Origin of the sequence: Hymenobacter glaciei (assembly GCF_039539585.1) — a bacterium.
Taxonomy (GTDB): domain Bacteria; phylum Bacteroidota; class Bacteroidia; order Cytophagales; family Hymenobacteraceae; genus Hymenobacter; species Hymenobacter glaciei.
In genome coordinates this window covers 1-57,671 of sequence record NZ_BAABDK010000006.1, presented here as the reverse complement: position 1 = coordinate 57,671, position 57,671 = coordinate 1, and the positions used below count along the sequence as shown (strand labels likewise).

At 61.6% G+C, this 57,671-nt stretch carries 39 protein-coding genes; 20 read left to right on the top strand and 19 right to left on the bottom strand.

The genetic code is table 11. The annotated features are described in order from the left end of the window. The first annotated feature begins 169 nt into the window (after positions 1 to 169). Positions 170 to 1,246, top strand: coding sequence for an ATP-binding protein (locus tag ABD837_RS04110; RefSeq protein WP_345050610.1), 1,077 nt, complete (start codon positions 170 to 172; stop codon positions 1,244 to 1,246). Positions 1,247 to 1,267: 21 nt separating this feature from the next. Further along, positions 1,268 to 1,669, top strand: a complete 402-nt coding sequence (locus tag ABD837_RS04105; RefSeq protein WP_345050607.1) for a response regulator — start codon at positions 1,268 to 1,270, stop codon at positions 1,667 to 1,669. On the opposite strand, the gene ABD837_RS04100 is transcribed toward ABD837_RS04105, so the two are convergent. Both ABD837_RS04100 and ABD837_RS04095 read right to left on the bottom strand, forming a co-directional pair. Next, positions 1,647 to 1,874 (bottom strand): hypothetical protein, encoded by a 228-nt coding sequence (locus ABD837_RS04100; RefSeq protein ID WP_345050605.1) that lies wholly within the window; start codon positions 1,872 to 1,874, stop codon positions 1,647 to 1,649. The two genes, ABD837_RS04105 and ABD837_RS04100, sit on opposite strands and share 23 nt — an antisense overlap. A gap of 245 nt (positions 1,875 to 2,119) precedes the next feature. Beyond that, positions 2,120 to 2,767, bottom strand: coding sequence for a response regulator transcription factor (locus tag ABD837_RS04095; RefSeq protein WP_345050603.1), 648 nt, complete (start codon positions 2,765 to 2,767; stop codon positions 2,120 to 2,122). Between the two features lie 269 nt (positions 2,768 to 3,036). On the opposite strand from ABD837_RS04095, the gene ABD837_RS04090 reads away from it, so the two are divergent. Continuing rightward, on the top strand, positions 3,037 to 3,342 hold the full coding sequence (locus tag ABD837_RS04090) for a sensor histidine kinase (RefSeq protein ID WP_345050600.1): 306 nt from the start codon (positions 3,037 to 3,039) through the stop codon (positions 3,340 to 3,342). Between the two features lie 215 nt (positions 3,343 to 3,557). Continuing rightward, positions 3,558 to 3,767, top strand: coding sequence for a hypothetical protein (locus ABD837_RS04085; RefSeq protein ID WP_345050598.1), 210 nt, complete (start codon positions 3,558 to 3,560; stop codon positions 3,765 to 3,767). A gap of 520 nt (positions 3,768 to 4,287) precedes the next feature. On the opposite strand, the gene ABD837_RS04080 is transcribed toward ABD837_RS04085, so the two are convergent. The 8 genes from ABD837_RS04080 to ABD837_RS04045 form a co-directional block, all read right to left on the bottom strand. Beyond that, entirely contained in the window at positions 4,288 to 5,151 is an 864-nt protein-coding gene (locus ABD837_RS04080; protein ID WP_345050595.1) for a cyanophycinase, read from the bottom strand. A 416-nt stretch (positions 5,152 to 5,567) separates the two neighbouring features. Continuing rightward, the gene (locus tag ABD837_RS04075) at positions 5,568 to 5,981 is read right to left on the bottom strand and encodes an isoaspartyl peptidase/L-asparaginase (protein WP_345050593.1); all 414 of its coding nucleotides are present in this window, start codon (positions 5,979 to 5,981) and stop codon (positions 5,568 to 5,570) included. Between the two features lie 127 nt (positions 5,982 to 6,108). Next, positions 6,109 to 6,669 carry a hypothetical protein gene (locus ABD837_RS04070; RefSeq protein WP_345050590.1) on the bottom strand — a complete coding sequence of 187 codons (561 nt, stop codon included), beginning with the start codon at positions 6,667 to 6,669 and terminating at the stop codon, positions 6,109 to 6,111. A 24-nt stretch (positions 6,670 to 6,693) separates the two neighbouring features. Beyond that, entirely contained in the window at positions 6,694 to 6,984 is a 291-nt protein-coding gene (locus ABD837_RS04065) for a hypothetical protein (RefSeq protein WP_345050588.1), read from the bottom strand. A 111-nt stretch (positions 6,985 to 7,095) separates the two neighbouring features. Further along, positions 7,096 to 7,596: a YciE/YciF ferroxidase family protein gene (locus ABD837_RS04060; RefSeq protein ID WP_345050585.1), complete on the bottom strand. Its 501-nt coding sequence runs from the start codon at positions 7,594 to 7,596 to the stop codon at positions 7,096 to 7,098. Positions 7,597 to 8,272: 676 nt separating this feature from the next. After that, a complete protein-coding gene (locus tag ABD837_RS04055) occupies positions 8,273 to 9,163 on the bottom strand; it encodes a hypothetical protein (RefSeq protein ID WP_345050584.1) in 891 nt (296 codons plus the stop codon). Between the two features lie 33 nt (positions 9,164 to 9,196). Beyond that, positions 9,197 to 10,423, bottom strand: coding sequence for a hypothetical protein (locus tag ABD837_RS04050; protein ID WP_345050582.1), 1,227 nt, complete (start codon positions 10,421 to 10,423; stop codon positions 9,197 to 9,199). A gap of 138 nt (positions 10,424 to 10,561) precedes the next feature. Further along, positions 10,562 to 11,416, bottom strand: a complete 855-nt coding sequence (locus ABD837_RS04045) for a TssN family type VI secretion system protein (protein ID WP_345050579.1) — start codon at positions 11,414 to 11,416, stop codon at positions 10,562 to 10,564. Between the two features lie 191 nt (positions 11,417 to 11,607). Here ABD837_RS04045 and ABD837_RS04040 point away from each other — a divergent pair, with 191 nt between their 5' ends. The 3 genes from ABD837_RS04040 to ABD837_RS04030 all read left to right on the top strand — a co-directional run bounded on the left by ABD837_RS04040 (position 11,608) and on the right by ABD837_RS04030 (position 20,930). Continuing rightward, the gene (locus tag ABD837_RS04040) at positions 11,608 to 12,603 is read left to right on the top strand and encodes a type VI secretion system baseplate subunit TssG (protein ID WP_345050577.1); all 996 of its coding nucleotides are present in this window, start codon (positions 11,608 to 11,610) and stop codon (positions 12,601 to 12,603) included. Positions 12,604 to 13,133: 530 nt separating this feature from the next. Beyond that, complete coding sequence (locus ABD837_RS04035) at positions 13,134 to 18,500, top strand: carbohydrate-binding protein (protein ID WP_345050574.1); 5,367 nt, start codon at positions 13,134 to 13,136, stop codon at positions 18,498 to 18,500. A gap of 222 nt (positions 18,501 to 18,722) precedes the next feature. Next, entirely contained in the window at positions 18,723 to 20,930 is a 2,208-nt protein-coding gene (locus ABD837_RS04030; RefSeq protein WP_345050572.1) for an RICIN domain-containing protein, read from the top strand. A gap of 136 nt (positions 20,931 to 21,066) precedes the next feature. Here the strand turns inward: ABD837_RS04030 and ABD837_RS04025 are convergent, their stop codons facing one another. After that, positions 21,067 to 22,107 (bottom strand): LacI family DNA-binding transcriptional regulator, encoded by a 1,041-nt coding sequence (locus tag ABD837_RS04025; protein ID WP_345050570.1) that lies wholly within the window; start codon positions 22,105 to 22,107, stop codon positions 21,067 to 21,069. A gap of 420 nt (positions 22,108 to 22,527) precedes the next feature. On the opposite strand from ABD837_RS04025, the gene ABD837_RS04020 reads away from it, so the two are divergent. The 7 genes from ABD837_RS04020 (at position 22,528) to uxuA (ending at position 35,843) form a co-directional block, all read left to right on the top strand. Beyond that, on the top strand, positions 22,528 to 25,749 hold the full coding sequence (locus ABD837_RS04020; RefSeq protein WP_345050567.1) for a SusC/RagA family TonB-linked outer membrane protein: 3,222 nt from the start codon (positions 22,528 to 22,530) through the stop codon (positions 25,747 to 25,749). Between the two features lie 184 nt (positions 25,750 to 25,933). Further along, positions 25,934 to 27,436 carry a RagB/SusD family nutrient uptake outer membrane protein gene (locus ABD837_RS04015; RefSeq protein ID WP_345050565.1) on the top strand — a complete coding sequence of 501 codons (1,503 nt, stop codon included), beginning with the start codon at positions 25,934 to 25,936 and terminating at the stop codon, positions 27,434 to 27,436. A 191-nt stretch (positions 27,437 to 27,627) separates the two neighbouring features. Then, positions 27,628 to 29,499, top strand: coding sequence for a glycoside hydrolase family 2 protein (locus ABD837_RS04010; protein ID WP_345050562.1), 1,872 nt, complete (start codon positions 27,628 to 27,630; stop codon positions 29,497 to 29,499). Positions 29,500 to 29,546: 47 nt separating this feature from the next. Next, positions 29,547 to 31,019, top strand: coding sequence for a hypothetical protein (locus ABD837_RS04005; RefSeq protein WP_345050559.1), 1,473 nt, complete (start codon positions 29,547 to 29,549; stop codon positions 31,017 to 31,019). 290 nt (positions 31,020 to 31,309) lie between these two features. Beyond that, positions 31,310 to 33,583, top strand: coding sequence for a glycoside hydrolase family 3 N-terminal domain-containing protein (locus tag ABD837_RS04000; RefSeq protein ID WP_345050557.1), 2,274 nt, complete (start codon positions 31,310 to 31,312; stop codon positions 33,581 to 33,583). Positions 33,584 to 33,695: 112 nt separating this feature from the next. Next, positions 33,696 to 34,517 (top strand): SDR family oxidoreductase, encoded by an 822-nt coding sequence (locus tag ABD837_RS03995; protein WP_345050555.1) that lies wholly within the window; start codon positions 33,696 to 33,698, stop codon positions 34,515 to 34,517. A 162-nt stretch (positions 34,518 to 34,679) separates the two neighbouring features. Beyond that, positions 34,680 to 35,843 carry a mannonate dehydratase gene (gene uxuA, locus ABD837_RS03990; protein ID WP_345050553.1) on the top strand — a complete coding sequence of 388 codons (1,164 nt, stop codon included), beginning with the start codon at positions 34,680 to 34,682 and terminating at the stop codon, positions 35,841 to 35,843. A 75-nt stretch (positions 35,844 to 35,918) separates the two neighbouring features. Here the strand turns inward: uxuA and ABD837_RS03985 are convergent, their stop codons facing one another. Continuing rightward, complete coding sequence (locus tag ABD837_RS03985; protein ID WP_345050551.1) at positions 35,919 to 37,592, bottom strand: S41 family peptidase; 1,674 nt, start codon at positions 37,590 to 37,592, stop codon at positions 35,919 to 35,921. Positions 37,593 to 38,014: 422 nt separating this feature from the next. On the opposite strand from ABD837_RS03985, the gene ruvX reads away from it, so the two are divergent. The 3 genes from ruvX to ABD837_RS03970 all read left to right on the top strand — a co-directional run bounded on the left by ruvX (position 38,015) and on the right by ABD837_RS03970 (position 40,334). Then, positions 38,015 to 38,440: a Holliday junction resolvase RuvX gene (gene ruvX, locus ABD837_RS03980; RefSeq protein WP_345050549.1), complete on the top strand. Its 426-nt coding sequence runs from the start codon at positions 38,015 to 38,017 to the stop codon at positions 38,438 to 38,440. 136 nt (positions 38,441 to 38,576) lie between these two features. After that, the gene (gene def, locus ABD837_RS03975) at positions 38,577 to 39,185 is read left to right on the top strand and encodes a peptide deformylase (RefSeq protein ID WP_345050546.1); all 609 of its coding nucleotides are present in this window, start codon (positions 38,577 to 38,579) and stop codon (positions 39,183 to 39,185) included. A 168-nt stretch (positions 39,186 to 39,353) separates the two neighbouring features. Then, entirely contained in the window at positions 39,354 to 40,334 is a 981-nt protein-coding gene (locus tag ABD837_RS03970) for a zinc dependent phospholipase C family protein (protein ID WP_345050543.1), read from the top strand. Positions 40,335 to 40,455: 121 nt separating this feature from the next. On the opposite strand, the gene ABD837_RS03965 is transcribed toward ABD837_RS03970, so the two are convergent. Then, positions 40,456 to 41,379, bottom strand: a complete 924-nt coding sequence (locus ABD837_RS03965) for an ion channel (RefSeq protein ID WP_345050541.1) — start codon at positions 41,377 to 41,379, stop codon at positions 40,456 to 40,458. Positions 41,380 to 41,459: 80 nt separating this feature from the next. On the opposite strand from ABD837_RS03965, the gene ABD837_RS03960 reads away from it, so the two are divergent. Further along, positions 41,460 to 41,834 carry a DMT family protein gene (locus tag ABD837_RS03960; RefSeq protein ID WP_345050539.1) on the top strand — a complete coding sequence of 125 codons (375 nt, stop codon included), beginning with the start codon at positions 41,460 to 41,462 and terminating at the stop codon, positions 41,832 to 41,834. 252 nt (positions 41,835 to 42,086) lie between these two features. Further along, complete coding sequence (locus tag ABD837_RS03955) at positions 42,087 to 44,396, top strand: patatin-like phospholipase family protein (RefSeq protein ID WP_345050536.1); 2,310 nt, start codon at positions 42,087 to 42,089, stop codon at positions 44,394 to 44,396. A gap of 24 nt (positions 44,397 to 44,420) precedes the next feature. Here ABD837_RS03955 and ABD837_RS03950 read toward each other — a convergent pair whose 3' ends face one another. The 4 genes from ABD837_RS03950 to ABD837_RS03935 form a co-directional block, all read right to left on the bottom strand. After that, a complete protein-coding gene (locus ABD837_RS03950) occupies positions 44,421 to 45,812 on the bottom strand; it encodes a di-heme oxidoreductase family protein (RefSeq protein WP_345050534.1) in 1,392 nt (463 codons plus the stop codon). Between the two features lie 336 nt (positions 45,813 to 46,148). Continuing rightward, a complete protein-coding gene (locus ABD837_RS03945) occupies positions 46,149 to 47,216 on the bottom strand; it encodes an imelysin family protein (protein ID WP_345050532.1) in 1,068 nt (355 codons plus the stop codon). Between the two features lie 5 nt (positions 47,217 to 47,221). Beyond that, positions 47,222 to 49,441, bottom strand: a complete 2,220-nt coding sequence (locus tag ABD837_RS03940; protein WP_345050530.1) for a TonB-dependent receptor family protein — start codon at positions 49,439 to 49,441, stop codon at positions 47,222 to 47,224. A gap of 276 nt (positions 49,442 to 49,717) precedes the next feature. Continuing rightward, positions 49,718 to 50,434 (bottom strand): alpha/beta fold hydrolase, encoded by a 717-nt coding sequence (locus ABD837_RS03935; protein WP_345050528.1) that lies wholly within the window; start codon positions 50,432 to 50,434, stop codon positions 49,718 to 49,720. 315 nt (positions 50,435 to 50,749) lie between these two features. On the opposite strand from ABD837_RS03935, the gene ABD837_RS03930 reads away from it, so the two are divergent. Then, a complete protein-coding gene (locus ABD837_RS03930; protein WP_345050526.1) occupies positions 50,750 to 51,304 on the top strand; it encodes an RNA polymerase sigma factor in 555 nt (184 codons plus the stop codon). Between the two features lie 21 nt (positions 51,305 to 51,325). Here the strand turns inward: ABD837_RS03930 and ABD837_RS03925 are convergent, their stop codons facing one another. Both ABD837_RS03925 and ABD837_RS03920 read right to left on the bottom strand, forming a co-directional pair. Beyond that, positions 51,326 to 52,252 (bottom strand): NAD(P)/FAD-dependent oxidoreductase, encoded by a 927-nt coding sequence (locus ABD837_RS03925; protein WP_345050524.1) that lies wholly within the window; start codon positions 52,250 to 52,252, stop codon positions 51,326 to 51,328. A 139-nt stretch (positions 52,253 to 52,391) separates the two neighbouring features. Next, positions 52,392 to 57,635, bottom strand: a complete 5,244-nt coding sequence (locus tag ABD837_RS03920) for a T9SS type A sorting domain-containing protein (protein WP_345050522.1) — start codon at positions 57,633 to 57,635, stop codon at positions 52,392 to 52,394. Positions 57,636 to 57,671: the final 36 nt, after the last annotated feature.

The window sequence follows — 57,671 nt, the reverse complement described above, 5'->3', positions numbered from 1 at the left end:
GAGCGGAACATAAAAAGGGGCTTATTGGGTGGGTAGTGCCGTTTATTACCGTTCAGCTTCCTGTAAAAACATAATCTCGGAGCCCCAGCAGCCCGTATGCTAGTTTCCCGGGCCGGCCGCGTGCGTTGTTCTGGGCATTCAAGCCGCTCATCCACTGCCGTTGTTATCTATGGCTTCCCGTCCTCCCATTGCCGCCAGCGAGGTCCGATTCCGGTCGCTGTTTGAAAGCACCCCGGAAATTATTCTGTACCAAAACGAAGAAGGCACCATTCTCGATGCCAACCCCGCCTTTCTGGCGCTGGTAAACCTGCCCAAAGAACTGGTAATTGGGCGCACGTACAACGAGTTTCTGCCGCTCGACGTGCAGCCCATGTTTAGCGAGAAGCTTCGCGAAGCCTTTACGGGCAAAACCATGCGCTTCGACATGTCCACGTCGCAGGGGACCAGCGAAATGCGGCACTGGGACGTGGTGAAACTGCCGCTGTGGGAAAACAGCCAGGTGGTAGGCGTACACATGATAGCGCGCGACATCACCGAAAAGACGAAAAACCAGGAGGAAATTTTCGCCCAGAACCAGGACCTCCAGCAGTTCACCTACATTGTGTCGCATAACCTGCGCTCGCCGCTGGCCAATGCCCTGGGCCTGGTGGAGCTGCTACGCACCGAAGAATCCAACTCGCCTTACTTCGCCCAAACGCACGCCCACCTGCAGCAGAATCTGCAGCAGCTCGACGAGGTACTGCGCGACATGAACACCATCCTGACGATTCGGGACAAGCAAACCCTCGATGCGCCCCATGACGTGCCCCTGGCCGAAGTGGTGCAGCAGGTGGTACACAGCCTAGCCGACGTGGTGGAAGAAGCAGGGGGCTCGGTGCAGGTACAGATTCCGGCCGGGGTGCGCGTGCGCGCCAACCGGGCCTACCTGCACAGCATTTTCCTCAATCTGCTCACTAACGCCATTAAGTACCGCGCCACCGACCGGCCCTTGCGCGTGCGTATCTCCACCCAGCCCGACACCGAAATGGGCCAATGCATCATCGTAGCCGACAACGGCTCGGGCTTTGACCTAGAACGCGCCGGTGCCGACGTGTTCCGACTCTACAAACGATTCCATCCCAACCACCCCGGGCGCGGGCTGGGCCTGTACCTCGTCAAAACCCACATAGATAGCATGGGAGGGCATATTTCGGTGCAAAGCCGGGTTGATGAAGGTACCCGCTTCTCTATCTTCCTGCCTGAATAACGCGCTCTCTCCTCCCCTGCTATGCAAACGCTTCTCATTGATGACGACCCCACGATTGCCTTTTTTACCGAACGCCTCTTCCAGCGTGCCGGCATGGGCGAGGCCCTGACTTCTTACCAATCGCCGGCCGATGCTATCGGTTTTTTAGAGCAGCAGGTGCAGGCTGGCTCGCCGCCCCAGGTTATTCTGCTCGATTTGAATATGCCACTAATGAGCGGCTGGGACGTGCTGGAGGCCATTAAGCCCATGGAAGCCCAGTTGCAGGGCCGGTGCACGGTCTATATCCTCACGTCTTCTCTCGCACCCTTCGACGTGGCCCGGGCCCGGCAGTATCCGCTGGTAGAACGGCTACTGCACAAACCCCTTGACCAGGCCGAGCTGCAAGCTATTCAGGAACGAGCTACTCAACGGGACAGCGGGTAAGCAGAGGCATTGCCGCTTCAGTAGGCCCGAGCGTGAGGTAGGCCATGGGAGCGTGCTCGTAGAGGCTGGCGTATTCGGTCCGCGCTGTTTCGGCCTGCTGGTACGCCGCCTGCAGTTCCTCGTTCTGCATTTCAAGTGCTAGCAGCAGTAGTTGCCGCTCGGCATCTCCTGCGGAAGGCGGCGTGGGCAGGGAATCGCACTTCAAGCGCGGCCCGGCTACGCAATGTATCCAGTGGTGGGAGTCCCTGAATATTTTTCATAGCGAAAAAAGGGGAGTGCTGTTGAAAGCAAGCACTGGTGAACGGTCGCTACACCGTTCGAAGAATGCTGGCAATGGTTTTTACATGGAACCTGCCCAAGAAATTGGCTACCGCGACACGGCTGTGCAGTAACCAGCGAAATGCGCTACCAAACCACCATCTACTGCTTGCCCAAACGGCTTCATAGTTATCAGGCCACCAGCCCTTCGCTCACGGCATAGCGGATGAGCGAAGCGGTATTTTTCATCTGGGTTTTGCCAATGATGTTTTGGCGGTGGGTTTCGATGGTGCGCTTGCTGGTGAAGAGCTTTGTGGCAATTTCGCCGTTGGTAAGGCCTTCGGCAATGAGCTGGAGCACTTCGGTTTCGCGCTTCGAAAGCGAGCAGGCCTTGGGGTCGGGGTTAAGGGCCTCACTGGGTTCGGTACGTAGCTTTTCCAGCGCAGCAAAGCCTGCCTCGGAGCACAAAAAGGGCCGGCCCGACGCTACCGTCCGGATGCCGTGCACGATTTCATCGAGTCCGGCGCTTTTCAGCAAGTAGCCCGCCGCACCCGCATCCAGCATCCGGAAGATGTATTGCGTGCTCGCCAGCATGCTCAGCACCAATATCTGCACGTCGGGGTAGTGTTCACGGAGCTGCCGGGCTGTCTCAGGGCCATCCATACCGGGCATGTTGATGTCGAGCAGCACCACGTCGGCGGGAGTGGTGGGCAGCTGCTCGAGCAGCTCCAGGCCATTGCCGGCTTCACCGGCCACGGTCAGGCCGGGCTGGTCGGCCAGCAGTGAGCGCAGGCCAGAGCGTAAAACGGTGTGGTCGTCAACCAAAAAAACGCGAATCATGGCGGAGAGGTTAAGGATGGAAGATGCCGCATTCGCCGCATCAGTCGCTAGTCTGTCGCAGTAGCATTTTGGGTGAATAAGGGTTTTACTTAACGTATATTCTCAACAGGTAGACAATAATTTGCAGAAATACTGAGGAGGCAATAACTACGTAGACGACGAGCTTTTTCGAAGGTCTCATCGAGCCACGGAGGGCCGGCATACTGCCGGCAATACCTACTTGCGAGAGCCCTGCTGGCAGCTCGTGGACTTTGAATGGGTGCTCACCAATGCCGCCGGCCCTGGCTGTGGCGCTTTACCGAATGGCCCAGGAAATGGCCGCCAACGTGGTGCAGCACGCCAACGCGACCGAAGCGCACTTGCGCCTGCTGACGCACAAGGGCTGGCTGGCGCCGCGTGCCGACGACAACGGCTTGGGCTTTGCCCACGCCCTACCCCACCCCGACTACCTGGGCCTCAGCGTGCTACCTGGCCGGGCGCGACTGCTCAACGGCGTGCTGACCGTAGCATCTTCGCCCACCGACGGCACCCACGTGCGCGTGCGCGTGCCGCTTCCGGGCACGGCGGACAGCTAAAAGCGCCGTTTTTTTTAGCTAATCCGTCGCCGCCCTGATGCTCTGACTACTCGCCTGCTGCTGCCACACGCGGCCCGGCTCTGCAGCAGCTCAACCATAACCAGCGGGCAGTTTATTCGTGTAAGCAGAAATCGAAACACTCATTCGGCCGCTGGCTGCGCCTGTAGCCTACCCAATCGCAGCTGCCTGCCACGGCCCAACTACTCCCTACTGCCATGCCCCTGCACCCGGAACTAGACAAGAAGCTGAGCAAGCTATTTGAGCCCAAAACCAGCATCGATGACGTATTTAAGGGCTACGACATCACCTTTGTCACCAATGAGCACGGTGAACCCGTGACGCTGTTTTTTGGCAAGCGCCGGCCCGATGGCCTCATTGCCGGCGAGCGGTACACGCGCACCATCAAGCGCCAGCCTGGCAGCTAGGAGGTGAAGTCCAGCCACTGGGACAACCGCGGCAAAACCATGCGCTAAGGCGTACACAGCGGCAGCAAACGTTCTGGCAAGTGCTCCTGAAGCATCGGAAATGGAGCAGTAATCAGCCCCTTGCGGAGTATACCCAAAAGCCCCAGCGGGGCGGCAGCCGTTGAGCGCGTACCGCCCCGCTGGGGCTTAAGTAATTACGCACAAGTAACCGTCATGCAGAGCGCAGCGAAGCATCTCGCTCGCATCGTTAAACGATTGATTTACTGCCACACGCGAGATGCTTCGCTACGCTCTGCATGACGTGCTTGTACTCGTTTACTTTTGCGCACCTACTTAAAAAGCAGGCCAGTGTACTGCTAGCCGGCCCGGGCCGGTAGCGACAGGGTGCTGGATCAGGTATTGAGGACCTTGCCGCCGTTGAAGTGAATAGCTTGGGATGGATTCCCCTTCGTTGACAGCACTAGCTAGCCGCTTTTTTCTCCACTGGGTTCCGTTTCATTTGGCGGAGCCCATGCGGTGACTACTCCTTTACTGGTTTCTCCAGCGAGGCTTTGGTAGATGCAAAGCCCGGCAGTTTGAAGCACTGGCCTTTGGCCAGCAAGTGCAGGCGCAGGTCGCGGATAGAAAACACTTCGCCGGGCCGCACCTCATAAATAGTGTTGCTAGTGCACTCGTGGCCGTCGAGCAATACCACCATCCCGTTGCCAATCACCTCCAGCTCGTTTCCCTTGGTAACCAGCACGGCGGTGTCTTCCTCCAGGCCCAGGCCAATGCAGCCGGGGTTAGTGGCGATAATCTGAGCCATGCGCACAATGCGGCCGCGAGCAATAAAATGGGTATCGATGGCCACGTCGCGCAGCAGCTGCAGGCCGGTGGTGATGTGGATTTCGTCTTTTAGAAAGCCGGCGTCGTTGCGGCCCTGGTAAATCATGGGCGTGCTCATGGCGGCGGCGCCGGCGCTAGTGCCAGCTACCACAAAGGCTTCGCGCTGGTAGCGCTCGGTGATGCGGGCCAGCACCAGCGTGCCCCCAAGCAGGGCCGTGAGCCGGAGTTGGTCGCCGCCCGTGAACATGACGCCATCGGCCCGATTGAGCGTTTCCAAGGCTTCCGTACTATTGGCCTGCTCGCGGCTGCGGATGTCCAGCACTTCAACCTTCTTGATGCCGAGCTCGGTGAAAACGGTAACGTAGTCCTGGGCAGCTTCTTCGGGCTCTTCCGAAGCAGTGGGAATAACAACAACGGTATCTTTCCTGGCCAGCTCATCTACGAAGCGCTGGAGAATAAACTCGGCTGATTGTTCCCGCGCGGGCCCATCTTTCTCGCGCTGTTCGTGGCCGCCGATGGCTATTAACTTGCCTTTAGGCGTGGTGAATTGGTTGGGCATGAAATAAGAGAAAATGGAATAGGTAGCGGCCTTAACCGAAACAGACGCCCCCAACGGAGCGACTGTATCGGTGGAGAGGGCCTGAACAGCAGATAAAATGCTGAGTAACGCCCAGCTCATCGCCGCCCTTCTAATGCCGGCAACGATGAACTCCCTGTTTTTTACGGCGCCTTCCGGCAACCAGCAGCGTTAGAAATACGGATTTTGGATTTCGGTAAATGCGTATTCGGGGTGTTGACAGAGGCCAAAAACAGGCAATGCAGTATAGGCGGGCATGCTTCGCATTGCGCTGCATGCCCGCCTTTATCCCACATTCTGGTAATTCCAGGATAGTTTTCAAGCGCCGACGGGCGGGGGCAAGCCCCGCCCCTACTCATTCAGGCAGGTACACGACCTGAAAACCACTGTATCCCCCTCTATTCGTCTTTCCACATAGCCACAACCGGCTCGGCGTTGCCCACCCGGTAGGCGCGGCGCATGAAGTTGCTGTTGAATTCGAGCGCGATGTTACCATCCTTATCGATGGCAATCATGTCCTTGTCACCTTTCAGCTCGTCGTCGCGCAGCTGCAGGGCGGCCTGGCAGGCCTCGGCCAGCGGCAGGCCTTTGTATTTCACCAGCGCGTGCACCTCGTGCGCCAGCGCCCCACGCATAATCACCTCGCCGTCGCCGGTGCAGGACACGGCACAGGAATCGTTGCTGGCGTATGTGCCGCCGCCCAGTACGGGGCTGTCGCCCACGCGGCCCTTCAGCTGGCCCTCGATGCCGCCGGTGCTGGTGGAAAGTGTTTGAAAAGGGTGAATGGAATTGGTTGGGTTATGGGCAGGCATCGAGCAATTGACTATTCGACCAACCCGGTCTTTATACGCATTGCCCGGCTGCTTGAAATACAGATTTAGCCGGTTATAAGTACTTAAATATCTCGGTAAAATGCCGGGTTCCAACCTTCCCCAGCGCCTAGCAGCGCCACTGGCCCTGTTCCAGCCAGCAATTGGTGGCGGTACTGCTTTCGCGGAGCACCCAGTTGCCGGGCCGGCCCTGCCAGCGCAGGCAGCCATCGGGTACAGCACTTTGGGCACTATCGAGCGAGCACACATCGAGCACACCGGTATCGGGCGAAACGTGGTGCACGCGCAGGTGCTCCACGTAGTCCAGCGTTAGCTTACCGGTATCGAGGCAACTGGGGTGCAGCGCCAGGTTGTGGGCCGGCGAGGTCATGGCGGCCGAGGGGTACAGCAAGCCATCGAAGTCCTGGCCCAGCTGGCAGGCCTCGGCCACGGCCACCGACAGGCGGTAGTGGTGCTGGTTGTCGTCGGCTACTGTTTTGGTGAAGGTGCTGGTGAGGAAGGCGGCAATGTCACGGGTTCCTTCCAGGAGTTGAGCCAGGGCGTGCCGAAGGGATTTTTCGCGGTCGGAATGCGGGTCGTCAGCACAGGTGTCGGCGTAGCCAAAGCTGAGAATGCGCAAGGGCTGCTGCGTTTTCCAGCGGCTGATGACGACGCCATCGCCGGGCTGCACCTGGGCCTCAAAAAACGGAGGATGCTAGGTAGCGCTGCAGTAAAACATGGGCGTGCCGGCCCGGTTGGCGCGCTGGTCGTAGCGCACCAGCTCGGCCGGCGGGTACGAAACATCGGCCACCCGCTCTGGCAGCTCCTCGCGCAGAATGCCGCGATACAGGAGCAGGCCGGGTGCAAATTCCAGGCAGCGCATGGGGTGGCCCTCCAGCAACTCGCCCACCCGCACTACTAGCTCATCAATGGGATGCTGCCGCAAATCCAAGTGTCGGAGCGAAGCCAGCCGGTGCCTGGCCAAGTCGGAAATGCTGGTTTTCACAGCAACAGGAAAAGAATTGCCAGCCGGGCCCTAACTAAAAACGCCCGCTAGCTGCGGGCATTTTTTTGCGCTAGCAATGCAAGCGGGAAAGCCACGGTTTACTGTAGAAGCTTACTCCGTTTCGGCCTTCTGATTGATGTAGTTCTTGGCCAGGTCGTTGAGCTTGGTGTCGGTCAGCTGCTCCTCTTCGAGGGTCTGGCGTAGCAGCTCTACGGCTCTGGTGTGGCCCAGGCGTTGGGCGTAGTGGGCAGCGGTGCCGTAGCCCGAAATTTCGTAATGCTCGATGCGCTGGGCAGCGGCGATCAGGGCGGCGTCCATCACCTCCTCGGTGGCACGCTCCGACATGGTTTCCTGGCCCTCTTCGATGAGGCCTTTCATGGCTTTGCAGGTGTGGCCATCGAGGTCGAGGTCTAAGTCTTCGCCGATTTTTTCGAGGCGCTCGATTTGCTTCTCTGTTTCATGCAGGTGTTTGGTGAAACCGGCGCGCAGGCGACCGTCCTTCGCTTTTTCGGCCATTTGGGATAGGGCCTTCACCAACTGGTTTTCGGCGCTGTAAAGGTCTTTGAGCTGCATCTCGAACAGGTCGTCGAGGGTTTCCAGTTTGTCGAACATAACGAGAATGAAAAGGGTGGAAAGACTTGCGGCGTGGGATTCACCGCCCCTTTCATACGCCTCCACTCACAGGCATGTTAAATATGCTTTCGCCTGCAATCACACTCTCCGAACCCAAACTTTACAGCTACAAAAAATTAATTACTAAGCCATTACATAATGATCCCTGTCCTATCCCGACAGAAATTCCAGGAAATACTCAGCCGATAAATACGCGTTAGTACGTACTCAAATCCGCATTTTCCGCAGCGGTGGCACCAGCCAGGACCGGCGGCAGTAAATGCGTAGGCTTCTCAGAAAAGCTCCCGGTTTTTCGTCCTGAGCACAAGCTCGTGTGCGGACCATTGAAGTAGCCCGAGCAGCATAGCTGCGCGGTGCGCGGAGAATAAAAGACCAATGGCCAATTTTGCGGCGCGCGTACCGAGGCGGCGGAATGAGTTGTAGCGGCTGAAGTGCCGTTTGGTTTGGTAATGCGTAGCGGCTAAGGGCAGTGCTACATACGGTCGCGGCGGGCTGCAGCCGAGGCACGGCCAATGCCCCTGGATGCAGCCCGCCGCGAAGGAGGCTATGTAGAATTAGGACCTAGAGCAGTTTCCAGGTTGGTGGATGGTTGCTTGAACGAGTAGAGACGCAATATTTTGCGTCTCTACACCCGTACACCAGCCTGAAAACCGCTCTAAAACAACCCGAAGAAGCGCGCCGGGCGGCCTAGCTCCACGTTGATGGGTTCCAGGGTTTTTTCGATGCTGGCTTTCAGGTTTTCGGTGGCGGGGTTTTGCAGGATTTGAATGAAGGCCGTGCGCGACTGTTCGAGCATTTGCTTGCGCTCCTTACTGTGGGCTTTGTGGTCGAGGGCGCGTTGGCGCAAGCAGTCGGCTTCCGCGAAAGCCACTTGGTCGCGTAACAGCTCTATCTGAAGCTTGGAAGAACTGCTGGGAGTAGCCGGAGCAGGAGCTCCGCCGCCTCCACCCCCGCCGCCCCGGGCCGAAGCAGCAGCAAGGGCCGCTTGCAGAGTAACAACCTGTTGCTTAGCAGCAGATGCTTCTAGCTTGCAGCTGGAGAGTTCAGTCGCCAGCATTGCACTTCCCCGGGCGCCTTCCCCGCTTTTGGCAACCTCCTGCCGCAAGCCATCAACGGTGTTGCGGGTAGAACGGTAGAAGTCGAAGTCCCGTAAAATATTGCGGGCCAATAGCCGGTGTGCCGGTATTTGCATCAGCGCCGTGTCGTTGCGCAGTTCGCTCAATCGGGCAGCGATGGCATTGCTGTAGTCCTGGTTTTTAAGCAACAGCACGCTGCGCACATTCGGGTTCGGCTCGGCTATCATTTGCAGGTCCACTTTGTCAATGCGCTGCAGGTGCCGGGTTAGGGTGTCGAACTGGGCAATCAAACGTCCCTGCTCCTCGTGGGTGCGGTCAAGCTCCTTTTTGAGGCGAGCGTTTTCGTCAGCAATGCTGTTGTTTGAAAACAAATAGTAGGATGCTCCCAGCGGAATGAGCAACGCCAGCAGGTACAGCAGCGAGAACTGCCACAAGCGAGTGCGTCGTTCGGGTTGGTTAAGGGGTTTCATGCAGGTGAAAAATTAGCGGCGCGCAACGGCGGACTAAGTTGTGAAAGGGTTCCAACGCGGGGCCTCCCCGGCTTTTGCGTCGCCGACCAAGGTCTTGCTCGGTATGGAGACCTTGCCTGGAGAATTCTCAATCGGGTTTTCGTTGATGAAGCTCTGCCAGCCTTCCTTGTTCTTGCCAATGTATTCGAGCTGGCTGAGCTGCCGGAAGATGGTACCGATGAGCTGCCACAACTGCTGCTGCTGGCGCAGGTGCTCGTGCACCTGGTGGTGGTTATACGTAAGCGTGACAGCGGCCTGCAAAGCCCCCAACAGCGTAGCCGGCAGCGTTTCCGACCACTGCTCGAAGTATTTGAGCAGCTCTTCGCGCTCGCCTTCGGTGAGGCTGTCGAGCGCGGTTTTGAACTGCTTGGCAATACGCAGCAGCGCGTCGAGCAGGTAGATGGGCGGCTGGCTAACAGCCAACAGGCGCAGGGTGGTAAGCTGCTGGGCCAGCGCAAACACGGTGCGTTCAGCCAGGTCGCGCACCAGGTCGGCGAGGTGGCTTTTTTTGTCGGTGCGCAGCTTCACCTTGTGAATAACCTTGAAGGCGTCGGTTTCGAGTTCCCCAAGCTGAAAATCGAGCTGATGCAGGGCCTGCAACAGCGCCGGATGGCTGGCCAGGGCCGTGCTGGGCGGAATGAACTGCACCACCGGCCGCAACTCGCCCTCGGCGTACTGCAGCTCGCCCACGACCAGCGTGAAGGCCGCACTGGCCTCGCTGCTGAGCTGCTGGGTAGGCACGAAGCCCAACTCGTAGGCCGGCCGGGTATAGGGGTGGCGCGGCGGAACCTCCTCGGGGCTGGGCGTACCCACGGGCACCCGCTCGAAGGGATTGACGCTGAGCACCACGCTAAACCGCAGGCCCTCGGTGGCCGTGAGGCTGAACTGGGCCAGCAGCTGGGCCAGGCTGGTACGGGCCGTGAGCGGCGTACTGCTGGCCGTGATTTCGATGCGCGCGCCCCCGGCCGTGATGGCCCGGCACTGCGTAAGCCGCGCCTGCACTTCGTGCTGCGCATTCACGCTGAGCAGCAGCTCGAACGCGGCGGGGCTGCCCAGCTCGTTATCGACGGGCAGCAGGCCGTAGTTATCGGGGCGGAGGTGCAGCGCAATGGCGTCACGCAGGTGGTCGGAGGTGGCTTGTTCGACCTCGGCGAAGTGGCGGCGCGAGATTTTCATCCCGTCGACCCAGTTCACCGGGTAATGTGTAATTTCTGGTAGCATGGAGCCTGGAAGGATAGGCGAAAGTAACGTAAAAAAGGCCGGAGGTTGCGGCGAATGGCGGAAGCACCGCTCGACTCAGGGGTCAAATGTAAAATCCAGAATACAACATATGGCAGCATATGTTGGCGGAAAGTACGATTAGCTCGCGTTGGCCGCGTTGGCGGGCACCCGCTGCGCCACAATAATGCTGCCCTGCCGCAGGAAATTGTCCTGAAACGTGAAATCGGGGTCGAAATATTTGCGGCTGCGCCACCAAGGGCGCTTGGCATAAAAAAGCCACCCATACGGCTCGCCCTGGTTGTCGAGGTATTGCAGGGCCTGGTCGGGCTTCAGCTTGTTGTAGTCGGTGAGGAAAATGCTGAACAGGTCGTTCAGCCGCATTTGGTACGGTGCTTTCGACGAAAAGTCGTGGTAGAGGGATTCGCCGTGGCGGCGCGTCATCCAGAAATGCACCACCATGAAGTTGTTCAAATCCATGCGGGCCAGGTCGGGGCCCGCGGTGTTGGGGTTGTAGCGCCACAGCTTGAACTGCCGGTACGGGATGGCCCGCCAGGCCAGGAATGCCTGCCAGAATATGTAGGGCAGCACAAATGGAATCACAGCCATGGTGAAGCTGGCCGGCGGCAGGTAGCCTTTGGCCCACGGCAGCCAGTGCAGCGCCCAGATGGCCCCGGCCCCAATGGCCGCCGTAATAACTAAGATGAGAATGGCCTGCCAGCGCTTGCCGGCATCGTGCCAGGGCAGCCAGTTGGGCAGCTGCGCGGCATAGAGCCAGCCCAGCAGCAGCAGTGCCAGCTGCAGCAGCCCCGAGGTGAGCGGAAACGACCACGGGCTGCGCACCGCTGCAAAACCCAGCAGCCCAAAAGCCAGCACTGTGCCCAGCACATAAAGCAACCCGCTGATAAACACCTTACTGCCCTGTACCCGCGAACTCAAATTAGAAACGGTACTCGAAACGGCGCTACGGGCCTGCGACTGCGGATTAGGAAGCATTCGTGAAAGAATTGGAAAGGAATAACTCGGAGCGGCTCCGGTGGTAGGCCCGGAAAAGCAGGCCAAGGTACGTAAAACTTCAAAGTTGAAGCTACGACACGAAGCCGGACGGCGGCTGTTTTGTTGGTTACCGCGTAGGTTTACGCCACCAAATGCGGGCCCGGGCCGGGCCCCGCACCCTTTCCTTTCCCGTGTCTGAGACTACTTCTGTTCATCGCCTGCTGGCCCAGTTGCGCCGCCAGCCATTCGACCTGCGCCTCGAAGTCATTCTGGCCGAGCTCCTGACGCAGGGCTACGAGTTCGACGATTTTCTGATTCGGCCAGTAGGGCTCTTTTCTCGTCGCTACCGGCGCGACCTGGGCACCGTGCGCGACGAGGATTTTGAGCGCAGCGGCCGGCCGGTGGTGCGGACCGTGCTCGAGGTGCACCGCGAGGGCCTCTACGATGCGCTGCCGCAGCAGGTGTTCCACCAGCCCGGCACCGATAGTACCGATGCGCCCCCCGGCCCCCGCGCCATGGTGGAGGACATTCGCCACCAGCGCCGCAAGGAAAAGTCCACCCGGCTGTTCTTCCTGCCCTTCGAGCAGGAGTTTTACCATTTTCGGGTGCTCATCGAGCAGGAAGAACGCCGCTACTTCACCAACCTGTCGGCCCGCTGGTACAACGAGGCGCTGGCCCGCTTCTGGAACGTGGCCGACAGCGGCCTGCCGCCCGGCCCGCTCACCAACCTGCTGTACCTGCTGCCGCTGGCCCACAGCATTGCGGGCGACCTGCCCCGCACGCGGCAGTGCTTCGAAAGCGTGCTAGGCCAGGCCGTGCAGCTGCGCGTGGTAGCGCCCCTGTGCCACCCGGTGGTTGCGCCCGCTGCGAGTGGCGCGCGCCAGCCCGGGGCAGGCGGCAGTGCCCTGGGCAACCTGGCCCTGGGCCGCGACCTGGTGCTGGGCGGCGACTACCAGGAAACCCTGCCGGCGCTTGAAATCAGCCTACTGGGGCTGTCGGTGGCTCAACTCGAAGCCTACCTCGGCGAAGAGTGGCCCGCCAAAGCGCTGGCCCTGCTTTGCGAGTATTTCGTGGCGTTTGAAACCGACGTGGTGCTGCGCTATGAAATGGCCACAGCCGAGCCAGAGTTTGTGCTGGGCGAGGGCGAAAATGCCCCGGTGTTGGGGTTCACTACGGCTGGAATCTGAGCCTGAAAGCCGCCAAGGGCGATGATTGATGGGTTGAAGCCACTGCAGAAGTGTAGGGTGCGGAGCTATGTTCTTATCGCACCGAATAACTAGGATTGGAAGGCGAACTCAAGCCTTTTCCCCCAATTCATAAGAATACAACCCTTTGTTTAACAATAATTTATCAGCAATACAATTATATGCAGCAGTTCATTGCTGTTGAGCTGAATAGGCCCTTTTGCGGCCATCGGACTCCTTGAATATTCCGCAAACGTTTTCGTAGATAAATACGGTGTTGCTCTAGCTTTTAGGCAAAGTAGGCCAATACCTTTAGTGGCCCATTCCACCTCCCCTTCCCCGTTGCCAATGTGCCGGGGCACCCGCCGACTGACGGGTTGAGGAGCTTGGTAGCCCGTTGGCTACTGCTGCGTTCTGATTCCTTCTGGCTGCTGCCCGTTTTCGGGTGGCCCGGCGCGCTATTGCCTGTTCGCAACGTGCGCTTGGTGCCTGCCGGCCTGCTTCCCGCTACTTCAACAAACCCCTTCCCTCCTATGAAGCAACTGTTATTGTTTCTCCTGCTCAGCGGCCTGACGCTGACGACTAGTTTCGGCCAGGCCATTTCGCCTTACCTGGCGGGCCAAAACGCCTGGCTGCCTACCGCTTTGGGCAATCAGGTCTTCAACGGGCAGCTCGACAAGCTGTGGCCTCTGGTGAAGCAGTCGAAGGTGAAGATGATTCGCATCGGCGGCAACGGCGTGAACTCGAACCTGGTGACCAATGCGCAGTACATCGCGCTGATTGACTCCATCCGGCGGATTGGGGCCGAGCCGATGGTGCAGGTGTCAGAGGGGCGCGGCCGGTTTACGGCGGCGCAGGCGGCGCAGGTGGTGCAGCACGTCAACATCACGATGGGCCGCAACGTAAAGTACTGGATTATCGGCAACGAGCCCGACCTGAACAACGCCTCGCAAACCAACCCGACGCCCGTGGCGGGCGTGGAAGCCTACATCAAGGCCTTTGCTTCGGCGATGAAGGCGGTAGACCCCACCATTCTGACCGTGGGCCCGGAAAACGCTTCGTACAACAGCTACTTCCCCGCGCTGGTGGGCGGCGCCAACGACATCACGGGCACCGATGCCAACGGCCGCTACTACATCGATGTCATCACGTTTCACACCTACCCCTTTGCCGGCACGCAAACGCGGGCGCAAGTAGTGAGTGGCACCAACAACCTAACCAACAACGTCGTCAACCTGCTGGGTTTGATGGCGGCCGCGAACACCAAAAACAACCGCACCGGGGCCAACGCCCTACGCTGGGCCCTCACCGAATTCAACATCGACTACGCCAACCCCGCCGCCAATACCGTGGAGGGCGTGGGCGTACACTCGTTTCTGAACGGGCAGTTTTGGGCCGAGGTGTTTGGCGTGGGCATGAAGTACGAGGCGGTATCGATGCAGGCCTGGTCCATTCACGAGGGCAGCGGGGCACGCGGCACCGGCGATTTGGGCTACATTGATGGCAGTACGCCCGCGGCGTTTAAGCCGCGCTCGGCGTTCTGGCACGAGATGCTGGTGTCGGAGAACCTGCACGGCACCAACCTCAACGCCACCGACAACCAGGCGCTGGTGAAAGTCCTCAGCAGCACCGACAACGGCACCACGGCTGTGATGGTGCTGAACGAAAGCGACGCGACGGACTACGATTTCACGGTGCAGTTGGACGGCGCCACGGTGCCCGGCGCGGCGGCCCTGAAGATTAACGTGCCGGCCGGCTTCAACACCTTCTACAACGACAAAATATACGCGCAGTCGACGCTGGTGCTGCTGTTCAACAGCCAGGGCGCGCTCACCAGGAAGATTGTGTACTCGCTGCAACAAGCGCAGCAGACGCTGCCGCCGAAGTACCTCAACCCCGGCAAGACGTATACGCTGGCCAACTTCACGGCCGACAAATCCTTCACCTGCACCGCCCCCGAGGCGGTAACGTATTCGGCCTCGGTGCTCGGCGAATTCACGTCGATAAACTGGAATTTCGGGACGGGCGCCACGCCGGCCACTGGCACCGGCAGAAACCCGCCCGCCGTGGCCTACGCCACCGCTGGCAACCCCACCGTGACCATGACGCTGGTGAACTCCGACACGACGATTGTGGTGAGTAAATCGGTGGTGCAGGTGAGTGCCTGCGTACGCACGCCGTATTCGGGCACGGCGGCCGTGATTCCGGGGGTGATAAAGGCGGTGGAATACGACAACGGCGGCCAGGGCGTGGCTTATAACGACTCGGACGTGGCCAACCGCGGCGCGGCCGTAGACCCCACCGTGCCCCGCCCCAGCGAGGGCGTGGACACCGAGAACGGCGATGCCGGCTACACCAACGTGGGCTACTCGGCCACCGGCGAGTGGCTGAAATACACCGTGAACGTGCTGCGCACCGGCCTCTACAAGGTCACGGTGCGGGTTTCGACGGGAGCAACCTCGACCGGCTCGCTGCGGCTGTCGGTGAATGACGTGGACCGCACCGGGGTGGTGGCAGTGCCCGCTACGGGGGGCTTCGGCACTTACCAAGATTTGGTTATCAACAACGTGTATCTGGAAGCTTCGCCCAATGCGACGCTGAAATTTGACGTCGTGAGCGCCAGCCTCAACTTCTCGAAACTGACGTTTGTGGAGCAGCCGATTACGGGCATTGTGGTGAACCGCATGTACAACGGCAGCTCGACTTCGGACGGCTCGACCGATGCCGTGGAGCTGCTCGTGACGCAGGACCACCTCGATATTCGCGGGCTGGTGGTGAAGGACTTCGAAACCAACCTGACCAGCGACACCGGCGGCAAAATTCAGTTCAAAGACAATGCGCTGTGGAAGGACTTGCGCGTGGGCACCACCATCGTGCTGCGTCGCCTGGCCTCGGGCATCACCGGGTACGCCACGGATACCGATGCCTCGGATTTCACGGTGGATATGCTGATGGAAAACACCACGTACCTAGCGGATTTGTCGAACACTGGCCAGAATTTCAACCTGACCAATACCGACATGGTGCTGCTGAAAACGGGCCTCGCCAGCGGGATTGACAACCCGGTGCATGCCCTGGTGTCGAATAACGGCAGCACCAACGCGCTCTACACCGGCCTCTCCGGCCCCAAACTGGTTTTCAATGCCGTGCTGGGCACGGGGGCTTTCCTTTACCCGCTGAACCCGGCCCAAACAACGGCCGACTACAACGGCACCAGCGTGGCCAGCAGCACCAGCACCAGCCGCAACTGGGGCTTCGGCTTCGGCACGGGCAACATCAGCTATATCCAGCTGCTGCGCAACCAGGCCTTCGCTCCGCCTTCCATTGTGGTGAACCGCGTGTACAACGCCACCAACGACGCCAACGGCAACCAAGACGCCATGGAGCTGCTGGTGGTGCGCGACCACCTCGACCTGCGGGGCCTGGTGGTGAAGGATTTTGAAACCAACAACACCGCCGACAACGGCGGCAAGTACAGCTTCAACAACACGGCTTTCTGGAGTGATTTGCGCCTGGGCACCACCATCGTGCTGCGCCGCCTGGCCGGCCCTGCCGGCTACGTGCCCGATGTAGACGCGTCGGATTTCACCCTCGATTTGCTGCTGGATAACCCGACTTACCTAACCAACCTTGCCACCGCTACTTCCTTCAATATCACGCAGTACGACATGGTGATGGTGAAAACGGGCACGGCGGCCGGTGTGGCCGGGGCAATCCATACCTACGCCACCAAGGGCGGCGGCAACGCGGGCGTGCCTTCGTCGCTTTACCTGTCGGTAGCGGGGTCCAAAATGACCTCGCCTGACGGCACCGATGCCGGGGGCGGCACCTTCCACTACCCCCTGAACCCCGCCCAGGACCTGACCGACTACAACGGAGCCAAGGGCGCACTGAGCAAAAGCACGGCCTTCAACTGGGGCTACGGCTTTGGCCAGCCCAACATCGACTACATCCAGAGCCTGCGCAACGTGGTGCTGGGGCCCGATTTGGTGGTGGCCAGCGGCCAGCGCCTCACGGCCGGCGGCAGCTACAACAGCATCACGGTGCAGAACGGCGGCACGCTCATGCTGCTGGGCGCGACCAGCGTGGCCAGCGCGGTGCTGGTGCAGGCGGGCGGCGTACTCACCAGTAATTGCCAAGCACTGAGCGGCGCGGCCACCTTCGCGCTGCAAGCCGGCGCGGAGCTGCAAATTTGTGACCCGGCCGGCATTGCGGCTACGGGCGCTACCGGAGCCATTCAGGTTAGCGGTGCCCGCACGTTCGATGCGGACGCTTCTTACACCTACAACGGCGTGGCCGCCCAAACTACCGGCGCGGGCCTGCCCGGCCAGGTGCGTAATCTGACTGCGAACAATGTACTCGGGCTTACGCTGAGCCAGGGCGTGAGCGTGGCCCAGGTGGTCCGGTTGCAAAGCGGCAACCTGGCTACCGGTGGCCAGCCGCTGGTGCTGCTTTCCTCGGCCAGCGGCACGGCATTGGTCGACAACACCGGCGGCGTGGTGACGGGTGCCGGCACCATGCAGCGCGCAGTTACCAGTGCAGTAACCGGCCCGGCCTACCGCCACTTCAGCTCGCCGGTGGCCGCGGCCACGTTCAGCAGCCTGGGTACAACGGGCTTCGTGCCAACCTTCAACTCGGCATACAACACCAGCGCCACGCCGGGTTCGGTGTCGCCGTTCCCCACGGTGTTTGGGTATGATGAAGGCCGCTTGGCCACGGCGGTTTCGAATTATGCGGCATTTGACAAGGGCTGGTTCTCGCCTGCCGACGGCACTGAAACTATGCAGCCCACGCGCGGCTACAGCGTGAATGCACCGGCCACGGCCGCGCCTATTGCCTTCACTGGCACCTTCAACAACGCCGCGCAAAACTCGGGGCCGTTGAGCCGGGGCACCGATGCCGACGCGGGCTGGCAGCTGCTGGGTAACCCCTACCCCAGCCCACTGGACTGGAATACCGTGACGCCCGCCCAGCGCCCCGGCATGGATGCTGCGATGTACGTGTACCAGAGCACCGGCCAGTACGCCGGCACCTACCGCAGCTACGCCAACGGCATTGGTACCTCGCCGCTGGTGGTGGCGGGCTCGGGCTACTTTGCCCGCGTGAGTACCGCCGGCACGCCCGGCGCGGTGAACCTGACCAACGCCAACCGCATCACCAGCTTCGCGGCGCAACCCGTATTTGGCCGCGGGCTGGTCGATACCCGGCCCCAGCTGCACCTGCAGCTGGCCGGAGCCGGCAGGAGCGACGATACTTTCCTGTACCTGCAAGCCGGGGCCAGCGCCGGCGTGGATGCCGAATTCGACGCCACCAAACTCGCCAATTCCGCCGGCCTCGACCTGGCCACGCTGAGTGGCAGCCGCTCGCTAGCCATCAACGGCCTGGCCCCGCTGGGCACGGCCGAGGTGCTGGTGCCGCTGCACCTGCGCGTGCCGCAGGCCGGCAGCTTCCGCTTCGAGGTGGTTGATTTGGCCAATTTCGGCAGCGCGGCGGTGTATCTGCGCGACGCCCTGACGGGAACTCAGCAGCTGCTGGCTTCGGGTGGGCGCTACACCTTCACGCTGGCCACGGCCACTGGCGGCACGGTTCGCTTCAGCCTCGTGCTGCGCCCGGCCACCATCACGGCCACCCGGGTAGAGCTGAGCGCGGCTACCGTGAGCCTGTACCCCAACCCCGCCCACGGCCGGTTCACGGTACTACTGCCCCCGCTGGCGGGCCAGCGCGAGGTGCGCGCCACGTTGTTCAACGCACTCGGGCAGGTGGTGCTGAACCGCAGCATTTCGCTGAACGCGGCGGGAGCGACGGCCGAGTTCGGCACGCAGGGCCTGGCAGCGGGCGTGTATACGCTGCGCCTGCAGGCCGAGAGCCAGACGCTAACCAAGCGCGTGGTGCTGGAATAAGCGGGCAAGCGCAAAAAGAACGTCATGCCAAGCGCCGCCGAGGCAGCTGGCGGGCAGTGGTAATTCAATTGATTGGTTTACTACTGCCCGCCAGCTGCTTCGACGGCGCTTGGCATGACATTTTTCACCATCATCCTATCTCATTCATTTATAGAGGCCATATCAATTTCAAAGTCCTGCGTTGCGCGTTTTTTCTTTTTCTTCACCAACTCCAATTCCCACATGAAAAAGCAAACTACTATCTCATCCTTCCTCGTCACAGGCTGGCCCCGCGCCGGGCGGTGGGCGCTGGTGCTGGCCCTCGGCCTAGTGCAGCTCGCGGCTTCGGCCCAAGCCATTTCGCCGCAGTTCTTTGGCATTAACTACTGGAACATCAAGTCGGGCTCCGATGCCCTCACCAACCCCAACACCGCTCTGACCAACGACCTGCGCAAAGCCGATTTGCGCTGGATGCGCATCGGCGGGGCCCGGTTCGACGACGCCGTGCTGTGGCAGAACCCGGCCAGCTACGTGGCGGCCATCAACTACGCGCGCAGCCTCGGGGCCGAGCCCATCGTGCAGGTGCCCATCAAGTTGAGCAAAGACCAGCTTTCCAGCTTCGTCACCTACTTCGCCAGCCACAACATCACGGTCACTTACTGGGCCATTGGCAACGAGCAGGACCCGGCCAACGACCCCGATACCCCCGACTACAACGAGCCGCTAAAATGGTCGTCGGGCGACTACGTGAACCAGTACGGCTACACCTACGCCTCGTGGGTGTTGCAATACAAGGCGCTGGCCATCCGGCTGAAGAACGACTTGCCAAACTGCAAGCTGATAGGCCCGGATTTCCGGCTTTTCTACCCCGAGGTGATGAACGACTTCTACGCCAAGTTTCTCAACGACGTGGGCAAGGCGTCGTACCTCAACACGGCCACCAACGTCAAGCGGCCCCTGCTCGACCACTTCGTTTTTCACTTCTACGCCGACAAAACGGAAACCCAGCTCAACACCACGTTTGCGCTGCTGGAAACGCTGGTGGGCAACACCACCGCCAGCCGCGCCGCCAATGGCTTTGCCCCGCTCACCATTGGCGTGACCGAGGTGAACGCCACCAACAGCAACGACGGCATCGCCCTGGCCCGCGCCGACGACTTCCGCGCCGGCCAGTTCGTGGCCCTAATGGCCAAGAAAACCATGCAGCAAGGCGGCCTGTGCTTCGTGCCGTGGAGCATTTTTGAGGGCGGTGGCAAGGGCGGCACCACCGACTATTCGCTCTACGCCACCGACGGCACGATAAGCGCGCTGCAGCGGCGGTCTACCATGTGGCACCTGGCGATGCTCAGCAACTACCGCCAGGCCAACCTGATGAACGGCACGAAAAACGACCCGAACAACAACAACGTGGTGTTTGTGGCCATGCGCGGGCCCAACGGCTACACTGTGCTGATAATGAACACGACGGGCGGCACGGCCACCACCGCCGGCACCACCTACAGCTACCGCGCCTCGCTCGACAACGTGCTGCGCGGCACCGAAACCGTGCGCATTGCCCTGGAAGGCTACGCCGGCATCACGAAGCAGCTGGCGGGCTCCATCGGGCCGGGCACTACTCACCTGTATAATCTCGATGCCAACGGCAACCTGCTGGCGAAAGTCTTCTATTCGCAGGGCACTGCGGCCCCACAGCAGCAGCTGGCGTTCAATTTTGTGAGCAAAAGCTCGGTGGCGGCGGGCACGCAGGGTTTTGCCCGGCCCACCAGCGGCTCCGCCACCGCCGACGTGACCCAGTACGTGGGCAGCGCCACGGGCGTCAGTTCGGCCAACTGGCTGCTCAAGCCCGCCGACCCCGGCTACTACTTCGTGGTGAACCAGTACACCGACCTCGCCCTGCGCCCCAAAGGTGCCACCGACGCCGAGCGCATCCAGGAAAACCAGCCCATCAGCCAGGAGGCCCTGAACGAAACCAGCCTGGGCCAGGACTACCTGCAGTGGCGCATCAGCTACACCGGCAGCGGCGGTTACTACCGCTTCCAGAACAAGCGCAGCGGCAAGTACCTCAACGTGAAAGGCGGCGGCGTAACGGCGGATATTCCGCTGGTGCAGTATTCCTACTTCGCCGATTACCTCTCCGAGCAGTGGCGGTTCGATGAGGTGACTGTAGCCGAACCCCTGCAAGCCCGCAGCGCGGCGCTCGCGGCCAGCGCCGCCCCGGCCACCACCACCGGCCTGACTGCCTACCCCAACCCCGCCACCGGCACCCTCTACCTGACTCTGGACGCCGACGCCGGCCACGCCACCCTGCGCGACCTGACCGGACGGTTGTGCCTCGCGCAAGCGGTGGCCCGCACCGGGCAACTCGATGTGCGCAGCTTGGCCCCGGGCATTTACCATCTCACCGTGACCACGGCCACCGGCTCGCTCCACCAGAAAATCGTGAAGGAATAACGCTTACGAAATAATGTTATCCTGAGCGCAGCGAAGGACCTTACCACGTCTGAGCCGAATAGATGGCTGCAAACTGTTCAAACGTGACAAGGTCCTTCGCTGCGCTCAGGATGACAAATGTGCGATTAATGCCCGCCTACCGACCAGCCGTGGAGCGGCGCTCAAACAGCGTTGAATCGAGCACGATGCTTTGGCCGGGCAGGATGGGTTTTTTCTTCTCCACGGCGCGGAGCAGGATTTTGGCGGCTTCGCGGCCGATGTCGTAGGCGGGCTGCGTGATGGTGGACAGCGGCGGGTCGAGCAGTGAAGCGGATTCGAGGTTGGAAAACCCGATGATTTTGATGTCTTCCGGAATGCGGCGGCCCAGCTCGCGGCACACGTGGTAGGTGCTGATGGCCAGCCGCTCGACCGAGGCAAAAATGCCGTCGATGTCGGGCCGGCGCTGCAGCAGCTCGCGGATAAGCACCAGGTTCTGCTCGTTGTCCATTACCCCGTTCAGCACGAGGTCGGGGTCGGCGGGCAGGCCGTGGGCGCGCAGGGCGTCGAGGTAGCCCTGCTGCCGAAACTGGCCGATGGACAGGTTGTTGGAGATGAGCAGGTGGGCAATGCGCTGGCAGCCCGCCTGCACGAGGTGCTCGGTGGCCTGGTAGCCGCTTTCGTAGTCGTTGGTCGTGACTTTGGCGGTGGCCACCTCGGCGCACACGCGGTCGAAAAACACGATGGGCAGGTTGGTGTCCTGCAGGCTTTTGATGTGGGCGAAATCCTCGGTGCCGCTGGCTACCGACATGAGCAGGCCATCAATCCGGCCGCCTTTGAGGTGCTGCACAATGGCCACTTCGCGGGCGTAGTCGTCGTGGGTGAGGTAGATGAGGACGTGGTAACCGGCTTGGCGGGCCGCCTCCTCGATGCCGTTGATGGCGAGGGCAAAAAAGTGGTTGGCCACCTTCGGAATCACCACCCCAATGGTTTTGCTGATGTTGCGGCGCAGGCTGCTGGCGTAGGCGTTGGGCTCGTAGTGGCGGGCGGCGGCCAGGGCGCGCACCCGCGCTTTGGTAGCCTCCGATACCTCGTGGCTGTCGCGCAACGCCCGCGACACCGTGGCAATGGACATCTTCAGCTCTTCGGCCAGCGACTTCAGGTTCACAGGCGTCATGGTGGGGGTGCGGCTTTCGGACACAGTTTAAAAAACAGACTGGATTGGCTTGCCAAGCACAAAAAGAACGTCATGCAGAGCGTAGCGAAGCATCTTGTCCGCTTCGTTGCAACTGGTTGAATTACTTACTGCGGGCAAGATGCTTCGCTGCGCTCTGCATGACTGGAGTAATTCCAATGTTTGCCTCAGAGAGTGCAGGCTGAGTACCCGGCAAGTTACAAAAGGCCCGGCTACCTATCGAAAACGGTTCGATTTGCTGCAAACGTTTACGTAAATAAAGCCCTGCTATTGCATTAGATAGCAGCTAACAATCCGGTAATTCGCAGAGCCAAGCCCCGAAAAAAGCCCCAATTAGCGGGCTTTGGGGCGGCTGCAGCCTCGGTCGCGCTCCTGATGCGCCAGCCCGCTGCTTCTCTCCCAAGCCACCAAACTCCCACCCATTTTATGACGGTCACTCTACGACTTGATTTCCGGCGCGGCCTGCGGCCCCTCGTGCTGCTGCCGGCGCTTAGCCTGGGCCTCGGCCTGCACCTGGCGGCTCCGGCGGCCGCTCTGGCCGCGCCCCGCGCCGTGCGGGCCGAAATCACCATCAGCGGCCGCGTAGTTGATGAGAAGGGCGCGGGCCTGCCCGGCGTTAACGTTATCGTGAAGGGCACCAGCAACGGTACCCAGACCGACGCCGACGGCCGCTACAGCATCAAAGCCGCCGATGATGCTACCCTGATTTTCACCTTCGTGGGATATGCTGCCAAGGAGGAAGCTGTGGGCGGCCGCACCTCCATTAGCGCCTCGCTTGCGCCCGACTCGAAGGGTTTGGAAGAAGTGGTGGTGGTGGGCTACGGCGTGCAGGAGAAGAAAATGCTGGCCACCAGCATCGCCACCATCTCGGCCAAGCAGGTGGAGCTGATTCCGGTAGCCTCGCCCTCCGAAGCGCTGGTGGGCCTCGTGGCCGGCGTGCAGATTACCGAGCCCTCGGGCGAGCCCGGCCAGGGCGCTGTGATTCGGGTGCGCGGCCTGGGCTCGATTTCGGCCGGCAACAACCCGCTGTACGTGGTCGACGGCTACCCTCTCAACAACGCCGACAGCTACAACCAGATTTCGCCCAGCGACATTCAGAGCGTGCAGGTGCTGAAGGACGCGGCAGCCTGCGCCATTTACGGCTCGCGCGGCGGCAACGGCATCGTGATTGTGACGACCAAGCGTGGGGCCAAGGACGGCAAAACCCGCTTCAACTTCTCGGCCAACACGGGCGTGCAGCAAGTAGCCAAGCGCCTGGAGCTACTCAACCGCGACCAGTTCATGGACTACTTCCGCGAGTCGGTCACCAACGGCGGCCAGGTGGTGACCAACCCCGACGTGCTGGCCCTGCTGAATGCCGACGTCAAAACCCTGCCCGACACCGACTGGCAGGACGAGATTTTCCGGACCGGCGTGCAGCAGCAGTACCAGCTGAGCGCCAGCGGCGGCACCGAAAAGGCGCGTTTCTACGTTTCGGGCGGGTATTTCAAGCAAACCGGCACCGTGAAAGGCTCGGGCTTTGAGCGGTTTTCGCTGCGCGCCAACTACGACGCCCAGCTAAGCAAGAAACTGACGCTGGGTTTGAGCCTGGCTCCCAACTTCAGCCGCACCGACGTGGTGCCGATTTCGGGCAGCTACAACGGCGGCAACATCACGGGGGGTGGCCCGGGCGGCGAAACCGGGGCCGTTACGGCCGCCATCATCATCCCGCCCATTGTGCCGGTGCGCCTAGCCAACGGCGACTACGCGAGCCTCAAAACCGGCACCCGAAACGGCATCAGCAACCCCGGCGACCTGCTGAGCCCGGTGGCCCCGCTGGACCTGTACAAGGACCGCAACAACGTGGTGCGCATTCTGGGCTCGACTTTCCTCGATTTTGAGGTGCTCAATGGCCTGCACCTGCGCACCAACCTGGGCGCGGAGATGGTGAATGGCCGCCGCGCCATTTATGTGCCTGCCACGCTGCCCACCAACGGCAACCAGCTCGCCAACCTCTCGAACCCGGTGCTGAACAACATCGACGCCCGGCGCCTGAACAGCACCAACCTGAACTGGGTGTGGGAGAACACCGCCACCTACAACCGCACCTTCGGCACCGACCACGACCTGACCGTGCTGGCCGGCTACGCCGCCCAGTACAACACGGCCGAAGGTAGCACGGTATCGGGCCAGACGGGCACTTACACCAACACCAGCATCGAGTACCCTACCGCTGCTGGCCAGGTGTTTGGCTCCGGCCTGTTCAACACCCTCAACGCGCTGACCTCGGCATTTGGGCGCCTGGACTACGCCTTTAAGCAGCGCTACATTCTGACCGCGGCCCTTCGGAGGGACGCCTCGTCGCGCTTCGGCATCGACAACCGCTACGCCACCTTCCCCTCGGTGGCTTTGGCCTGGCGCGTGGCCGAGGAGCCCTTCGTGAAGCAGTTTTCGGCCATCAGCGAGCTGAAGCTGCGCGCCAGTTACGGCGTGACCGGCAACAACAACATCGGCGACTTCAACCAAGCTTACCAGCAGGCCGCCAATTACGTTTTTGGCGCCGGCAACGGCACCCGCACATTTGGCTTCTCGCCCAACGGCGTGGCCGTTTCGAACTTGGGCTGGGAAACCAACACGCAGTACGACGCGGGCTTCGACCTGGGCCTGTTCCGCGACCGCATTTACCTGACGGTGGCCGCCTACCAGCGCAACACCACCGACCTGCTGCTGAACCGCAACATCCCCGCCATTCTGGGCTACTCGTCGCGGGCGCTGGCCAACGTGGGCGAGGTGCGCAACCGCGGCATCGAGCTGCAGCTGAACACGGCCAACCTGCAGGGCCGCGACTTCACGTGGAGCACTTCGGCCAACCTGTCCTTTAACCGCAACCAGGTGATTGCCCTGGCCGGGGCCAACGAGCAGCTGACCTACGACGCCGTGTTCGGCTACACCAGCTCTATTCGCGTGGTGCCGGGCCAGCCGCTGGGCGTGTTCTACGGCTACCAGCAGGAAGGCATTTACCAGAGCCAGGCCGACATCGACAGCAGCCCAAAATGGACCGGCAACGGCACCGTGGTGCGCCCCGGCGACTTCAAGTTCCGCGACGTGAACGGCGACGGCGTCATCAACACCCTGGACATCGGCATCATTGGCAACCCTTTCCCGAAATTCACCTACGGCCTGCAAAACACCTTCGGCTACAAGGCCCTGTCGCTGGCCGTGACGCTGCAAGGCTCGCAGGGCAACGACGTGCTGTACGGGGCCGACCGCTACACCGTGAACGGGGGCGGGGGCACCAACGCCCGCGTGGAGGTACTGAACCGCTGGCGCTCGCCAGACAACCCCGGCGACGGCAAAACGCCGCTGGCCACCTTCCGCGGCTCGCTCAAGTCGGTGTTCAACTCCTACTACGTGCACGACGCCTCGTTTCTGCGCGTGCGCAACGTGACGCTGCGCTACCAGGTGCCCGGCGAGTGGCTTAAAAAAGCCAGCCTGCAGAACCTGGGCATCTACACTAGCATCCAGAACCTGTACACGTTCACGAAGTACTTCGGCTACAACCCCGAAGCCAACAACTACGGCAACACCACGGCCCCCACCTACGGCGTCGACCAGGGAGCGTACCCAATGGCCCGCACCGTTACGCTGGGCCTACAGCTGGGCTTTTAAGTTGAGGGAGCGCTACATCCGTCATGCAGAGCGCAGCGAAGCATCTCGCGTGGGGTAGTGACTCAATCGTCAGGATTAGTGGTGGCAAGCGAGATGCTTCGTCTCTGCTTGATGCGCAGAATGCTCTGCATGACGGTCGACACACCCGCTCCCATTGAACAAACCTCATTGAATCATTCCCACCATGACTATATCTCAACTTTTCAAAGGCGCATCCTTCGCCGCCCTACTGGCCCTGGGCACGCTGGGCATCACGTCGTGCAGCAAGGACTTCATCGACCTGAACGACCCCACCCGCCTGCCCAGCTCCCTGGGCTACTCCGACTCGCTGAGCATCGTGACGGGCGTGACGGCGGCGTACTCCTCGCTGCAGGACATGTACGGCAATGGCAGCAACCGGGGCCTGTTCGTGTACGCCGAAATCCCTTCGGATAACAGCTTCGCGGTGACGTCGGGCGAGGCGCTCAACGAGTTCAACGACTTCAGCTTTTCTGGCCAAAACCCACGCCTGCCCAGCCAATGGCTGGTAACCTACCGGGCCATTGCGCGCTGCAACATTATTCTGAGCCGGGCCGGCGGCGTCAAGCTCACCGAGGCCACCCGCAACCGCTTCTTCGGCGAGGTGCGCTTCATTCGGGCGCTGGCCTACTTCAACGCCGTGCGAATTTGGGGCGATGTGCCGCTGGTGACCAGCGAAATCACATCGATTGCCGACGCCTACCAGTTTGGCCGCGCGCCCAAGGCGCAGGTGTACGCCCAGATTGAGGAAGACCTGGCTTTTGCCGAAGCCAACCTGCCCGTTACGCAAGCCGGCCCCAACCTGGGCCGCATCACCAAAGGAGCCGCTCAGGGCCTGCTAGGCAAGGTGCTGCTGACCGAGAAGAAGTACGCCGATGCCGCCACTGCCCTGAAAAAGGTCATCGACGGCAACAACTACGCGCTGCAAGCCACCTACGCCAACATCTTTTTGACCAACAATGAGATGAATACCGAGATTCTGGCGGCCGCGCGCTACACCAAAGGTGCGCTGGGCGTGGGCAGCTACTTCAGTACCTGGTTTATGCCGATACTGCCGGCGGCCATAGCCGTTACCGTGAACAACAACGTGAGCCAGGGCCAGCAGTTTAACTCCGTGGACCCCGACCTGGTGGCCGCTTTCGCCAGCAGCGGCGCAACCGATGTGCGGGCCGCCGCCTCGTTTGGCTCGTCGGGCACCGGCACTGCCATCCTCTACTACACCAAGAAGTACAACGACGTACCAACCAGCGCATTCGATGCTGAAAACGACTGGATTATCCTGCGTTACGCCGACGTGCTGCTCATGTACGCCGAAGCCGTGAACGAAGGCGGCACCATCACCCCCGCCGCGCTCGATGCCGTGAACCGCGTTATTCGCCGCTCGCGCAACCTGCCGGTGGCCACCGCCGCCCCGGCCGTGGACCTGGCCGCCACCATCAGCCAAACCGACCTGCGCACCCGGCTGGAGCTGGAGCGCCGCCTGGAGCTGAATTTTGAAGGCCACCGCTGGTTCGACCTCGTGCGCACCGACCGCGCCCTGCCCGTGATGAATGCCTTGTTCGCCCGCGTCGGCATCAAGCCCATTGATGCCCACAACCTGGTGTTTCCGCTGCCCATTCAGGAAATTCAAACCAACCCAATTCTGACCCAGAACCCGGGCTACAACTAGCAACTGGCAACTGGCAACTGGAGGACGTTTGTCATCCTGAGCTTGCGAAGGACCTTCTGACAGCAGAACAGTTCGCATTATTTTAACTCGTGCAGCCGTGATAAGGTCCTTCGTCTCTGCTTTAATCGCAGAATGCTCAGGATGACAGAAGCCCATTGCGCGCCACCTCAATACTCCTTCCATTTCCGCACATGACCCCACCCACCCCGCTGAAGCTGTTGCTGGCCCTTGTGCTGTGCCTGGCCGGCTGCTTCGCTGGCCCCGCCGCGCACGCCCAAACCAGCCTGATTCAGAATGCGCCGGGCCGCCGCGTGCTCAGCCTCAACGGCAGCTGGAACTACATCATCGACCCTTACGAAAACGGCTTTTACGACTACCGCCGCGAGGCATTTGACAAGTCGGCCAGCGGGAAGGGCGGCTACTACGATAACGCCAAGCCCAGCACTGCGCAGGAGCCCGAGCTGATTGAATACGACTTCGACCACTCGGCCGCGATGCAGGTTCCCGGCGACTGGAATTCGCAGGACCCCAAGCTGCTGTACTACGAAGGCACCATCTGGCTGAAAAAGAGCTTTAAGATTGCGCCCACGGCCGGCAAACGCTATTTCCTCTACTTCGGGGCCATCAACTACGAGTCGCACATTTACCTGAACGGCAAAAAACTGGGCATGCACCAGGGCGGCTTCACCCCCATCCAATACGAAGTGACGGGCAAGCTGAACCCCAGCGGCGACAATTTCGTGGTGGTGAAGGCCGACAACACCCGCCACCTCGACGCCGTGCCCACCATCAACACCGACTGGTGGAATTACGGCGGCATCACCCGCGACGTGTTTATTGCCGAAGCCTCCGAGACGTTTATCGTCGACTACAAGGTGCAGTTGGCCAAGGACAACCTGAGCCAGCTGGCCGGCTACGTGCAGCTCGACGGCGCGGGCAAAGCCGGCCAGTCGGTGACGTTGAACATTGCCGAAGCTGGCATCCGGCAAACCCTGAAAACGGACGGCGATGGCCGCGCCACTTTCAGCTTTCCTACTAAGAAATTGAAGCTGTGGTCGCCGCTGAGCCCCAAGCTGTACGCGGTTTCGCTTGTTAACGGCAGCGAAACGGTGCAGGATAAAATCGGCTTCCGCACCATTCAGACCAAGGGGCAGGACATTCTATTGAACGGCAAGTCCACGTTTATGCGCGGCATTTCCATTCACGATGAAAACCCGCTGATTCCGGGCCGGGCGCGCGGCGAGGGCGACCTGCGCATGCTGCTCACCTGGGCCAGAGAACTCGGCTGCAACTACGTGCGCCTAGCCCACTACCCGCACAACGAAACCATCCTGAAGCTGGCCGACGAAATGGGCCTGCTGGTGTGGGCCGAAGTACCGGTGTACTGGACCATTGCCTGGCAGAACCCCGCCACCTACCAAAACGCCGAGGCCCAGCTTTCGGACCTGATTTCGATGGGGAAGAACCGCGCCAGCATTGTGGTGTGGTCGGTGGGCAACGAAACGCCTCTCGGTGACCCGCGCCTCACCTTTATGACCAATCTCGTGAAAAAGGCCCGCGCTCTGGATGATACCCGCCTCATCGCCGCGGCCCTGGAGCTGCACCGCACCCCCGACAACGTGGTGCACGTGGACGACCCGCTCGGCGAGTCGCTCGACCTCACCAGCTTCAACGAATACGCTGGCTGGTACTGGGGCGGCAGCCCGAACGACATCACCAAGTACACCTTCGACATCAAGTACAACAAGCCGGTGGTGGTGAGCGAGTTTGGCGGCGACGCGCTGGCCGGCTACCACGGCGACGCCGAAACCCGCTGGAGCGAGGAGTACCAGGAGTCACTCTACGTGAATCAGCTCAAGATGCTCGGCGCCATCAAAGGCCTGCGCGGCATGACACCCTGGATTCTGGCCGACTTCCGCGCCACCCGCCGCCAGCACCCGGTGTACCAGAACGGCTTCAATCGCAAGGGCCTTATTTCGAGCACGGGGGTTAAGAAGAAGGCATTTTTTGTGCTGCAGGAATATTACCGGCAGCAGGCGGCGAAATACGACGGAGGGAAATGATGAAGACCAAGCTAACCCCACCCCCAGCCCCTCCCCGGTGGGGAGGGGTGCGTTTAACGATTCTCGCGTCTGACTCCCCTCCCCACCGGGGAGGGGCTGGGGGTGGGGTCCTGGCAGCCGCCCTTATCCTGCTCACCCTCTCCACCCAAGCCCAAACCCGCGACAGCGCCGAATACACCCTGCGCGTGGCCGCCAAAAAGACCATCAACAACTCCACTATTGATGGCAAGGCGGGCTTTTCGGAGTATAAAAACTACCCTACGCGCGCCGTCGCTACGCTGCAGGGCTTCACGCCGGCGACCATCAAGCTCAGCAAGTACGGCGGGCGGCTCGATAAGCACACCAAGGCCACCGGCTTCTTCCGCGTCGAGAAAATCAACGGGCGCTGGTGGGCCGTGGACCCCGACGGCTACTACTACCTGCACAACGCCCCGAACGCGGTGAGCTACGGCGCGTCGGAGCGCAACAAGAAGGCGCTGAAGGAGAAGTTTGGCGACGTAGCCGGCTGGATGACTGGCACCCGCAAGTTTCTTTTTGCCAACGGCTTTAATGGCGCGGGGGCTTGGTCGGTCACCAAGGAAATTCAGGCGGAAAATGCGAAGGCCGACCAGCCGCTGGCCTACACCGTGAACCTGGATTGGATGAGTGGTTACGGCAGCAAGCGCGGCGGCACCTACGTGCAGCCCGGCCACAAAGGCTATCCCAACGACGCGATTTTTGCCTTCGACCCCGGCTTTGAGGACTTTGTGAACGAGCGCGCCAAAGAGCTGGCCCAGAACAAAAAGGACAAGAACCTCTTCGGCTACTTCTCCGATAACGAGATGCCACTGCTGCGCAAAAACCTCGACGGCTACCTGAAGCTGCCCGTGACCGAACCCGGCTACGTAGCCGCCAAAAAGTGGGCCGACGAGCGCAGCATCACCCTCGAAACCATTACCGACCAGAACCGGCAGGATTTCCTGGCTTTCACGGCCGAGCGCTACTTCAGCATCGTGGCCAAGGCCATGAAGAAGTACGACCCCAACCACATGTACCTGGGCTGCCGTTTCCACGGCGCCCAGCGCTACTACCCCGAGCTGATGCGCGTGGCGGGCAAATACCTCGACGCCGTGAGCATCAACTACTACAACAACTGGACGCCCGAGAAAACCTGGGTGCGCGACTGGGAGGTATTCGCCGGCAAGCCCTTCATCGTGACAGAATGGTACGTGAAAGGCGAAGACGCGCCCGGTCTGGCCAACACTGCCGGGGCTGGCTGGGTGGTAAAGACCCAGGCCGACCGCGGCCTCTTCTACCAAAATTTCACGCTGGGCCTGCTCGAATCGAAGAATTGCGTGGGCTGGCACTGGTTCAAGTACCTCGACAACGACCCCACCCTCGTGGGCGCTGAGCCCTCTAACACCAACGCTAACAAGGGCATCGTGAACAACAACCTTGACCCCTACCAGCCCATGCTCGACAAGATGCGCGAGCTGAACCTGCAGGTGTATCACCTGGCCGATTTCTTCGACCAGCGCTAAACCCACCCCTTCCCCTCTCCGGTGGGGAGGGGTGGGCTCAATAACGCTCGCGCCTGGCCCCCCTCCCTCCCGGGAAGGGGCCGGGGGTTGGGTCAACAAACACCCTGTGCTTATCTGGCGGTCACCGACCGTATTCGGAGTCCGACAAACAGCCCTCCCGGCCGGAACTGCGCCTCACGAGAATGGTGGGAACGTATGACTGAGGCCCCGTCTGGGGCGGCTGTGGCCGGTGGCCGCCAGAATGCACAAGCCACTTCCCAGCTGCTGAGGCAGCTTTTCACCGCAACCGAATGACTTTTTCGCTTCCCAAGCCCCTGTTGCCGCTGCTGTTGCTAGGCCTGTTGCCCGGCCCGGCCGCGGTGGCGCAAAAGAAAAAACCGGTGCCAACGGCAGCTACCGCCAGCCCGGCCGATATTGAGCTGCGCATCACCGCGCTGCTGGGCCAGATGACGCTGGACGAGAAAGTGGGCCAGCTCAACCAGTACTCGGGCCGTGAGGTGACTGGCCCGGCCAGCGACCGCAAAAACACGCTGCTCAGCAGCATTCGTGCCGGGCAGGTGGGCTCGATGCTGAACGTGAAGGGCGTGAAAGACACCCGCGAAATCCAGGCCGTGGCGTTGGAATCGCGCCTGCACATTCCGCTGCTGTTCAGCCTCGACGTGATTCACGGCTACCAGACCACCTTCCCGATTCCGCTGGCCGAGGCCGCTTCCTGGGATTTGGACGCCATCCGGCTCGGCGCGCACGTCGCGGCGAAAGAAGCCGCGGCATCCGGCATTCACTGGACGTTTGCGCCGATGGTGGACGTGGGCCGCGACCCACGCTGGGGCCGCGTGATGGAAGGCGCCGGCGAAGACCCCTACCTCGGCTCCCAGATTGCCCGGGCCCGCGTGCTGGGTTTCCAAGGCGAGCAGCTGGGCGGCACCGATGCCGTGATGGCCTGCGCGAAACACTTCGCCGCCTATGGCGCGGCCACCGCCGGCCGCGACTACAACGCCGTCGACATCAGCGAGCAGCAGCTCTGGGAAACCTACCTGCCGCCCTTCCGCGCTGCTGCCAATGCCGGCGTGGCCACGTTCATGAATTCCTTCAACACCCTGAACGGCATTCCGGCCACCGGCAACGCCTACCTGCAGCGCGACATCCTGAAAGGCCAGTGGCAGTACCCCGGCTTCGTGGTGAGCGACTGGGGTTCCATTGGCGAAATGGCCAACTGGGGTTATGCTATTGATAAAACCGACGCCGCCCGCAAGGCCATTACGGCCGGCTCCGACATGGACATGGAGAGCGACGCCTACCACAAGAGCTTGGCGCAGCTGGTGCAAGCCGGCCAGGTGAACATCAGCTTAGTCGATGATGCCGTGCGCCGCATTCTTCGCAAGAAATTCGAGTTGGGCCTGTTTGATGACCCCTACCGTTTTTCGGACGCGAAGCGCGAGCAGCAAGTGCTGGCCGACCCGCAAAACCGCGCCGCCGCCCGCCAGATGGCCCAAAAGTCCTTGGTGCTGCTGAAAAACGAAAGCGCCACCCTGCCCCTCGCCAAAACGCTACGCCGCATCGCCGTCATCGGCCCGCTGGCCAAAGCCAAGCGCGACCTCAACGGCAGCTGGGCCGTGAACACCGACACCACCCGCATCACCTCGCTCTACGATGGCCTGCGCCAGCGTGCCGGCAAAACCACCGAGCTGCTTTACGCCAAAGGCTGCGCCCTGAGCGGCGACAGCCACGTTGGCTTCGAGCAGGCCGTAGCTACCGCTAAAAGCGCCGACTTCATCGTCCTCACCGTGGGCGAAGCCTGGGACATGAGCGGCGAGGCCAAATCGCGCACCGATATTCACCTGCCCGGCATGCAGGAGAAGCTGTTCAAAGCCCTGAAAGCTACCGGCAAGCCCGTGGCCGTGGTGGTTTTTGGTGGTCGCCCGCTCATTTTCGACACCATTGCCGAGCAGGCCGACGCGATACTTTACGCTTGGTGGCCCGGCTCGGAAGGCGGCACCGCGTTGGCCGACGTGCTCTACGGCGACTACAACCCGGCCGGCAAGCTGCCCATCACTTTCCCCCGGAGTGTGGGCCAGATTCCGATGGCTTATAACCAGCAGTACAATACCGGCCGGCCCATTACCAAGCCCGGCGAAACCCGCTACAAGTCGGCCTACATCGACTCGCCCAATACGCCGCGCTACGCCTTTGGCTACGGCCTGAGCTACACCACATTCACCTATTCCGGCCTCAAAATCAGCCGCGCAGCTATGAAGGCCGGCGAGTCTGTCGAGGTCAGCTTCACCCTCACCAACACCGGCAAATTCGCTGGCGAGGAAGTGGCCCAGCTCTACCTGCACGACCCCGTGGCCTCCATTGCCCGGCCCCTCAAAGAGCTCAAGGATTTCCGTAAAATCAGTCTGAAGCCCGGCGAAAGCAAAACCGTGACGTTCACCATCGACCAAGACAAGCTGGCTTTCTACAACTCGAAACTGGAATGGGCCGCCGAGCCCGGCAAATTTAACCTCCTGGTGGGCAGCGCTTCAGATGACATCAGACTGGAAGGTGCGCTAGAACTACTGTAGGGGCGGGGCTTGCCCCCACCCGGATGTTCGCTTCGCAAACAACGATTCCCAAAAACGACGGGCGGGGACAAGCCCCGCCCCTACCTCATTAATCTCTACCGCAATAAATTCTATGCCCGCCCTATCCCAATTCTCATTAGCTGACAAAGTCGTCGTCATCACCGGCGCCACCGGGGTGCTGGGCGAGGCCCTATCGCTGGCCGTGGCCGAGGCCGGCGCGAAAGTGGCCATCCTCGGCCGCAACGCCGAGCGCGCCGAGGCCCGCGCCGCCGCCATCCGGGCGCAGGGCGGCGAGTGTATGGTCATTCTCGGCGATGTGCTGGATGCCGCCCAGATGCACGCTGCCTGCGACCAGATTATGCAGGCCTGGGGCCGCATCGACGGCTTGGTGAACGCGGCCGGCGGCAACATGCCCGGCGCCACTGTGGCCCCAACGCAGGATTTGTTCGACGTCAGCATCGAGGACACCCGCCGGGCCGTTGATTTGAACCTGTTCGGCACCGTGATTCCGACCACCGTGTTTGGCCGCGTGATGGCCACGCAGGGCAGCGGCTCCATCGTCAATTTCTCGTCGCTCACGGCCCAGCGGCCCCTCACCCGCGTAATGGGCTACACCCTGGCCAAAACCGCCATCGAAGGCTACACCCGCTGGATGGCCACCGAGCTGGGCCTGCGCTACGGCGGCGGCATCCGCATGAATGCCATTGCGCCCGGCGTGTTCCTCACCGAGCAAAACCGCGACCTGCTGGTGGCCCCCGACGGCTCGCCCACCGACCGCGCCAGCAAATTCATCAGCCACACGCCCTTCCAGCGTTTTGGCGTACCCGAGGAGTTGACGGGCACCTTGATTTACCTGCTGAGCAACGCCTCTCGGTTTGTAAATGGCGAAACCGTGCTGGTAGATGGCGGCTTCAACGCCTATAGTGGTGTTTAGATAGTTTAACCCGCATAAATACAGCACGTCATGCTGAGCGCAGCCGAAGCATCTCGCGTGCCGCCACTAGTTCAAAGAAACCTCAAGATTGAGTCGCTATTGCACGCGAGATGCTTCGGCTGCGCTCAGCATGACGTTTTTAATAAAATCCCACTTGCAACAATGCCCCTCATCCAAAGCTGGCGCTGGTACGGCCCGAACGACCCCGTAAGCCTCGCCGACATACGCCAGGCCGGCGCGACCAACGTGGTGACGGCCCTGCACCACATTCCCAACGGCCAGGTCTGGACCAAAGCCGAAATCCAGCAGCGCCAGGCCCTCATCAAAGCCGCTGGCCTAACGTGGAGCGTGGTGGAAAGCGTGCCTGTGCACGAAAACATCAAAACCCGCACCGGCGATTTCCAGCTCTACATCGCCACCTACCAGGAAAGCCTGCGCAACCTGGCCGCCTGCGGCATCTACACCGTCACTTATAATTTCATGCCCGTCCTCGACTGGACGCGCACCGACTTGGCCTATGAAGTTGAGGGCGGCTCCAGAGCCCTGCGCTTCGAAAAAGCCGCCTTCGTAGCCTTTGATACGCTGCTGCTGAAGCGCCACAACGCAACGCAAGACTACACGCCCGAAGAGTTAGCCAAAGCAGAAGCCCGCTTCGCCACAATGAGTGCCGACGAGAAACAGCTGCTTCAGCGCAACATCATCGCCGGCCTGCCGGGCAGCGAGGAAAGCTTTACGTTGGAGCAATTCCAGCAGGCGCTGGATGCCTACGACGGCATCGACGCGGCCAAGTTGCGCGAGCATCTGGTTCTGTTTCTGCAGGAGATTGTGCCCGTAGCCGAGCGGGTCGGCATCAACCTCGCCATTCACCCCGACGACCCGCCCTACCCCATTCTGGGCCTGCCCCGCGTGGTGAGTACCGCCGAGGACGTGGCCGCCTTGGCTGCGGCCGTGCCTTCGCCCAGCAACGGCCTGTGCTTTTGCACCGGCTCCTTCGGGGTGCGGGTCGACAACGACCTGCCCGCTATGGTGCGCCAGTTTGCCGACCGCATCCACTTCATTCATCTGCGCAGCACCCAGCGCGATGCCGAAGGCAATTTCTACGAAGCCAACCACCTCGAAGGCGACGTGGACATGTATGCCATGATGCGCGAGCTCATTCAGACGATGCGCCAGCGCAACCTCAGCCTGCCCATGCGCCCCGACCACGGCCACCAGATGCTCGACGACCTACACAAAAAAACCAACCCGGGCTACTCCGCCATTGGCCGCCTGCGTGGCCTGGCCGAATTGCGCGGCCTGGAAATGGGCATCAGCCGCAGCCTGTAGCGCGAACTTTTTAGTTCGCGTCTCCCAGACGAGTAGTGTTGAAGCAGCGCGGGGACGCGAACTACAAAGTTTGCGCTATTTCCCCAGCAACGCCAGCTGCGCGGTGCTGTCGCCCACGGCGTGCAAGGCGCGCTGCAGTTCGAGGTCATGCTCGCGTAGCACGGTGTAGTAGGGCACCAGGCCGTAGGCGCTGCGGGCGATGTAGGCTTTCATCTGGTTGCGCAGCAGACCGGCGCAACGGCGAGTGGCCCCGGCATCGGCCACTACACCATCCTGCGCAGCCTGGGCGGCAAGGCTGGCCAACTGCGCGTCGCTGATACGGAAGGTGGCGTTGAACTGCTCAAAGCGCAGGGCCTGCAGCTCTTCTTTGTGGGTCTGGTAGAAGCTCAGGGCGAAGGCGCGGGGTGCGCCGTGGGCCATCAGGGCAGTGTAGTAGGCCGAGTGCGCCAGCGAATCGCGGGGCACGAAAATGTCGGGCATGATGCCACCGCCGCCGTACACCGTGCGGCCGTGGTCGGTGCGGAAGCGCAGCTCTTTGGCGAAGTGGGTGCTGTCGGCCGATTCCAGTTCGCCGTGGGCGGCACGTTTGGCCACGTCGGAGCTGTATTCGGCGTAGTTGGCGCCGTAGGGCTTTTGGATGGAGCGGCCCACCGGCGTGTAGTAGCGGGCAATGGTGAGGCGCAGCTCGCCACCGTCGCTGAGCGGAATGGGCTGCTGCACGAGGCCCTTACCAAAAGTGCGGCGCCCCACGATGATGGCGCGGTCATGGTCCTGCAGCGCGCCGGCCACCACTTCGGCGGCGCTGGCGCTGCCTTCATCCACGAGCACCACCAACGGACCTTCTTCAAATTCGCCGGCCACGCGGGCGTAGGTCTGCGAGTCGTATTGGTCGCCTTTGCCGTCGGTGTACACGATTTTGCGCGAGCCGGCAATGAACTCATCGGCCAGGCGGGTGGCGCGGTCGAGGTAGCCGCCGGGGTTGCCGCGCAAGTCGAGCACGAGGCGGGTGAGGCCCTGCCGGCGCAGGTCGGCCAGGGCAGCCTTGAACTCATCGTACGTACCCGAGGCGAAGCGGCTCACCTTGATGTAGCCGGTTTGCGAGTCGACGAGATACGCCGCGTCGATGGAGCTGTTGGGAATGCGGCTGCGGGGAATACTGACGCTGAGCGACCGCGGCAAGCGCCGCCGCCGCAGCTCCAGGGCCACGCTGCTGCCGCGGGGGCCACGTAGCAATTGCGTGAGCTGCGCGGTAGTGAGCCGGGCGCCCGAAACCCGCTTGCCGGCTATGCTCAGCACCTGGTCGCCGGGCTGCACGCCAGCTTGCTCAGCCGGGCCGCCGCTGAGCGGGGCCACCACCGTCATGGTATCGCGAAAGAGGTTGAATTCGATGCCGACACCATCAAAGTCGCTTTGCAGGAAAGCATCGGTGCGGTCGCGGTCGCGGGCCGGAATGTAGACCGAATGCGGGTCGAGCTTTTCCAGCATCTGCATCACGGCGTAGTCGGCCAGCCCTTCGGTGTCGACGGTGTCAGCGTAGTCGCGGTCGACGTAGCTCAGAATCTCCTTGAAGCGCAGGTAGCCGCGGGCCGTCGCGTCGGGGTTTTCCGACGAGGGCCGGAAAGGGTTGTTGGCCACCAACACGCCACAGCCCATGGCTAAGAGTAGCAACAGGCTCTGCCGGAACCAGCTGCGCCGCCGGGGGGCAGCCGGCCGGCCAAGCTCCTGATTAGCAGGCGTGGAACGGGGCATAATAGAGTAAAGGTAACGTTATCAACAAATAGAATAGAATTGGATAGACTTCAAAATTATAGAAATTTTCTCAGTTGTAAGCGCCAATAGGTAGCTATTCCTGAATTTCCTGAATCAATACAATCGGTTACATTCAAAAGGCAAACAAGCGCCTGCTGTACTGGCATATTGCAATCAAACCAATTTGATAGTGCAGTGGCAAACAGGGTGCAATTTATCACTTTATTCAGAAAATAATAATTCGGTTTCGTTCAGTACCAGCGAAACCTCGTTAGGGCCTGGGTTTTTCCACCCCAGCTCCAAGGCGGGTAGCTACGGCAGTTACACAATGGCCGGATTGACTGCCTGCAACCGGCCGTATCTTTGTAGCCGCCGGCGGCTGTCGGCGATTGGTGCAACTCTTCATCCCTCACTTTTCGGCTATGCCCCGCATCCTCGCCATCGACTACGGCAACAAGCGCGTGGGCCTCGCCGTGACCGACCCGCTCGGCATGATTGCCTCGCCGCTCGAAACCATTCACAGCAAAGACCTGCTGGCCTACGTGAAGGCCTACCACCTGCGCGAGCCGCTCCGGGCCATTGTGGTGGGCATGCCCCGCACGCTGCTCAACGAGCCCACCGATGTAACCAGCGCCGTGGTGGGCCTGCTGCGTACGCTGCGCCGCGAGCTGCCGGAACTGCCCATTCACGAGTTGGATGAGCGGTTTACCTCGCGCATGGCCCACGCCACCATGCTGGCTGGCGGCCTCGGCCAAAAAGCCCGCCGCGACAAGGCCACCGTCGACCGCATCAGCGCGGCCATTATTCTACAGTCATTCCTCGAATCGCCACTGATGCGGGAAGTTTAGTTGTTTTGTTAAACGTCATGCTGAGCGCAGCCGAAGTATCTAAACCGCTTCGCTGCAATCATCATTGGTTACTGCTGCACGCGAGATGCTTCGGCTGCGCTCAGCATGACGTTCTGTTTTAAAACTGACCATTGCCATGATTTACCCTATTGTTGCCATCGGCGACCCCGTCCTCAAGACCAAAGCCAAAGATATTGCGGCCGACATGCCGGCCGCCGAGTTGAAGCAGTTGATTGCCGACATGTTCGAAACCATGTATTCGGCCAGCGGCGTAGGTTTAGCGGCGCCCCAGGTGGGCAAGGCCGTGCGCCTGTTTGTGATGGATTCGGGCCCGATGGTGGAGCTTGATGAAGAAGACCTGGCCGAGCTGGAAGAAGGCGAAGTGGTTGAGGAGGGCATCAAGCGGGCCTTTATCAACCCGCAGATGGTGAGCGAAACCGGCGAAGAATGGGGTTTCGAGGAAGGCTGCCTGAGCATTCCCGGCATCCGCGAGATGGTGACGCGCCACGCCGACATTGTGCTGCGCTACGAGGATGAGAACCGCCAGGTGCACGAGGAAGCCTTTTCGGGCATGGCCGCCCGCGTCATTCAGCACGAGTACGACCACCTCGAAGGCATCCTATTTACCGACAAGCTTTCGGGCTTCAAGAAGCAGCTGCTGAAAGGCAAGCTGGCCCGCATCAGCAAGGGCGACGCGCGCCACGACTACCGCATGAAGTTCGCGGGCGAAGGCCGCCGGCGGTAGGCCTGGCTTCTTTTGTTATCCTGAGCTTGCGAAGGACCTTATCACCGTTGAGCAGGCGCATCAAACGGTGACAAGGTCCTTCGTCTTTGCTATCATCGCAGAATGCTTGGGATGACAGGCGAATATTTTCGGTGATTGATTTTCGCGGCTCAATCGTACCTTTTAACCGTGAAAAAATACTGCTACGCCTTATTGATTTGCCTCCCCCTGCTCTTCGTGGCGCTACGGGCCCACGCTTGGGGCTTTTTCGGGCACCGGCTGCTGAACCGGCTGGCCGTGTACACGCTGCCGCCGGGCATGGTTGGCTTTTACAAGGCCAACATCGACTACCTGACGGTGAATGCCACCCGGCCCGACTCGCGCCGCCTGCTGGTGCCCGGCGAGGCCCCCAAGCACTTTCTGGATGTGGACCGCTACGGCGACAGCGCCGAGTTCAAGCTGCCGCGCAAGTACGCCGACGCCGTAGCCCGCTACACCGAAGACTCGCTGCTGCGCCACGGCATTGTGCCCTGGAACGTGGTAAGCATGAAAAACCAGCTCACTGCTGCCTTCAAGGCCAAGGATACCGACCGGATTCTGCGCCTTTCGGCCGATATGGGCCACTACATTGCCGATGCCTGCGTGCCGCTGCACACCACCCGCAACTACAACGGCCAGCTCACGGGGCAGCGGGGCATTCACGGGCTGTGGGAGTCGCGCCTGCCCGAGTTGCTGAGCGCCGACTACGACCTGTTCAGCGGCAAAGCCCAGTACCTGCCCAACGCCACGGACGCCATCTGGGCCGCCGTGATTCGCTCGCACGCTGCCGTCGACTCGGTGCTGCGGTTCGAGAAGCAGCTCACGGCCGAGTTTAGCGATGACCAGAAGTTTGGTTATGAGCAGCGCGGCAGCCAGACCATTCGCACCTACTCGCGCGAGTTCAGCAAGGCCTACCACGCCCGGCTGAACGGGCAGGTGGAGCGCCAGCTGCGGTACGCTTCGGGCCTTATCGGCGACTTCTGGTTTACCTGCTGGGTTGATGGCGGCTCGCCCGATTTAACCCAGATGACTCGCCTGCCCTCCGAGGCCGAGCAGCAGCGCCTGGAGCGCGAAGCCAAGGAAACGGCTGCCGCGCCCGTGGCGGGCACTGCCCCGGGCCATGATGAGTAACGCCTTCGGCTTAATGAGGAATGAGGAATGAGGAATGAGGAATGAGGAATGAGGAATGAGGAATGAGGAATTTCTGACCAATTCGGTCATTTTCCAATTCTTCATTCCTCATTCTTCATTCCTAATTAAGCGAAGCGTCCAGCGCTTCGGTGCGGTGCAGCTCGTCCAAATCAATCACGGCAATGCCGTCTTCGCCCACTTCGTAGGCTCGTATGAAGCGGCGGTGCCACTCGATTTCGTCGTGGGTGTAGGAGTTGCGGGCGTGCACATCCTGGGCAAACGTGTCGTCGTAGCCTTTCAGCTGGATGATGACCTCCACGTCGAGCCGCTCGTAATCGGCCGCTAACAGGCCGTGCAGCGGGCTTTCGGGGGTGATGTCGTGCACGATGGTCCAACTCAGCGGGAAGAAGCTGACGGCGTCGCGTTCCAGGGGAAGGAAGGCATACGTCTGGTCGTTAGTAACCGGGGCAACGGTTTTGAGCAGCACACGGGCTTGCAGGTCGATAAGGATGTTGTTGCGCAGGTTGGCGATGCGAAACTGCAGGCAGGGCGTGCCATCGGCCCGGCGACTGATAATAGCCGTGCGGCTGAAATGAATGCGCGCCGTGGGCCGCGAAAATCGCCCGTAGAGCAAGCCCGTGGCCAGCGCGAAGGTGAGCACGCCCACCAGGGCCTCCACGCTGCTCAGGAAGCCGGTGGCATTGGAGCCCGGGTACACGTGCCCGTAGCCAACCGAAGTAAACGTCTGGATGGAGAAGAACAGGGCGCTGAGAAAATCCTGCAAGGCGCCGCGCGGGGCCGCTACGCCGGGCAGGTCTTCGAGCCCCAGGGCCATGTAAGCACCGGCGAAGGCCACGTTCAGCACCAGAAAAAATGCCACTACCACTCCAATAAACGGACCCCACGCCATGGTAATAAGCCACTGGTACGGGTCGCGACGGTGCGGCCCACCGCGACGGCGCACATTAAAGGAGCCGTCGTGGTTGATGGCCCGCTTGGTGCGGCGCGAGAATTTTTCGCCAATGCCGGGGTCGAGAGTGGGCATGCAGGTGGAGAGACGTGGTGAATAAGCGCAACAAAAGAACGTCATCACGTACTTGTTTTTTTATTCATTTCCGCTACCCAATGAAAGGCGTTTACTCCCTGCTCCTGCTCACCATTTCCAATCTGTTCATGACGTTTGCCTGGTACGGGCACCTGCATTTGTTCAAGAAAATGGCCTGGTTTGCCAAAATGGGCCTGTTTGGCGTCATCATGGTGAGCTGGGGGCTGGCCTTGTTCGAATATATTTTCCAGGTGCCCGCCAACCGGCTGGGGTTTGTGGAAAACGGCGGGCCGTTCACCCTGTTCCAGCTCAAGGTGATTCAGGAGGTGATTACGCTTACGGTATTCACGCTGTGCGCGGTGTTTGTGTTCAAAACCGATAAGCTGGGCTGGAACCACGTGGTGGGCTTCGCACTGCTGGTCGCGGCCGTGTATGTCATCTTCAAAAAGTGGTAGCAAGCAGCGTGGGCCCGTGGTTGGCACTGCAATGAAGCCCGACCATGCAGGCTGTACACCACCCGATTTCTTCAGATGACAGCTTCAGTGGGCCAACAACGTTACATTTGGCCTACAAGCTATTTTCCAAGCGCTTACTCGCTCGCACAGCAGGCAAAACCACAGGCCGTCTAATCGGCAAAAACCCCACGGCCCGGCCCGGCGTACCAGCGGCAGCGGCGCCGTTTAGTCGCTGGCTATTTTCTGTTTTCTATGCACCACTTCTGCACTCGCTTACCGCTGGCTTTGCTGCTGACGGCGTTTTCCATCTTTACCGTTTCAGCCCAAAAAGTGGGGCTGGTGCTCAGCGGCGGCGGCGCCAAGGGCCTGGCCCACGTGGGCGTGCTCCGGCAGCTCGAAAAAAACCACATTCCCATCGACTACATCGTGGGCACGAGCATGGGCGCCGTGATTGGCGGCATGTACGCGGCCGGTTACTCGCCCGCCGAGATTGAGCAGATTGTGCTCAGCCCCGAGTTTCAGCGCTGGACTTCGGGCAAGCCGCTCGAAAGCAAAACGTTCAACTTCCTCACGGCCGAGCCCTCGCCTTCGGCCCTGCGCCTGGGCATTGCCATCGATTCCACGTTTCAGGCCCGCGTGAGCACCAACCTGGTGAACGACCTGAACCTGAACCTGGCCCTGACGCGCCTGCTGGCTCCGGCCTCAGCCAGTGCCAACTACGACTTCGACAAGCTGTTTGTGCCCTTCCGCTGCATGGCTTCGGAAGTATTTACGCGCCAGGTAGTGGAGCAGAAGTCGGGGGCACTGTCCGACGCCATTCGCAACTCGATGTCGTTTCCGCTGGCTTTCCGGCCCATTCGCAACCTCGACGGCAAGTACTACTACGATGGCGCGGTGTACGACAACTTTCCCACCAAAACCATGAAGAAAACCTTCACCCCGGACATCATCATCGGGGTGAATGTGGGCGACGTGGCCATGCGCAAATACCCCAAAAACGACGATGCTCTGCTCGGCAGCACAGTGGCCTTTCTGGGCACGAGCGTGGCCGATACGCTGAGCGTGGGCCTTAACGGCATCTACATTCAGCCCGACCTCGACGGTATGGGCGTGGGCGATTTCGAGCTCGTGAAAACCTTCATAGCCGAGGGCGACACCGCCGCTCAACGCAGCATGGATAAAATCAAAGCCCGCATCAGCCGCCGCGTTGATACGGTCGACTTGCAGAAACGTCGGCTGGCTTTCCAGGGCTTGGCCCCTACGCCGCGCTTTGTTGATGTGAAAGTGCGCGGATTGCGCCCCGACCAGAACGAGTACGCCGCACGGTTCTTCCGAAGAAAGGGCCGAGAGTATTCGCTCGATGACATCGAGGAAGGGTACTATCGCCTGGCCTCCGACGACTACTTCAAGAACATTTACCCCCGCATCCGCTACGACGCGGCCCGCAAGGGCTACGTGTTCAGCGTAGATGCCCAGCGCAACAACAACGTGAGTGCCGAGGCAGGCTTCGTGCTCAGCAACCGGCCCATCGATAACCTCTATGTGGGCCTGGAGTATCGCTACCTGCGCAGTTTGCTCTACACGGCCTCGGCCGACGTAAGCTTGGGCCGCTTTTACAACGGCGCGCACGGCTCGTTCCGCATCAACGTGCCGGCCAAGTATGCATACTTTATTGAGCCCGAAGTCACCTACAACCAATGGGATTTCCAGAACACCGGGGGCATCCTCGGCCGCGACGTCATCAATACTCAGGTGAAGCAGCAGGACACCAAACTGGGCGCGCAGATTGGCGTGAGCCCCAACTACCGCAGCCGCCTGCTGCTCGACGTGGCCACGTTCGTGACCAAGGACGAGTACACCAACTCCAAGGAAATTAATTCGGCCGACATGCTCGACGCCACCGTGTTTCGCGGGGCTACCGCCGCCTTGCGACTGGCGCGCAATACCCTAAACCGCAAGCAGTATGCGTATACGGGCCACCGCTACGTATACACGTTGCGTGGCGTGACGGGTGCGGCCACCTATACTCCTGGTTCCACATCGGTGCTCGATGGCAGCTCGCGCCACCACGAATGGCTGCAGTTCCGCGCCACGGTGGAGCGGTATTTTGTGATGAAGAAGGACCGGCAGGCCTGGGGCTACTTCGCCGAGCTGATGGCCAGCGGCCAGGGCACATTCTCGAACTACCGCTCGTCGCAAACCACCGCGCCGGTGTTTGCGCCACTGCCCGACTCGCGCACGCTGTTTCTCGACACCTACCGCTCGGCCCGCTACGTGGCCGCCGGCCTGCGCTACACCCAGCCCTTCCTGAAAAAGCTCGACTGGCGCACCGAAGTCTACCTGCACATCAACGGCCAGCCCCTGGTGCAAGGCGACCAGCAGCAGGCTGTGCGCCGCTCGGGCTTCGACCGCCCCCGGGTTACGGCCACCACCGGCCTGATTCTGCAGACACCGGTGGGCCCGCTGGCCCTGCACGCCCGTTTCTACGACGACCCGGCCGAGCGGTTCAGCATCTACGGTCACTTGGGCTTCCTGCTCTTCCGCAGCCGCGCGCTGGAATAGGCGCGTGCGCCGGACGCGGCTTCGTTACAGCGACTGCAAAAAAGCGAGGAGTTTGGCCCGGTCGGCGGCACTCATGCGGCCCACGGCATCGGCTGATGCTTGGGCCTCGCCGCCATGCCACAAGATGGCTTCGGTGAGACTGCGGGCGCGGCCGTCGTGCATAAAGGTGCTGTGTCCGTTCACCACCTCGCTCAGCCCGATGCCCCACAGCGGCGGGGTACGCCACTCGTTGCCGCTGGCCCGGAAATCGGGCCGGTTGTCGGCCAGGCCGGGCCCCATATCGTGCAGCAGCAGGTCGGTGTATGGGTAAATGGTTTGCCCCGCCATCTCGGCGGGCAGGCCGGCAATGGCACCGGTGGCTAGGCGGGGCACGTGGCAGCTCGCGCACTTGGCCCCGACAAACAACGCCTTGCCAGCCTTCACCTGGTCGGTTTTCACGTCGCGGCGGGCGGGCACGCCCAGTGTTTGCACGTAGAAGGTGGTGTTGGCCAGCTCCGTATCGGCCAGGTCGGCGGGGGCGCTGCCAGGCGGCTGGTTGCCGGCCTGGCTTTGGCCAGCCGCGGGCTCCAGCGGAAATAGGCTGGTGGTAATGCCCATGTCGCCGTTGTAGGCGGCCGCGGTTTGCTGGCGCAGGCTGGGCTGGTTGGCCTTCCAGCCGAAGCGGCCCAAGCGCGGGGCCTGGGCGGCCACGTCCCACACGTAGTTGGGCCGGCCCGAAATGCCGTCGCCGTCGGCATCGTTTTCGTCAGCCCTGGCCACGATGTTGGCCTCGCTCACCGCTTCGAGCAGCCCCAACCCAAACACCGGCGGGGCCACCCGTGGCGACAGCAGTACGCCAGCTGGCAGCGGCGAATACGGGGCATCCACGGCGTAAGTGGGCTTGCGTAACGACACGGACGTACCGTCGATAAGGGTGCGCAGCTGCTCCACGTAGTGGATGCTGAGCTGGCCTTCGGGGTTGGTGCCCACAATGGCGCGGTTTTGCAACTGGTCGCCGAAGCCGGGCACCGGCCGGGGGCCGCCGTGCGCGTCCTGGCCGGTCAGGCTCAGGCGAAACAGCATCTGTACCGGGTCGGTGGCTGTGAGCGGGGCGGTGCCCCGGCCGTCGCGCACATGGCAGGCCGTGCAGTTGGCATTGATGAACAGCGGCCCCAGCCCGTCGGCCGTCACAAACCGCCGCTCAAACGCCGCGTCGCCGAGCAAGTGCTGGGCACCCGAGCCCCCGCGCAGGTTGGGCGCGGGCAGCGAATAGGCATTGCTGCCGGCACTGAACACCGTGGCCGCGCCGCCGGCATTCACGTCGTCGGTGCCGACGGGCTCTACGGTGTCGACCTCATTTTTCGAGCAGGCTGCCACCGCAGCCACGACGACCAGCGTGAGCAGCCCAACACGCAAACGAGGGAAGGAAACAGTCATCGGCAACAGGCGTAATTGGCCGGAAGGCCAGGGGTTGAGTACTCGTTCAAAAGTAAATGAGTAAAAGCACGTCATGCAGAGCGCAGCGAAGCATCTCGCGTGCCGCAGTAAATCAATCGTTTGACGATGCGAGCGAGATGCTTCGCTGCGCTCTGCATGACGGTTACTTGTGCCTGAGTACTTAATGAATCAGAATCTATCCGAACAGTCAAAAAGAACAGTCCTGCTGAGCTTGTCGAAGCATCTCTACCGCTTCGTTGAGACGATTGGATTCCTAGCGCGGTAGAGATGCTTCGACAGGCTCAGCAGGACTGTTCAGGGACTTGCCCAATGCTCCTACAGCGCGTCTACCAGCGGCTGCACGTCGGTTTGCAGGGTAGCCAGCACCGTGCGCACCCTGGCCTGGGCGGCCCGCACGGCGACCGGGTTCTGGAAAATGGCTTCGTCGAAGCGGCCGGGCAGGGCAGCAATGGACTGCTGGGCGGCGGCCAGCTCCTGCCGAAAGCGCACGTCCAGCACGGGGTTGCGCTTGGCCACTAGGTCGGTAAAGCCCGTGCCAGTGGTGGTGCCGAGGCGCCCGGTGTAGATGGCCTCGATGCCGGCCAGGTTCTGCAAAAACTCCGCTTTGGAATTCTGGCTGAATTTGGCTTCCTCCACATCGGTGGTCTGCTGGGCCAGCGGCTGCTCGATTTTGCTGTTGGCCAGCTCGTCGGCCGGGCCAATCAGGCCGTCCAGCAGTTCCTGCACGGCTTGTTTTTGCTTGGGGTAAACGGTGCTGCCCGGCCCGGCTTTGGCCACGGCCGCCGCGAAATTGCCCCCGCCCGGCTGCCAGGCTTGCAGCAACTGGGTGGTGGCCGCCTTCAGGTTCTGGGCCGAGGACTTCAGAAACAGGTACTCGCGGGGCGTGAAGTCGGCCAGTGCCTTATTGGCGTTGTTGCCAAACAGCAGAAACTCGATGGGGTGGAAGCCTTGCAGGCCGCCGTCGCGGGGACGCAGGCTGGCCGGCGTGAGCGGGTCGGTACTGGCCAACAGCGCAGTAAGGTCCACGCGGTTCAGCGGCCAGGTGTCAATCACGGCGTCGAGGCCCTGGGTGCTCACGGGGCCGAAGGCAAAGGCTTCGGTGGCTTCCCAGGGGGCGCGGGCGTCGCGGTAGGCCTGGCGGGCGGCGGCCAGCGCGGCGGGCGTGGGCGCGGCGGCCAGGGCCGCGACGGCGGTTTGCAGCGTCGCCGTTTTGGCGTCCAGGTCGCGGTAAGTGCCCAGTATCACGCCATTGGCGGCGTAGTCGAGCAGGGCGGTGGCGTTGTAGCCCGGCGAGCCAGCCGCCGTGTTTTGCGGGTCAATTTCTTCTTTCTGGCAACCGGCCAGCAACAGCGTGGCGGCGAGGGCGAGCGTGAAGTTTTTCATCAGATTTAAAATTTGGCGGCCAGCGTGGCGTAGAACGAGCGGCCGATACTTGGAATGATGCCCGGCCCCGGGTACTCGTCGGTGCGGCGGGTGAAGTATTTGGCGTCGGCGAGGTTGTTCACGCCGGCTTTCAAATCCAGGTTATGGGCGGCGTGGTAGGTGCCCGACAAGTCCCACACGGCGTAGGCCGGCACCAGCCCTTGCAACGGGTTGTCGTTGTCAGGAGCGCGGAAGTTATTGGCCTCGCCAAACGAGTCGCCAGTGTAGCTGTACTGGCCCGTGATGCTTAGCGGCCCGCAGCCGTAGGTGAGCCCCACCCGCTCAATTAGCTTGGGCGCGTATTCCACCCGTTTGCCCTGGAACTCGCCGCTTACGTAGCGGGCATCCACGTAGGCCAGCGAGTTGAAGGCGCTAAGGCGGTGGCGGCTGACGGTTTTGAGCAGCTTCAGCGGGCTGATTTCCAGGTATGTTTCGGCTCCCTTGTGCTCGGAGTCGGCCACGTTGGTGCGTAGCGAGTAGTCGTTGCCAGTGATGGGGTCTACGAGGGCCACAGTGCCGATGCGGCGGTTGTACTTGAGGTAGAACGCGCCTACGTTGAAGTTCAGCCATTCCCCTACCGCGCCGCGGTAGCCTAGGTCGGCGTTGTAGCCGTTGCTGTCTTTCAAATTGGGGTCAATCTTGGAAGTGACGCCGAACGGCTGCAAGGCCGAGTAGTCGACCGGCCGGTAGGCCTGCGACACGTTGCCGTAGAAGGCCGTGCCGGCTGTGGCCTGAAACTGCGCCCCGGCGCCAAACAGCAGAAACGAGCGGTTGCGCGACTCCTTGGTGGTCTGCGCGAGGCCATCGTCCTGCACCTTGTAGCCCTGCGCTTTGGAGTTGATAAACTCGTAGCGCACACCCGGCGTGAGCGAGAGGCGGTCGGTGAGGCGAATGATGGTTTCGGCGAAAGGGGCCAGGTTCTGGGTGCGGAACTCGAAATCGTACTCGTAGCCCCCGCCGTACAGGTTCAAATCCAAATCAGCGGCCGTCGAGCCGGGTCCACCGCCCTGCCGGTGCATGTAGCCGGCGAAGTAGCGCACGCCCACGGCCAGCGTGTTGTCGAGGCCAAACAAGCGGTAGTCGTGGCGCAGGCGCAGCTCGTTGGTGAGGGAGCGGAAGGTTTCGTTTTCCACCTCGCGGGGCACGAACTGGCCCGTGGCGCGGTCCACGGTGTCGGGCGCGGCGGCCCCGCCGTCCTCGTTGCGCCACACCAGGGCGCGGCTGCTCAGGTTGCCGGCCGTGCGCAGGGTGAGCAGCGTGCGGTAGCTCAGGCGGTAGTCGGCCATCAGGGTCAGCACGTTCCAGGGGCTTTGCAGCCAGTTGCGGGCGCGGGTGCTTTGGCGCGGGTTGGCGTTGAACAGCGAATCAGTAAGCCCGCCTGGCATCTGGATTTTGTTGCGCAGCAGCGAGTATTCCAGGCCCAGCTTCAGCTTCTCGGTGGCCTGGTAGCTCAGGCCGGCGAAGGCCGTGGCCTGACTCAGGCCCGAGTTAGGCCGCCAGCCTTCCTGCCGCCGGTACTGCCCGTAGGCGTAGTAGTTGAGTTTGCCCAGCTGCCCGCCCACGCTCGTAAACGAGTTGAACAGGCCGAACGAGCCGCCCGTCTGCCGCAAGGCCAGCTCAAACGGCTTGTCTTTGGCCCCTTGGCGCATCACGTAGTTCACGGTGCCGCCAAACTGCGGGCCGAATTGCAGCGAGGCCGCCCCGCGCGTCACTTCCACCCGCTCCACGCCTTCCATGGCCGGCAGGTAGTAGGTTTCGGGGTAGCCATAGAGGTCGGCCGTGATGTTGTAGCCGTTCTGACGCACGTTCATTTCCACGCTCTGCACCGGGTTCAGCCCCCGCAGCCCGATGCCGTTGGCCGGAAAGCCCGAGCCCTCGGTTTCGGAGAAGTTCATGCCCGGGATGCGGCCCAGAATCTGGCGCGGGTTGTTTTGCGCGGTATTGGCGTCGAGCGAGTCCAGTACCAGCACCTCGGTTTTCTTGCCGGCGTAAATCACCGCGCCGCCCACTTCGCCCAGGTTGCCCAGGCCGTTTTTCGATTTCAGGCCCACCACCTGCACTTCGTCGAGGGTGCGGCTGACAGACGGAGCGGGAACAACTTGGGCCAGTGCCGGTCGGGCAGCGGCCAGTGTTAGCAGAAAGAGGCCGCCACTAAGCAGGCGGGCAGAAGGGTGAGTAAAGGGCATTGCTTATTTAGACAGGTTCTAGATAAGCACAAAGGTATATCTGCGTTTTTCGAAGCCACAACTTATTTAGAAACTTTCTAAATAAGATCAAAACTAGGCATGGTCACTCGTGGCGCCTGAGCACCCTGGCTGTCAGTTTAGAAACTGTGACTACGCGTTGCCCCCACGCCGTAAAGTCCTCTGCACAACGCGGGGCTGCGAACTGGAAAGTTCGCGCTACATCCGAACGCGTAACTGCTAGCAGTAGCCTTCAGCGTCTTTCTTCTACTGGTGGCGTCACTCCTGCGTCAATGTGGCTGCTACCACTTCTGGCGCTTCCAGCGGCAGCAGGTGGCCAGCTTCGGGCACTTCGCTGCAGGTACTACCAGCAGGCAGGTACGGCAGGGTGAGCCGGCGTTGCGTGGCCGGGGAAATGGCACGGTCGTGCGCCCCCACCAGCAGCTGACAAGGGACGACCAGCGAGGCCAACTCAGCCGCAATGTCTTCGCGGCTGCCGTGCTCCAGCCAGGCATTCCAGCCCGCTTTGCTGCTGCGTAGGTTGTCGGCGATGACCTCGTCGTGCATGGCTGTCGACAGCGGCAGGTTGGTGATGGTGCGGAATGTTTTTTCAGCAGCCTCCGGGTTGCGGAAAGCCGCCAACGCGGTAGCCCGGGCTTTCTCGATCATGGGTTCGCCGGCTGGCGGCGAGGGCGAGAGCAGCACCAGGCGGCGCAGCCCGGCCGGCCGGCGCGCAGCCAGCAGCAACGCAATTTTGCCTCCCATGCTGTGGCCCAGCAGCGTGAAATCATTCACCTGATGTTGGACCAGATAGTCGGACACCCAGTCGGCGTACGCCCGAACGGAGTAGTCGAAATGCAGCGGCGCCGCCTGCCGCCCGAAACCGGGCAGGTCGGGAGCCAGCAGCTGCACTCCATCGGCCAGTAAGGGCCGCAGGGCATCAAACTCGTGGCCGGCGCCGGCCCAGTAGTGCAGGGCTACAATGGTGTAGGACATGGCTGAATTAATAGGATTGAAACTCTCTACGGCAAAATAATCAGGGCCGGCTTAAGTCCCCTACTGTCCAGTTTTCCGGTTGGCTACCACAATTGTAAGCTGATGCAATCCACCCATGCCGTGAAGCCGTAGGTCTTCCCAAATCGGCTGGCTAAGTCCAATATTATTTATAATTTCTCTCTCTGTTTACCAATACTTTAAACCAAATAATTAACGCTACTCCCTTACTATCCTTTGTCCGCCTATTCTTTTTCTTATTGCCTGCGTATTGTTCGCCTGATGCGATGATATGCTGCTTCCGTTCTCCTTTTCTCTATGAATTCAACTACGGCGTTGCTTTCGGCAACGGAAGAGGCTGCGCTCGTCGAGCGGCTGCTGGCGCGTGACGAGCAGGCGTTGCGCTTGTTGCACGATTGCTACTCGCGCAGCCTGTATGCAGTAATTCTTCGCTTGGTGCACGACCAAACCCTGGCCGAAGACCTGCTCCAGGAAGGCCTGTTGAAGGTGTGGCTGAGCATCAGCCACTACGACCCCGAGCGCGGCCGCCTCTTTACCTGGATGGTACGCGTGTGCTGCAATCGGGCCATTGATGCCTTGCGCAGCCCTCGCCACCGTTTCCACCACGGTACCCGCTCGCTCGAAATCGGTAGCGCCCAGCGGGTCTCAGCTCCAACGTCATTCAACCCGGAGCACATTGGCCTGCGCGAGCTTACCCTCAAGCTCAAGCCTCGCCAGCGCGAGGTAATCGACCTGCTCTATTTTGGCGGCTGTACCCAATCCGAAACAGCCGAACAGCTCGGCATTCCGCTGGCTACGGTAAAAACCCGGGCCCGTACTGCCATCCAGGTATTGGCCCAACTGGTGCGCTAAGCAGGCTCCTCTTTCCCCTACTCACCGCGGGCATTCCTCGCGCGTTAGGCTTTCGTTGATAACGATGGCCGCGCGGTTGCCATCGGCAGCGGCTAGCATTGCCTGCTGAGCACCTTGCTTGGTATCGCCAGCCGCGTACACTCCCGGCAGAGACGTTTGTAGGCGCGAATCGACCCACACCGCCCCGCTACGCGTGAAGCGCACGCCCAGATTGGACGCTAGCTTGGTGCGCTGGTGTTGCGGGGCGTGCAGAAAAACGGCTGCCCGTTCCAACTCGCTGCCATCGGCAAACTGCAGGCAGCGCAAGTCGCCGGCTTTCGTGCCAATCAGGCGGGTCAGCGGTTCTTCGCGCACCACAATTTTCTCGCGGCGCAGGCGGCGGCGGGCATTGGGCGTGAGGTGACCCGGGCCATCGGTCACAACGATGACATCGCGGCTCCAGCGGCTTACCAGCAGGGCCAGACCGGTTACGGTGCGGCCGCGCCCATACACGGCCAGGGGCTGGCCGCGCACCTCCCAGCCGTGGCAGTACGGGCAGTGCAACACCCCCCGCCCCCACAATTCGCGGAAGCCTGGCAGCGGCGGCAGAATATCGCTCACGCCGGTGGCCAGCAGCACCCGACGGGCTGTTACGGTAGTGGGCACGTCGTCGGCGGTGCCGTGGCCCGTGGCCCGAAAACCATTGCCCGCGCGCACCACTTCGTCGATGTGCAGGCACTGCGTAGTCACCGTATCATAGGGCCTCAGCTGCTCGTTGCCCAGGCGCAGCAACTCGGCGGGGCGGATGCCGTCGCGGGTGAGGAAACCGTGCACGCCCGGCGAGGTCGCGTTGCGGGGCGGGCCCCCATCCGCTACCAACACGCGGCGCAGGCAGCGCCCCAGCGTGAGGGCCGCCGACAGGCCGGCGCTGCCCGCGCCAATGACGAGAACGTCGTAGTCAAAATCCATACTCAGGGCAAAAAGTAGCGCGTCGGTTGGTTTAACCTGCTAAACTGGGTTGGGGTTACGTTCAGCTTAAGCCAAGACCACAAAAAAAGGCCCTCCCCGACTGGGGAGGGCCTTTTTCGGCTATCGCGGAAAGCGGCGGCTATTCCTTGACGAGGCGCTTGGTTAGGTTCACGACCTGGCCGCCGTTGGCACCGCGCACCAGCAGCGTGTAGCTGCCGCTGGCAATGGTGTTCAGCTGCAGGGCGTGCGACAGGCCCGCCTCCAGCGTCGTGTAGAGCACCACGCGTCCGGCGGCGTCAAGCACACTTACCTGGTACGAACCGGCGGGCAGGGCCGTCAGGTCGAGGCTGGTAGCAGTCGTGGCTGGGTTGGGGAACAGTGCGATGGCGGGCGCCACCTGGCCGAAACGCACGCTGCGTACGGGCGAGTAGATGCTGGCACCATCGGTGTCGACCTGCTTCAGGCGGTAGTACACCAGGCCGTTGGCTTTGGCGCCGATGCGTACGTCGGTGCGGGCATAGTCGGTGGCGCTGCTGCCCGTGCCCTGGCCGCGTACTTCGTCAATCTTCACGAAGTCGGTGCCGTTCAGGCTGCGCTCTACCTCGAAGCGGTCGCTGTTCTTCTCCGAAGCCGTGTTCCACGTCAGCAGCGCATCCAGGTTCTTGGCCGTGGCCGTGAAGGCCGTTAGCTCAACGGGCAGCGGGCGAGCACCAATGGTGAATGGAACCGCTTGGGTCGTTACGCCACCAAAGAGGTCGGTGGTGGTGATGTTGACCGTGTAGGTGCCAGCGGTCAGCTTTGTCGGGTCGCTCACCGTAATCTGGCCAGTGGCCGCGTTCAACACCAGGCCTTGGGCGGCAAGCAGCGTGGTGCCGGCCGCGTCGGTGGTGGCGTTGGTGCCGGAGGTAGCTAGGCCGTTGGATGCTCCCGATGCCAAGGCCCCGGTGGTAGCGTTGTAAAGCTGGCCGGTGCTGTTGTACCGGGCAGCGTTCACATCGGTAACAAAGGCGATAACGTCGTTGGCAGCATACTTGGTTAAGCCAGTCGCCGTGGTGCCGCCTTTCACCGGAGTGGTACCGTACAGCGCAGCATTGTCCTGACCTACCTGAATGGTGTACAACACCGGCGTGCTCACGCTGCCCAGGTTATCGATGGCAGTGTAGGCGAAGAATACGTTGCCGACAAAGGTCGAAACCGGGTCAAACTTCAGCGTTAAGGCTTGGGCCGGGGTGAGGGATTGCGTGGCGCTGGTGATGGTGGTGTACGTGCCGCCGTTGTCGAATGACAGTACACCCTGCGTGGCAGCATCGGGGATGCTCGTGAGCTGGTAGCTGGCGATGGTGCCGTCGGAATCGATGGCATTCAGCGGGGAGATGAGCTGGGGACCAGCCGTGTTGCCTCGCGGAAGCATCAGCGCGTTGACGATGCTGGCGGCTACCGGGGCCTGGTTGGCCTGGGTGGTGGTAGCCGAGGCCGTGTTGTTGGCGGCCGTACCGGTTTCGCCGGTGGCCGTTACGCTGGCATTCACTACGAGGCTGCCCGAAGCAGGCATGGTTACGGTGAAGGATTTCACCACTGCCGACCCGGTACCAGGAGCCTGGCCGCTGAACGCGGGGAAGGTAATGGTGGTAACCCCACCCGAGGTGCTGACCGTGCCGCCACCGTTGTTGGTGATGACGGTACCGGCCGGAAAGCTCACGCTCTGCGTTACCGTACCCGAATTAGCCGGGCCGTTATTCAGGGTTTGCACGGTGTAAGTAACGGCCGTGCCGGGCAGGGCCGAGGCGGGCCCGGCAAGGGCAGTCTGCTCGTCATAGGTCGTGGGGGCGGCCGGCTGCGTCAGCGGTATGGTCAACAGCACGCGGTTGTTGGTAATAGCGGTTTCGGCGTAGGGCACTGCCACCACCGACACCGCGCTGAACGAAGCACCCGTTGCGGGTGCAGTCAGCACTACCGAGTAGGAATCGGTCGACCCGCCGCCGGCTTTGGTCAGGCTGTTGTTAGCAAAAATCAGCACGCCGGTGGTGGAGTTATAGCTGGTAACGCCGGTTGCTGGAGTGGTAGCCGGAGCAGTACCGTTCACTGTCGAAACTACCGTACCTGGGGGCAGATACAGGGCCTCCACGATGTTGTTCAGCGTGCCCGAGCTGGCTTGGTTATCGTAGCCCACCGTCAGCGTAACCGGGCTGCCTGGTGCTACCGTGCCCGCTGGGCCGGTGAGGGTGGTGAGGATGTCAACTGTAGTCACCCCGGTGGTTGTGGTGATGGTCGTGGACGTATTCGACGTGTTGTTGCCCGAGTTCGGGTCCGCGATGGCGCTGCTCACCACAGCCTGACCAGTGAAGGTAGTAGCGCTGGTATTGGTGTAGGTAGCGAAGTTGCTGACACTGGCGCCGCTAACCAGCGAAGCCGTGTTGAACGTAACCAGGCCGGTAGTAGGGCTATAGGTGCCGCCGCTGCTCGTAACCGAAGCCAACGCCAGCCCTACGGGGAGCTGAATGGTTGTCACGACCGAAGTAGCCGTCTGTGGGCCATTGTTGGTGGTTTCGGCCACGTAGGTAACCGCGCCGCCGGTGGCCGCCGTTGCTGGGGCGTTGAGCAGAACCGCCAGGTCGGCCGCCGGCAGTACCGTGGTGCTGGTGCTGGCCGTGTTGTTGGCCGGCGTAGCATCGGGGCTGCTGCTGGTGTAGTTGGCCGAAGCGTTGTAGGTGCCGGTTGTAGGCGGCGAAAACGAAATCGTGTACGACAGCGCCGAGCCGGGGGCAGCCGAAGCTACCGTGGGGAACGTCACCACGCCAGTAGCGGCATCGTAAGTACCCTGGCTGAGCGAAACGTTGCTTAAACCGGCCGGCAGCTGCACCGTAGCGGCAGCATTGCTGGCAGCACTCACACCGTTGTTGGTAAAGGTTGCCGTGTAGGTTACGGGCTGGCCAAACACCACCGAAGCGGGGCCGCTGATGGCGGCGGCCAGGTCGGCACTGGTCTGCGTCACGGTTACCTTGGTCGAAGCCACGTTGTCGGCTGGTATTGGGTCGGCGGTGGCCTGGGCCAGCGTAGGCGAGGTCGAGCTAACGGCTGCCGTAGCGGGCAACTGGCCGCTCACCGTAACCGGAGCCGGGAAGGTTAGCGTGTTGGAAACCGTGCTTCCGCTGGCCAGCGAGGTCAGGGCCGCAAACGTCACCACGCCCGTTTGGGTGTTGTACTTGTTGCCGTTGGCGTAGGGCACTTCGTTGCCTACGGCCGGGCCGGTAGCAGCAGCTCCGTTGATGAGCAGGCCGCTCAGGCCGGGCTGCAACTGAACCGTTTCCACCACGTTGCTGGCAGCCGAAGGGCCGGCGTTGCCGGTTACGACCGTCAGGGTTACGTTAGAACCGGCACTCACCGTCAGGGCCGAGGGCGTGATGGTGGTGTAGAGGTTGGCTACGTTGGCCGACGCGGGATTAATGGCAAGGCTGCCACCAGGCACGCCGTTCAGTGAGGCCGTGTTGTTGGCCGGGTTGGTGTCGCCGGTGGCGGTGGTGTTGGGCGTTACGGTGGCGGTCGGGGTCATGGCGGCCGCCGGAGCCGTGAAGCTGATGTAGTTGATGGCGGTCTGGCCACTGGCCAGAGCCGGCAGAGCGGGGAAAGTTACCACACCGTTGCCCGAGTTGTAAACGCCGTTATTCGACACAAAAACGTTGGTCAGGCCAGTGGCGAGTTGCACTGTTTGCACCACGTTGTAGCCAGTAGCGGGGCCGTTGTTGGTCGTGGTCACATTCAGCGTCACTTGGTTGCCTTGAGTGGCCGAGGTCGGGCCGCTAATCGTCGTCGACAGGTCGGTTGGGGTAGCTACGGGCACGGTGCTCGTGGCCGAGTTCGGAGCCGTATCGCCCCCCTGGCTGGCGCTGGTGCCCACCGTCGACTTCACGGAGATGCTGGCCAGCCCGCTCGGTACGCTGGCAATGTTCACGGTCAGGTTCTGGCTGGCGCCGTTGGCCAACGTAGTGGGCGCCCCGGTAAAGGTCACTGCCCCGGTCGCGTTGTTGTAGGCCGCCGTTACGCCGGCGGGCAAGCTCGAGAAGGTAACATTGCTGGCTCCCAGGCCCGCAGGCAACTGAAGCGCCTGCGTGTAGCCCGGGGCCGTGCTCGGGCCATTGTTGGTGTAGGCAACGGCAAAGCTGATGGGCTGCCCGGCCACGGCCACGGCCTGCGAAGGCGTTACGGTCGTCGTCACGTCGGCGATGGGCAGTACCGTTGTGGTCACCGTGGCGCTTGTAGAAGTGCCGTTGTTGTCGCTGGCATCGGCATCGAAAGCACTACTGGTGCTGGCGGCCGTGCCCGATACGGTACTCGGCGACACTTGCGCCACGAAGCTCACGCTGTTGGTGGCCGTGGCCCCGGCGGCCAAATCCTGGGCGTTGAAGGTAACGACGCCGGTTGTGGGGTTGTACGTGCCATTGGTGACGGTCACGTTACCAGCGGCCGGCTTGTCGGGCAGGGTAAGCGTAACCACGTTGTTGGTAGCCGTCAGGCCGCCGTTGTTGGTAGTAGTAGCGGTGTAAGTCACCGTCTGGCCAACGAGTACGGAAGAAGGCCCGCTGAGCGTGGTGGTTACCGCGGCCGCAGCGGCCGCGTTGCACCACGCAAACTGCGGAATGGATACAAACTGAAAGCCCGCGTCCGCGTTAGCCGTTTGGTTGCTGTAAATGAGCGTGAGGCGCGTAATCGACTGCGGAAAAGTAACCGTCACGTTGCCAGCGGGGTCGGAGGTCAGGTTGGCATTGGCCGTCACGGCATTGCCACCCGTGAACGAGCTGGCCGAGCCGGCGCTCACGTTACTGGCAGATAAAGTTATCAGGTTGCCGTTGGCATCGTAGGCGTTGAACACCATGCGGTCGATGTACTCCTGGTCGGCGTTGTTCGTCGTATTGCGGTCGATGTCACCCAGGGTTAGGGTGAAATTGGCCACCGGCTTGCTGAAGGTGAACGTAGCGGTCGAATTTTTGGAAGAGCCCGTATTGTAATTCTGCTGCCACGCCAGGCCTTTGCCCGGCAGGCCGGCTATGTCCTGTATATCAAACGAGCTTTGCGTGTTGGTTCCGGTGGTGAAGGGAAAAGCGGCCGGGCTGGCCGTAATGGTTACCCCGTCCACGGTAATGGTTTTTGTGGCAGCGAAGTTTTCGCCGATGGCACGGGTGGTAAAGTCGAGGATGCTGCGCTGGCTGGTAGCCGTACCGGTGCTGCACGAAGCACTGGTTACCGGAATGCCGTAGCCTACCGGGTTGCTTTCGACGCCGGTATTATCAATGGCCGCGTACGTGAATACCGCCGTACCAAAATAACCACTGGTTGGGTCAAACGAAAGGTTAGCCGCATTAAGTAGGTCGGATGAATTAGTTTGCATTATGCTCGTTATTTGCGGAATGAGTCGAGTAAACAC

What these genes read in the sequence shown, in the direction of transcription:
- ABD837_RS04110 (WP_345050610.1), top strand. Translation starts at nt 170, where the DNA reads ATGGCTTCCCGTCCTCCCATTGCCGCCAGCGAGGTCCGATTCCGGTCG.
- ABD837_RS04105 (WP_345050607.1), top strand. Translation starts at nt 1,268, where the DNA reads ATGCAAACGCTTCTCATTGATGACGACCCCACGATTGCCTTTTTTACC.
- ABD837_RS04095 (WP_345050603.1), bottom strand. Translation starts at nt 2,767, where the DNA reads ATGATTCGCGTTTTTTTGGTTGACGACCACACCGTTTTACGCTCTGGC.
- ABD837_RS04090 (WP_345050600.1), top strand. Translation starts at nt 3,037, where the DNA reads ATGCCGCCGGCCCTGGCTGTGGCGCTTTACCGAATGGCCCAGGAAATG.
- ABD837_RS04085 (WP_345050598.1), top strand. Translation starts at nt 3,558, where the DNA reads ATGCCCCTGCACCCGGAACTAGACAAGAAGCTGAGCAAGCTATTTGAG.
- ABD837_RS04080 (WP_345050595.1), bottom strand. Translation starts at nt 5,151, where the DNA reads ATGCCCAACCAATTCACCACGCCTAAAGGCAAGTTAATAGCCATCGGC.
- ABD837_RS04075 (WP_345050593.1), bottom strand. Translation starts at nt 5,981, where the DNA reads ATGCCTGCCCATAACCCAACCAATTCCATTCACCCTTTTCAAACACTT.
- ABD837_RS04060 (WP_345050585.1), bottom strand. Translation starts at nt 7,596, where the DNA reads ATGTTCGACAAACTGGAAACCCTCGACGACCTGTTCGAGATGCAGCTC.
- ABD837_RS04055 (WP_345050584.1), bottom strand. Translation starts at nt 9,163, where the DNA reads ATGAAACCCCTTAACCAACCCGAACGACGCACTCGCTTGTGGCAGTTC.
- ABD837_RS04050 (WP_345050582.1), bottom strand. Translation starts at nt 10,423, where the DNA reads ATGCTACCAGAAATTACACATTACCCGGTGAACTGGGTCGACGGGATG.
- ABD837_RS04045 (WP_345050579.1), bottom strand. Translation starts at nt 11,416, where the DNA reads ATGCTTCCTAATCCGCAGTCGCAGGCCCGTAGCGCCGTTTCGAGTACC.
- ABD837_RS04035 (WP_345050574.1), top strand. Translation starts at nt 13,134, where the DNA reads ATGAAGCAACTGTTATTGTTTCTCCTGCTCAGCGGCCTGACGCTGACG.
- ABD837_RS04030 (WP_345050572.1), top strand. Translation starts at nt 18,723, where the DNA reads ATGAAAAAGCAAACTACTATCTCATCCTTCCTCGTCACAGGCTGGCCC.
- ABD837_RS04020 (WP_345050567.1), top strand. Translation starts at nt 22,528, where the DNA reads ATGACGGTCACTCTACGACTTGATTTCCGGCGCGGCCTGCGGCCCCTC.
- ABD837_RS04015 (WP_345050565.1), top strand. Translation starts at nt 25,934, where the DNA reads ATGACTATATCTCAACTTTTCAAAGGCGCATCCTTCGCCGCCCTACTG.
- ABD837_RS04010 (WP_345050562.1), top strand. Translation starts at nt 27,628, where the DNA reads ATGACCCCACCCACCCCGCTGAAGCTGTTGCTGGCCCTTGTGCTGTGC.
- ABD837_RS04000 (WP_345050557.1), top strand. Translation starts at nt 31,310, where the DNA reads ATGACTTTTTCGCTTCCCAAGCCCCTGTTGCCGCTGCTGTTGCTAGGC.
- ABD837_RS03995 (WP_345050555.1), top strand. Translation starts at nt 33,696, where the DNA reads ATGCCCGCCCTATCCCAATTCTCATTAGCTGACAAAGTCGTCGTCATC.
- uxuA (WP_345050553.1), top strand. Translation starts at nt 34,680, where the DNA reads ATGCCCCTCATCCAAAGCTGGCGCTGGTACGGCCCGAACGACCCCGTA.
- ABD837_RS03985 (WP_345050551.1), bottom strand. Translation starts at nt 37,592, where the DNA reads ATGCCCCGTTCCACGCCTGCTAATCAGGAGCTTGGCCGGCCGGCTGCC.
- ruvX (WP_345050549.1), top strand. Translation starts at nt 38,015, where the DNA reads ATGCCCCGCATCCTCGCCATCGACTACGGCAACAAGCGCGTGGGCCTC.
- def (WP_345050546.1), top strand. Translation starts at nt 38,577, where the DNA reads ATGATTTACCCTATTGTTGCCATCGGCGACCCCGTCCTCAAGACCAAA.
- ABD837_RS03965 (WP_345050541.1), bottom strand. Translation starts at nt 41,379, where the DNA reads ATGCCCACTCTCGACCCCGGCATTGGCGAAAAATTCTCGCGCCGCACC.
- ABD837_RS03960 (WP_345050539.1), top strand. Translation starts at nt 41,460, where the DNA reads ATGAAAGGCGTTTACTCCCTGCTCCTGCTCACCATTTCCAATCTGTTC.
- ABD837_RS03955 (WP_345050536.1), top strand. Translation starts at nt 42,087, where the DNA reads ATGCACCACTTCTGCACTCGCTTACCGCTGGCTTTGCTGCTGACGGCG.
- ABD837_RS03950 (WP_345050534.1), bottom strand. Translation starts at nt 45,812, where the DNA reads ATGACTGTTTCCTTCCCTCGTTTGCGTGTTGGGCTGCTCACGCTGGTC.
- ABD837_RS03945 (WP_345050532.1), bottom strand. Translation starts at nt 47,216, where the DNA reads ATGAAAAACTTCACGCTCGCCCTCGCCGCCACGCTGTTGCTGGCCGGT.
- ABD837_RS03940 (WP_345050530.1), bottom strand. Translation starts at nt 49,441, where the DNA reads ATGCCCTTTACTCACCCTTCTGCCCGCCTGCTTAGTGGCGGCCTCTTT.
- ABD837_RS03935 (WP_345050528.1), bottom strand. Translation starts at nt 50,434, where the DNA reads ATGTCCTACACCATTGTAGCCCTGCACTACTGGGCCGGCGCCGGCCAC.
- ABD837_RS03930 (WP_345050526.1), top strand. Translation starts at nt 50,750, where the DNA reads ATGAATTCAACTACGGCGTTGCTTTCGGCAACGGAAGAGGCTGCGCTC.
- ABD837_RS03925 (WP_345050524.1), bottom strand. Translation starts at nt 52,252, where the DNA reads ATGGATTTTGACTACGACGTTCTCGTCATTGGCGCGGGCAGCGCCGGC.
- ABD837_RS03920 (WP_345050522.1), bottom strand. Translation starts at nt 57,635, where the DNA reads ATGCAAACTAATTCATCCGACCTACTTAATGCGGCTAACCTTTCGTTT.